We start from the raw sequence: 55,733 nt of genomic DNA, 5'->3' as shown, positions 1-55,733 counted from the left end.
GCACCGAGCTGTCGGCGCACGCACCGCGCATGATCACCATGAAGATCCATCCGGACAAGATCCGCGAAGTGATCGGCAAGGGCGGTTCGACCATCCAGGCGCTGACCAAGGAAACCGGCACCACCATCGACATCCAGGAAGACGGCACCATCACCATCGCCTCGACCTCGACCGACGGCATGGCCGAAGCCAAGCGCCGCATCGAGGGCATCACCGCGGAAGCCGAAGTGGGCAAGATCTACAACGGCACCGTGCTGAAGCTGCTGGACTTCGGTGCCATCGTCAACATCCTGCCGGGCAAGGATGGCCTGCTGCACATCTCGGAAATCGTCAACGAGCGTGTCAAGGACATCAAGGACTGGCTGAAGGAAGGCCAGCAGGTCCGCGTCAAGCTGATCCAGGCCGACGAGAAGGGCCGCCTGCGCCTGTCGCTGAAGGCCGCGCTGGCCGAAGAGGGCGGCAGCATCAGCCCGATCAACGCTGGCGAGAGCGCCGCGCCGGCAGCCCCGGCCGGTGGTTCGGAACAGCAGTAATACCACGGGCAGTCGCGCCCGCCGGCGCCTCCGGGAGGGGGCGCCACCAGAAAACGGCTGGACCATGTCCAGCCGTTTTTTTGTTTACACTGCCGGCAACCCTATCGAGCGCAAGCTCACACCGACCCGACAGAAGACAAGGAGCAGCAAGCATGCAAGCCATCGAGATCCGCGAATACGGCGCCCCCGAAGTCCTCCAGCTGACCGAGCGTCCCGACCCGGTGCCGGCCGCGGGCGAAGTCCTGATCCGCGTGGCTGCCGCCGGCGTGAACCGCCCCGACGTCTTCCAGCGCACCGGCAACTACCCGGTGCCGCCGGGCGCATCGGACCTGCCCGGCCTGGAAGTGGCCGGCGTGGTGGTGGGCGGCGACCTCGGTCATGCCGACAACCGCTTCGGCCTGAAGGCAGGCGACCGCGTCTGCGCGCTGGTGCAGGGCGGCGGCTACGCGCAGCTGTGCACCGCGCCGCTGGCGCAGGTCCTGCCCGCGCCGCAGGGGCTGAGCGATATCGAGGCCGCGGCGCTGCCGGAGACCTTCTTCACCGTGTGGAGCAATGTGTTCGATCGCGGCTACCTGGGCCAGGGTCCGCGCGGCAAGGAGGAAACCCTGCTGATCCAGGGCGGCTCCAGCGGCATCGGCACCACCGCGATCCAGATTGCCAAGGCGCTGGGTTTCAAGGTTTTCGTCACCGCCGGCACCGACGAAAAGTGCAAGGCCTGCGAAGACCTCGGCGCCGATCGCGCCATCAACTACAAGACCCAGGACTTCGTCGCCGAAGTCGCTGCGCTGACCGGCGGCAAGGGTGTCGACGTGATCCTCGACATGGTCGCCGGCCCGTACCTGGCGCGCGAGCTCAAGTGCATCGCCGACGATGGCCGCATCGTCATCATCGCGCTGCTGGGCGGCGCCAAGGCCGAGATTCCGCTGGGCGACATCCTGCGCCGGCGCATCACCGTGACCGGCTCCACGCTGCGCCCGCGCCCGGCATCGTTCAAGGGCAAGATCGCCGCGGCGCTGCACGAACAGGTGTGGCCGCTGCTGGCTGCCGGCAAGATCAAGCCGGTGATCCACCAGGTGTTCCCGGCCTCGCAGGCGGCCGAAGCGCACCGGCTGATGGAGTCCAGCGAGCATATCGGCAAGATCGTGCTGACCTGGTAAATCGGCGGGCGTAGCGCCTTGCCCCTGCCACACGCTACAATAGCGGGTTTGATTTGGGAGGGGCACCTCGTGAGACAAAAGCTCGTCATCGGCAATTGGAAGATGCACGGCAGCCTGGCTGCCAACGCGGCACTGCTGGAAGCCATCCAGGCTGGCGCTGGTGTGACCGGCGCGACGCTGGCGGTCTGCGCGCCGTTCCCCTATCTTGCACAATGCCAGGCGCTGCTGAATGGCTCCAAAGTGGCCTGGGGTGCACAAGACGTGTCGGTGGAGGCGCGCGGCGCCTTCACCGGCGAAGTGGCGGCGTCGATGCTGGGCGAGTTCGGCTGCACCTACGTGCTGGTCGGGCACTCCGAGCGCCGCACCTACCATGGCGAGACCGACCAGGCCGTCGCGGCCAAGGCGCTGCGGGCGCTCGAGTTCGGCATCGTCCCGGTGGTTTGCGTGGGCGAGACCCTGGCCCAGCGCGAGGCGGGCGAGACCGAGGCCGTGGTCGGCCGGCAGCTGCAGGCGGTGCTGGAAGCGCTCACGGTGGAGCAGCTGGGCCGCGTGGTGCTGGCCTATGAGCCGGTGTGGGCCATCGGCACCGGCAAGACCGCCACCAGCGCGCAGGCGCAGGCGGTGCATGCCTTCCTGCGCGGCCAGGTTGCCGCGCGCGATGCTGGCGTGGCCGAGCGCATGGCGATCCTGTACGGCGGCAGCGTCAAGCCCGACAATGCGGCCGAACTGTTTTCGATGACCGATATCGACGGGGGCCTGATTGGCGGCGCCTCGCTCAAGTCGGAAGATTTTCTCGCGATCGGCAACGCCTGAATGCCGGCCGTTCCGATCGACCGATCAGGCAAGTAAGCTTATTTAAATCAAATGGCAATCTTCAAGACTTTGTTGGTGGTGCTGCAGGTGTTGTCGGCGCTGGGCGTAATCGGCCTGGTGCTGATCCAGCATGGCAAGGGCGCCGATGTGGGCGCGGCCTTCGGCTCGGGCGCCTCCGGCAGCCTGTTCGGCGCCACCGGCTCGGCAAATTTCCTGTCGCGCACCACCGCCGTGCTGGCCACGCTGTTCTTCGTCTGCACGCTGGCGCTGACGCTGCTGGGCAATTACAAGCCCGCCGCCTCGCTGGGCGTGATGGGCGCGGCGCCGGCATCGGCGCCCGCCGTGGCCGGCGCCTCGGCACCCGCCGCAGCCCCGGCCGCCGCCGCGGATGCCTCGGCGCCGGCAGCTCCTGCGGTACCGAAATAATCCGATTGCCTTGCGGCGGATTCCTGAGTTTTTTTGCAGTTGTGCGTTGAACAAAGCAAGAAATTTGGGTTAGAATGCAAGGCTTGAAACGATTCCCCAGCGATGGGTTCCGCGCAAAGACGAAAGCCTTTGTAACGGACCTGAAGGGCCTGAAAACCCGGCGCCAGGCAATATTGTTTCTCCCCCAGCCGACGTGGTGAAATTGGTAGACACGCTATCTTGAGGGGGTAGTGGCGAAAGCTGTGCGAGTTCGAGTCTCGCCGTCGGCACCAAACAACTTGATCGGAGTCCCTGGCCGGGCAATGCACCCGCGCATGGGGCTCCGGCAGTCCGCAAGGCGGCGCGCCATGGTTCTCGTGGCTTAGCGCCTGGGGTGGGCAACAGGACGCCGCTTCAGCTGGTGCTGTTGACAACATTCCAGATAAGGCTGGCCGTACCTTGAATCTCGAAGCCTACTTCCCCGTTCTCATCTTCATCATCTTCGGTGTCGTGCTTGGCGTGGCACTGATGTCGATCGGTCGGATCCTCGGTCCGAACAAGCCCGATCCCGCGAAGCTGTCGCCGTACGAGTGCGGCTTCGAAGCGTTCGAGGACGCGCGCATGAAGTTCGACGTGCGCTACTACCTCATCGCCATCCTGTTTATCCTGTTCGATCTCGAAACCGCCTTCCTGTTTCCGTGGGGCGTTGCCCTGAAGGATATCGGCTGGCCGGGTTTCATCGCCATGGGCGTGTTTCTGCTGGAATTCATCGTGGGCTTCGTCTACATCTGGAAAAAGGGCGCGCTCGATTGGGAGTGATGTGAAATGGCAATCGAAGGCGTTCTCAACGAAGGCTTTGTCACGACTACCGCTGACAAGCTGATCAACTGGACCCGCACCGGGTCGCTGTGGCCGATGACCTTCGGCCTGGCCTGCTGTGCCGTGGAAATGATGCATGCCGGCGCCGCGCGCTACGACATGGACCGCTTCGGCGTGATCTTCCGCCCGTCGCCGCGCCAGTCGGACGTGATGATCGTGGCCGGCACGCTGTGCAACAAGATGGCCCCCGCGCTGCGCAAGGTCTACGACCAGATGGCGGAACCGCGCTGGGTGATCTCGATGGGCTCGTGCGCCAATGGTGGCGGCTACTACCACTATTCGTATTCGGTGGTGCGCGGCTGCGACCGCATCGTGCCGGTGGATATCTACGTGCCGGGCTGCCCGCCGACGGCCGAGGCGCTGATCTACGGCGTGATCCAGCTGCAGAACAAGATCAAGCGTACCAACACCATCGCGCGCAAGGGCTGAAATGGCGAAGCTCGATACCCTGAAGGCCGCGCTCGAGAAAGCTCTCGGCAAGCGCGTGCAGAAACTGGTCGAGGCGACCGGCGAACTGACGCTGGTGGTCAAGGCCGACGACTACCTGGAAGTGGCGCAGATCCTGCGCGACGATCCGTCGCTGCGCTTCGAGCAGCTGATCGACCTGTGCGGCGTCGATTATTCCGAGTATGCCGACGGCGCGTGGGACGGCCTGCGCTTTGCCGCGGTCTCGCAGCTGCTGTCGGTCACGCATAACTGGCGCCTGCGCCTGCGCGCGTTCGCCAGCGACGACGACTTCCCGGTGCTGCCGTCGCTGATCAACGTGTGGAACTCGGTCAACTGGTTCGAGCGCGAGGCCTTCGATTTCTACGGCATCGTGTTCGACGGCCATCCGGACCTGCGCCGCATCCTGACCGACTACGGTTTCGTCGGCCATCCGTTCCGCAAGGACTTCCCGGTTTCCGGCTTTGTCGAGATGCGCTACGACCCCGACCAGAAGCGGGTCATCTACCAGCCGGTCACGATCGAGCCGCGCGAAATCACGCCGCGCGTGATCCGCGAGGACAAGTACGGCGGCGTGGAGTACTGAGAACGCGTCATGGCAGATATCAAGAATTACACCCTGAACTTCGGCCCGCAGCACCCGGCCGCGCACGGCGTGCTGCGCCTGGTGCTGGAACTGGACGGCGAAGTCATCCAGCGCGCCGACCCGCATATCGGCCTGCTGCACCGCGCCACCGAGAAGCTGGCCGAGCAGAAGACCTGGATCCAGAGCGTGCCGTACATGGACCGCCTCGACTATGTGTCGATGATGGTCAACGAGCACGCCTACGTGATGGCGATCGAGCGGCTGCTGGGCCTCGAGGTGCCGGTGCGCGCGCAGTACATCCGCGTGATGTTCGACGAGATCACCCGCCTGCTGAACCACCTGATGTGGATCGGCTCGCACGCGCTCGACGTGGGCGCGATGGCGGTGTTCCTGTACGCCTTCCGCGAACGCGAGGACATGTTCGACATGTACGAGGCGGTGTCGGGCGCGCGCATGCACGCGGCCTACTACCGTCCGGGCGGCGTGTACCGCGACCTGCCTGACACGATGCCGCAATATCGCGCGTCCAAGGTACACAACGAGCGCGCGATCAAGGCCATGAACGAAGCCCGTTCGGGCTCGCTGCTGGATTTCATCGAGGACTTCACCAACCGCTTCCCGAAGTACGTCGACGAGTACGAGACGCTGCTGACCGACAACCGGATCTGGAAGCAGCGCCTGGTGGACATCGGCGTGGTCAGCCCGGAACGCGCGCTGCAGATGGGCTTTACCGGCCCGATGCTGCGCGGCTCGGGCATTGCCTGGGACCTGCGCAAGAAGCAGCCATACGAGGTGTACGACAAGCTGGACTTCGACGTGCCGGTGGGCGTGGGCGGCGACTGCTACGCGCGCTACCTGGTGCGCGTGGAAGAGATGCGCCAGTCCAACCGCATCATCAGGCAGTGCGTGGAATGGCTGCGCCGCAACCCGGGCCCGGTGATCACCGATAACCACAAGGTGGCGCCGCCCTCGCGCGTGGACATGAAGTCCAACATGGAAGAACTGATCCACCACTTCAAGCTCTTCACCGAAGGCATGCACGTGCCCGAAGGCGAAGCGTACGCAGCGGTGGAGCACCCGAAGGGCGAGTTCGGCATCTACGCGATCTCGGACGGCGCGAACAAGCCGTACCGCCTGAAGATCCGTGCGCCCGGCTTCCCGCACCTGGCCGCGCTGGACGAAATGGCCAAGGGACACATGATTGCTGACGCGGTAACGATCATCGGCACGCAAGACATCGTCTTCGGCGAGATCGACCGCTAATCACGGACCGCCGGCCCGGACGACGATCCGGGCGCTTTCCGAGGAGCTCTGCTGAGCGGAGCGGCCCGGAAGACCCGCGGCGGACCGGCACGGCCTCAGGCCCGCCGGCGGAACGGCAGCGACGGCTGCAAACCTGCGGAGAGACGCCCGGTGGCGCTGTCTCCGGCGTTTTACTGCAATGACCATGCTATCAGCAGAAGCTCTCAAGGAAATCGATCGCGCGATCGCGAAGTATCCGGCCGACCAGAAGCAGTCGGCCGTGATGGCGGCGCTTGCCGTGGCGCAGGGCGAGGTGGGCTGGGTTTCCCCCGAAGTCATGCAGTTCGTCGCCAACTACCTCGAGATGCCGCCCGTGTGGGTGGAAGAGGTGGCGACCTTCTACAACATGTACGACACCAAGCCGGTGGGCAAATTCAAGCTCGCCGTCTGCACCAACCTGCCGTGCGCCCTGTCGGGTGGCGAGCGGGCTGGCGAGTACCTGAAGCGCAAGCTCGGGATCGACTACAACGAGACCACCGCTGACGGCTGCTTCACCCTGAAAGAGGGCGAGTGCATGGGCGCTTGCGGCGACGCGCCGGTGATGATCGTCAACAACACCCGCATGTGCAGCTTCATGAGCGACGACAAGCTCGACGCGCTTGTCGACGAGCTCAAGAGCGAAGCCGCCAAGGGGGGCAAGTAACATGACCAGTCTGCACGACCGCCATATCCAGCCGCTGATCCTGGCCGGCCTGGACGGCAAGAATTGGCACCTGGAAGACTACGTCAAGCGTGGCGGCTACCAGCAACTGAAGCGCATCCTGACCGAGAAGATCCCGCCCGAGCAGGTGATCGCCGACGTCAAGGCCTCGGGCCTGCGTGGCCGTGGCGGCGCGGGTTTCCCGACCGGGCTGAAGTGGAGCTTCATGCCGCGCACGTTCCCGGGTCAGAAATACCTGGTCTGCAACACCGATGAAGGCGAGCCTGGCACGTTCAAGGACCGCGACATCATCCGCTACAACCCGCATTCGCTGATCGAGGGCATGGCCATCGGCGCGTACGCGATGGGCATCACCGTGGGCTACAACTACATCCACGGCGAGATCTGGAACGAGTACAAGATCTTCGAGGAAGCCCTCGAAGAAGCGCGTGCCGCCGGCTTCCTGGGCGACAACATCCTGGGCTCGGGCTTCAGCTTCCAGCTGCACGCCCACCACGGCTATGGCGCCTACATCTGCGGCGAGGAAACCGCGCTGCTGGAATCGCTGGAAGGCAAGAAGGGCCAGCCGCGCTTCAAGCCGCCGTTCCCGGCCAGCTTCGGCCTGTACGGCAAGCCGACCACCATCAACAACACCGAGACCTTCGCCGCGGTGCCGTTCCTGCTGGCCGTCGGTCCCGAGAACTACCTGAAGCTGGGCAAGCCGAACAACGGCGGCACCAAGATCTTCTCGGTCTCGGGCGACGTCGAGCGTCCCGGCAACTACGAGATCCCGCTGGGCACGCCCTTCGCCAAGCTGCTGGAGCTCGCCGGCGGCATGCGCGGCGGCAAGCGCATCAAGGCGGTGATTCCGGGTGGCTCGTCCGCGCCGGTGGTGCCGGGCGACCTGATGATGGCGTCCGACATGGACTACGACTCGATCGCCAAGGCTGGCTCGATGCTGGGCTCGGGCGCGGTGATCGTGATGGACGAGACGCGCTGCATGGTCCGCTCGCTGCTGCGCCTGTCGTACTTCTACTTTGAGGAATCGTGCGGCCAGTGCACGCCGTGCCGCGAAGGCACCGGCTGGCTGTACCGCATGGTCAATCGCATCGAACACGGAGAAGGGCGCCAGGAAGACCTGGACCTGCTCAACAACGTCGCGGAAAACATCATGGGCCGCACCATCTGCGCGCTCGGCGATGCCGCGGCGATGCCGGTCCGCGGCATGCTCAAGCACTACTGGAAAGAGTTCGAATATCACGTCGAACACAAGCAGTGCATGGTTCCGGCCTACATCTAAGCGTGGCAGAACATGGTTGAACTAGAGATCGACGGCAAGAAGGTTGAGGTTGCTGAGGGCAGCCTGGTGATGGAAGCGGCCCGCAAGCTGGGCACCTACATCCCGCACTTCTGCTACCACCGCAAACTGTCCATCGCGGCCAACTGCCGCATGTGCCTGGTCGAGGTCGAGAAGGCCCCGAAGGCGCTGCCTGCCTGCGCCACGCCGGTGACCCCCGGCATGAAGGTCTTCACCAATTCGGAGAAGGCGGTCAAGGCGCAGAAGTCCGTGATGGAATTCCTGCTGATCAACCACCCGCTGGATTGTCCGATCTGCGATCAGGGCGGCGAGTGCCAGCTGCAGGACCTGGCCGTGGGCTACGGCGCCTCGGAGTCGCGCTACAAGGAAGAGAAGCGCGTGGTGTTCCACAAGAACGTGGGCCCGCTGATCTCCATGGAGGAGATGACCCGCTGCATCCATTGCACCCGCTGCGTGCGCTTCGGCCAGGAAGTGGCCGGCGTGATGGAGCTGGGCATGCTCAACCGCGGCGAGCATTCCGAAATCACCACCTTCGTCGGCAAGACCGTCGACTCGGAACTGTCGGGCAACATGATCGACCTGTGCCCGGTCGGCGCGCTGACCAGCAAGCCGTTCCGCTACTCGGCCCGTACCTGGGAGCTGGCGCGCCGCAAGTCGGTGTCGCCGCACGACGGCCTGGGCGCGAACCTGGTGGTGCAGACCAAGAACCAGCGCGTCATGCGCGTGCTGCCGCTGGAAAACGAAGACATCAACGAGTGCTGGATCTCCGACAAGGACCGCTTCTCGTATGAAGGCCTGAACAGCGCCGACCGCCTGACCCGCCCGCTGCTGAAGCAGGGCGGCGAATGGATGGAAACCGACTGGCAGACCGCGCTGGAATACGTGGCCAATGGCCTGGCCGGCATCAAGCGCGAACACGGCGCCGACCAGATCGCCGCGCTGGCCAGCCCGCACAGCACGCTGGAAGAGCTGTTCCTGCTGGGCAAGCTGATGCGCGGCCTGGGCAGCGACAACGTCGACTTCCGCCTGCGCCAGACCGATTTCTCGGCCGCGCTGAAGGGCGCGCCCTGGCTGGGCATGCCGGTGGCCGACGTGACCACGCTGCAACGCGCGCTGGTGATCGGCTCGTCGCTGCGCAAGGACCATCCGCTGCTGGCCTCGCGCCTGCGCCAGGCGACCAAGAAGGGCGCCCGCGTGACCGTGCTGGGTGCCGGCGGTGAAGACCTGCTGATGCCCGCCACCCGTATCGACGTGGCCCCGTCGGGCTGGGCCGCCGCGCTGGCCGGCGTGGCCCGTGCCGTGGCCGCCGCCAAGGGCGTAGCCGCCCCGGCCGGCACCGAAGGCTTCGACGGCGGCGACGCCGCCGCCAAGGCCGCCGAGTCGCTGCTGTCGGGCGAGCGCCGTGCCGTGTTCCTCGGCAACGAGGCCGTGCGTCATCCGCAGTTCTCGGCGCTGCACGCGCTGGCGCAGTGGATCGCCACCGAAACCGGCGCCACGCTGGGCTTCCTGACCGAAGCGGCCAACACCGTCGGCGGCCATATCGCCGGGGCGCTGCCGAAGCAGGGCGGCGCCAACGCGCAGGCCATGCTGGAGACGCCGCGCAAGGCCTACATCCTGCTGAACACCGAACCCGAGTTCGACGCCGCCGACCCGCGCCAGGCGTTGGCCGCGCTGGCCCAGGCCGGCACCGTGGTGGTGCTGTCGCCGTTCCGCTCGGAAGCGGCGATGCAATACGCCGACGTGATCCTGCCGGTGACGCCGTTCACGGAAACCGCCGGCACCTTCGTCAACTGCGAGGGCAAGCCGCAAAGCTTCAACGGCGTGGTGCGCGCCCTGGGCGAAGCGCGTCCGGGCTGGAAGGTGCTGCGCGTGCTGGGCAACCTGCTCGACGTGGCCGGCTTCGACTACGACACCGCCGAGGCGGTGCGCGCCGAAGTGCTGTCGGCCCCGGTCGAGGCCCAGCTGGACAACGCCACCGACGCGCCGATCCGCGTGGCCGCCGCTGCCGCCAACGGCATCGAGCGCATCGCCGACGTGCCCATCTACCATGCCGACCCGATCGTGCGCCGCGCCGAGTCGCTGCAGCTGAGCGCCGCCGCGCGCCGCGCCATGCAGATCGCGCTGCCGGCCGACCTGTTCGCCAGCCTGGGCATCCAGTCGGGCGATCCGGTGCGGGTCACGCAAGGGCAGGGCAGCGTGGTGCTGCCGGCCGTGCTCGAGGCGACGCTGCCGGCCAACACCGTGCGCGTGCCGGCGGCAACGCCGGCGGCCATGAGCCTGGGCGCGATGTTCGGCACCGTCACCGTAGAGAAGGCCATTGACCTGGCGCCGGCCACCGGCACCGTGGCCACGGCGTAAGAACAAGAGCGAGAACAAGACATGATTGACTGGATTACCTCGCAAGGGCAGGGCGCACTGGGCGCGTACTGGACGCCGCTGTGGATCCTGATCCGCGCCGTGATCATCGTGGTGCCGCTGCTGCTGTGCGTGGCGTACCTGATCCTGTGGGAGCGCAAGCTGATCGGCTGGATGCACGTGCGCATCGGCCCGAACCGCGTCGGTCCGCTGGGCCTGCTGCAGCCGATCGCCGACGTGCTGAAGCTGCTGCTCAAGGAAGTCATGCTGCCCACGCAGGTCAGCCGGGGCATGTACCTGATCGCCCCGCTGATGGTGCTGATGCCGGCCGTGGCGGTCTGGGCCGTGATTCCGTTCCAGGCCGAGGTGGTGATGGCCGACGTCAGCGCCGGCCTGCTCTACGTGATGGCGATCAGCTCGGTCGGCGTCTACGGCGTGATCCTGGCCGGCTGGGCCTCGAACTCCAAGTACGCCTTCATCGGCGCGATGCGCGCCGCGGCGCAGATGGTGTCGTATGAAATCGCCATGGGCTTTGCCCTGGTGACGGTGCTGATGGTTGCCGGCAGCCTGAACCTGTCGGCCATCGTCAACGGCCAGAACACCGGCTACTTCGCCGACATGGGCATCAACATCCTGTCGTGGAACTGGCTGCCGCTGCTGCCGATGTTCGGGGTGTACTTCATCTCGGGCGTGGCCGAAACCAACCGCCACCCGTTCGACGTGGTCGAAGGCGAATCGGAAATCGTGGCCGGCCACATGATCGAATACTCGGGCATGGGCTTCGCGCTGTTCTTCCTGGCCGAGTACATCAACATGATCATCATCTCGACGATGACCGCGCTGATGTTCCTGGGCGGCTGGGCGCCTCCGTTCGAGAGCGTGGTGACCAACGCGGTCCCCGGCTTCTTCTGGCTGCTGATCAAGGTTTTCCTGCTGCTGTCCGTGTTCATCTGGATTCGTGCCTCGTTCCCGCGCTATCGCTATGACCAGATCATGCGCCTGGGCTGGAAGGTGTTCATTCCCCTGACCGTGGCCTGGCTGATCATCGTGGCGATCTGGATCAAGTCGCCGTGGAACATCTGGCACTGAACGGCCAAACGACGGTGCGCCTGCCCGGCAGGGCGCGCATCGTGTGGAAATACTAGGAAGCATCATGCTGCTCGCCATCAAGGACTTCTTCAACAGCCTGCTCCTGAAGGAACTCTTCAAGGGCATGGCCCTGACCGGCCGCTATCTCTTCGCGCGCAAGATCACGGTCCAGTTCCCGGAAGAGAAGACGCCGATCTCGCCGCGTTTCCGCGGGCTGCACGCGCTGCGCCGCTACCCCAACGGGGAAGAGCGCTGCATCGCCTGCAAGTTGTGCGAGGCGGTGTGCCCGGCGCTGGCCATCACGATCGAGTCCGACGCGCGCGCCGACGGCACCCGCCGCACCACGCGCTATGACATCGACCTGACCAAGTGCATCTTCTGCGGCTTCTGCGAAGAGGCCTGCCCGGTCGACGCCATCGTCGAGACGCAGATCCTGGAATACCACGGCGAAAAGCGCGGCGACCTGTACTTCACCAAGGACATGCTGCTGGCCGTGGGCGACCGCTACGAGCCGCAGATCGCCGCGGCCAAGGCGGCCGACGCGAAGTACCGCTAAGCCGGATGCCGGCCGGAAGTTTCGGCCACAGACGTAACGCCGGTTGGCGGCTGCCGCAAGCAGCAGACCTGGCAGCCGCCGCCACCGAATTGAAATGCGGTCCCTGCAATGCAAGGGGCCAATGCAAGGATGCCGCAGGAGCGGGCCACCCGAGGGGTTGGCTTGTGCCGGACGGCCCAGAGAGGATCCGATAGGGACCATGGAACTCACGACCACCATCTTCTACGTCTTTGCGCTGGTGCTGGTGCTCTCCGCACTGAAAGTCATCACCGCGAAGAACCCGGTGCACTCCGCACTGTTCCTCGTGCTGTCGTTCTTCACGGCCGCGGCGATCTGGATGCTGCTGCAGGCGGAATTCCTCGCCATCCTGCTGGTGCTGGTCTATGTCGGCGCGGTGATGGTGCTGTTCCTGTTCGTGGTGATGATGATCGATATCGATATCGAGCACCTGCGCCGCGACTTCTGGACCTACGTGCCGATGGCCTCGATCGTGGGCGCGCTGATCATCGCCGAGATGGCGATCGTGCTGGTGCGCAACTTCATCGGCACCACCACGCCGGTGGTGGCCAGCGGCTCGCAGGAGCCGGGCTACTCGAACACCGCCGCACTGGGCAAGCTGATCTACACCGACTACATCTACGCCTTCGAAGTGGCCGGCATCATCCTGCTGGTGGCGATCATCGCCGCCGTGGCGCTGACCCTGCGCCGCCGCAAGGACGTCAAGGCCCAGGACGTGTCGGCGCAGCTGCGCACCCGCCGCGACGAGCGCGTGCGCCTGGTGCCGATGGCCGCCGAAGACCAGACCCAGCAGACGGAAGCCGCGGCTGCCGCCAATAAGAACTAAAGCCCGGAGAAATCGCTGTGCTCTCTCTCGCTCATTTCCTCGTGCTCGGTGCGATCCTGTTTGCGATCAGCATCGTCGGCATCTTCCTGAACCGCAAGAACGTGATCGTGCTGCTGATGGCGATCGAACTGATGCTGCTTGCGGTGAACATCAACTTCGTTGCCTTCTCGCATTACCTGGGCGACCTGGCTGGTCAGGTTTTCGTTTTCTTCATCCTCACGGTGGCCGCCGCCGAGTCGGCAATCGGTCTGGCAATCCTGGTGGTGCTGTTCCGCAACCTGGATACGATCAACGTGGACGACATGGACACCCTGAAGTACTGATCCGTGGCGCACTACGTAGATACCCAAGACTCACCGACCGCACACCACTAAGCGTCCTATGGCAACCACGCTCAACCCCAACCTGCTGCTTGCGATCCCGCTGGCGCCGCTAGTCGGCTCCGCGATCGCCGGCCTGTTCGGTACCAAGTTCTTTGGCCTGTTTTCCTCGGAGTCGCGCGGCGGCCGGATCGTGGCCCACACCTCGACGATCCTCGGTGTGGCCATCGCCTGCGTGCTGTCGGTGATGGTGCTGCTCGACGTGATCAACGGCGCGGGCTACAACGGCACCGTCTACGAGTGGATGGCGATCGGCAGCCTGAAGATGGAGGTCGGCTTCCTGGTCGACTCGCTGACCGCGATGATGATGGTGGTGGTGACCTTCGTCTCGCTGATGGTGCATATCTACACCGTCGGCTACATGGACGGGGACCCCGGCTACAACCGCTTCTTCGCCTACATCTCGCTGTTCACCTTCTCGATGCTGATGCTGGTGATGAGCAACAACTTCCTGCAGCTGTTCTTCGGCTGGGAGGCGGTGGGCCTGGTGTCGTACCTGCTGATCGGTTTCTGGTACACCCGCCCGACGGCGATCTTCGCCAACATGAAGGCGTTCCTGGTCAACCGCGTCGGCGACTTCGGCTTCATCCTGGGCATCGGCCTGCTGCTGGCCTACGCCGGCAGCATGAACTACACCGAAGTGTTCGCCGCGCGCGACCAGCTCGCCACCGTGATCTTCCCGGGCACCGACTGGATGATGATCACCGTGGCCTGCATCTGCCTGTTCATCGGCGCGATGGGCAAGTCGGCGCAGTTCCCGCTGCACGTCTGGCTGCCCGACTCGATGGAAGGCCCGACCCCGATCTCGGCACTGATCCACGCGGCTACCATGGTGACCGCCGGCATCTTCATGGTCGCGCGCATGTCGCCGCTGTTTGAGCTGTCGGACACCGCGCTGTCGTTCGTGCTGGTGATCGGTGCCATCACGGCGCTGTTCATGGGCTTCCTGGGCATCATCCAGAACGACATCAAGCGCGTGGTCGCGTACTCGACCCTGTCGCAGCTGGGCTACATGACCGTGGCGCTGGGCGCTTCGGCCTACTCGGTGGCGGTGTTCCACCTGATGACGCACGCGTTCTTCAAGGCGCTGCTGTTCCTCGGCGCGGGCTCGGTCATCATCGGCATGCACCACGACCAGGACATCCGCAACATGGGCGGCCTGCGCAAGTACATGCCGATCACCTGGATCACCTCGCTGGTGGGTTCGCTGGCGCTGATCGGCACGCCGTTCTTCGCGGGCTTCTACTCCAAGGACTCGATCATCGAGGCCGTGGCCGAGTCGCATATCGCCGGTTCGGGCTTTGCCTACTTCGCCGTGCTGGCGGGCGTGTTCGTCACCGCGTTCTACTCGTTCCGCATGTACTTCCTGGTGTTCCATGGCAAGTCGCGCTGGGGCCAGAACCACGCGCACCAGCACCATGAGGGCGACCACGAGGACGAGGAAGTCTCGCACGACCACCATCACGGCCTGGCCGCCGGCGAGACGCCGCACGAGTCGCCGTGGGTGGTGACGCTGCCGCTGGTGCTGCTGGCGATCCCGTCGGTGATCATCGGTGCGATCGCGATCGAGCCGATGCTGTTCGGCAACTTCTTCAAGAACGGCATCGCCTTCAAGGAAGTGATCTTCGTCGGCGAGAACCACCACGCCATGGCCGAACTGAAGGCAGCGTTCCACGGCTGGGTGGCGATGGCGCAGCACTCGCTGACCACGCCCGTGCTGTGGCTGGCCGTCGCCGGGGTGGTGCTGTCGTGGTTCTTCTACATGAAGCGCCCGGATATCCCCGAGGCCATCGCCAATCGCTTCTCGGGCCTGTACAAGCTGCTCGACAACAAGTACTACATGGACGCCATCAACCAGGCCGTGTTCGCCCGCGGCGCACGCCTGCTCGGTACCGGCCTGTGGAAGGGCGGCGACCAGAGCCTGATCGACGGCCTGTTCGTCAACGGCGCGGCGCGCGTGGTGGCATCGTTTGCTTCGGCCAGCCGCTACCTGCAGTCGGGCTATATCTACCACTACGCGTTCGCGATGATCGTCGGCATGCTGGTGCTGCTGACGCTGACGATCACGGGCGTGATCGGCACCAAGTGATAGGCACCAAGTAAGGAAAACATAGAAATGGTTCTGTCTTTCTCAATCTGGCTGCCTGTCTTTTTCGGCCTGCTGATCCTGGCCTTCGGCTCGGACCGCAGCCCTGGCTTCGTGCGGTGGATGTCGCTGTTCGGCTCGATCGCCAGCTTCGTGGTCACGCTGCCGCTGGTGTTCAACTTCGACCGCGCCACCGCGGCGATGCAGTTCGTCGAAAAGGCGAACTGGATCGAGCGCTTCAACATCCACTACCTGCTGGGCGTTGACGGCCTGTCGATGTGGTTCGTGGTGCTGACCGCCTTCATCACGGTGATCGTGGTGATCTCGGCATGGGAAGTGATCACCGAGCGCGTGGCCGAGTACATGGCCTCGTTCCTGATCCTGTCCGGCCTGATGGTGGGCGTGTTCTGCGCGCTCGACGGCATGCTGTTCTACGTGTTCTTCGAAGCCACCCTGATCCCGATGTACATCATCATCGGCGTCTGGGGCGGCCCGAACCGCGTCTACGCGGCCTTCAAGTTCTTCCTGTACACGCTGCTGGGCTCGCTGCTGACGCTGGTCGCGCTGCTGTACCTGTACAACAAGACCGGCACCTTCGACATCCTGCAATGGCACCAGGCCAAGCTGTCGATGAACGAGCAGATCGCGCTGTTCCTGGCCTTCTTCGTTGCCTTCGCGGTCAAGGTGCCGATGTGGCCGGTGCACACCTGGCTGCCCGACGCCCACGTCGAGGCGCCGACCGGCGGCTCGGTGGTGCTGGCCGCGATCATGCTGAAGCTGGGCGCCTACGGCTTCCTGCGCTTCTCGCTGCCGATCGCGCCTGACGCCAGCCACTACCTGGCCCCGTTCATCATCACCATCTCGCTGATCGCGGTGATCTACATCGGCCTGGTGGCACTGGTGCAGGCCGACATGAAGAAGCTGGTGGCGTACTCGTCGATCGCCCACATGGGCTTCGTCACGCTGGGCTTCTTTATCTTCAGCGACATCGGCGTCGAAGGCGGCATCGTGCAGATGATCTCGCACGGCTTTATCTCGGGCGCGATGTTCCTGTGCATCGGCGTGCTGTACGACCGCGTGCACTCGCGCCAGATCGCCGACTACGGCGGCGTGGTCAACACCATGCCCAAGTTCGCCGCGCTGTCGGTGTTCTTCGCCATGGCCAACTGCGGCCTGCCGGCCACCTCCGGTTTCGTCGGCGAATTCATGGTGATCCTGGGCGCGGTCAAGTTCAACTTCTGGATCGGCCTGCTGGCCGCCACCGCGCTGATCCTGGGCGCCGCCTACTCGCTGTGGATGGTCAAGCGCGTGATCTTCGGCGACGTCGTGCACCAGCACGTGCGCGAGCTGGCCGACCTGAACAAGCGTGAGTTCGTCATGCTCGGCCTGCTGGCCATCATGACGCTGTACATGGGCCTGCACCCGAAGCCCTTTACCGACGTGATGCACCCGTCCGTGGTCAACCTGCTGCAGCACGCGGCGCAGTCGAAGCTGTAATCGGGGAGAGATATCAACATGCAACCGTCCTCGACACTCGCCCCCGTGGCGCCGATCATCTTCCTGGCGATCGCCATCGCCGCGATCAACTGGATCGACCTGGCCCGGGGCAAGGGCAAGCAGAGCGTGGCGTATCCGCTGTCGCTGCTGACCACGCTGGTGCTTACCGTTTGGTTCGGCATGAACGCCGCCACCGGCGAGACCCATTACGCGTTCGCCAACCTGGTCGTGATCGACCCGATGGCCAACGTGCTGTCGGCCTTCTGCGCCGCCGGCCTGTTCGTCACGCTGGTCTATACGCGCCGCTACCTGGCCGAGCGCGACATGTTCGCCGGCGAGTTCTACATGCTGGCGCTGTTCACGCTGGGCGGCCAGATCGTGATGATCACCGGCAACAACTTCCTGACCCTGTACCTGGGCCTGGAGCTGCTGTCGCTGTCGTCGTACGCGCTGGTGGCGCTGCGCCGCGAGTCGCGCGTGACCTCCGAATCGGCAATGAAGTACTTCGTGCTGGGCGCGCTGGCTTCGGGCTTCCTGCTGTACGGCATCTCGATGATGTACGGTGCCACTGGCTCGCTGAACCTGGGCGAGGTGTTCCGCGCGGTGGAATCCGGCCGCATCAACACCACCATGCTGGCCTTCGGCGTGGTCTTCATCGTCGCCGGCCTGTCGTTCAAGCTGGGGGCCGCGCCGTTCCACATGTGGATTCCGGACATCTACCAGGGCTCGCCGACCGCGGTGACCCTGCTGATCGCCGGCGGCCCGAAGGTGGCGGCGTTCGCGCTGTTCATCCGCGTGCTGGTGGAAGGCCTGCTGCCGCTGGCCAGCGACTGGCAGATGATGCTGGTGGTGCTGTCGATCATCTCGCTGGCGATCGGCAACCTGACCGCCATCGTGCAGAGCAACCTGAAGCGGATGCTGGCGTACTCGACCATCTCGCACATGGGCTTCGTGCTGCTGGGGCTGCTCTCGGGCGTGGTCGCCAACAAGGCTGACGGCGCTGCCGATGCCTACAGCTCGGCGATGTTCTACTCGGTCACCTACCTGCTGACCACGCTGGGCACCTTCGGCATCATCCTGCTGCGCACCAGCAAGGGCTTCGAGGCCGAGACCCTGGAAGACCTGAAGGGCATGTCGCGCCGCAACCCGTGGTTTGCCTTCCTGATGCTGGTGATGATGTTCTCGCTGGCGGGCATCCCGCCGACCGTGGGCTTCTATGCCAAGCTGGCCGTGCTCGACGCGGTGGTCAAGGCCGGCATGACCTGGCTGGCGGTGGTGGCGGTGCTGTTCTCGCTGATCGGCGCGTTCTACTACCTGCGCATCGTCAAGCTGATGTACTTCGACGCCCCCGTTGGCGAAGAGGAACTGGAAGCCACCTTCGGCCTGCGTTCGATGCTGAGCGTGAACGGCGCCGCGGTGATCCTGCTGGGCCTGTTCCCGGCCGCGCTGATGAACCTGTGCTACCAGGCCATCCGCTCGACCCTGGGTTCCTGATCCGGCACGCGACATGAGCGCCTCCGCAAGCGGCTGGTTTGTCATCCTGCTGGCACTGGTATGTGCGAATCTGCCGTTCGTCAACCAGCGCCTGTTCGTGGTGATCCCGCTGCGGCAGGCGCGCAAGCCGCTGTGGCTGCGCCTGCTCGAACTGGTGGTCTGGTTCGGGGTGGCCGGCGCCGCCGGCTTGGCGGTGGAAGCCAACCTGGGCGGCACGTTTGCGCAGGGCTGGCAGTTCTACGCCATCACCGCCTGCATGATGCTGGTGTTTGCCTTCCCTGGCTTCACCTGGCAATACCTCGTCAAACACCGCACGGCCTGAAGCCGGTCTTGTCGGCGCCGGGCCCTGCCTGATCCGGAGCGTCCATGACCGACAAGATCCCACGCGGTACCCAATCTCCCGCCGCATTCGCTAGCCTGTCCGAGAACGACGACGCACTGAAGGAAGTGTGCGTGGCGTCGGCCACGGTCCATCGCGGCAAGTTCCTCACCCTCAAGCAGGACGTCGTCAGACTGCCCGACGGCAAGCAGACCGGGCGCGAGTACGTGGTCCATCCCGGCGCGGTGATGATGATCCCGCTGTTCGATGACGGCACCGTGCTGCTGGAGCGCCAGTTCCGCTACCCGGTAGGCGAGGTGATGCTGGAATTCCCCGCGGGCAAGCTCGATCCCGAAGAGGGGGCGCAGCGCTGCGGCGAACGCGAACTGCTCGAGGAAACCGGTTACCGCGCCGCGCGCTGGGACTACCTGACGCGGATCCATCCCGTCATTTCCTATTCGACCGAGTTCATCGATATCCTGCTGGCGCGCGACCTGACGCACGGCGAGGCGCAGCTCGATGACGGCGAATTCCTGGAAACCTTCATTGCGCCGGCGGGGCAGGTGATCGACTGGGTCCGCAGCGGCCGCATCACCGACGTAAAGACCATCATCGGCGCATTCTGGCTGGAAAAAGTGATCTCGGGTGCCTGGCAGCCGGGCGAGCAGCCTATGCCGGCGTATGGGGCGGCACAAGGCTGAGCCGCGCGGCGGAGACGCCGCAGCGTAGTTCCGAACGGTCGTTCTAAAAAATTTAGCACGACCGTTCACAAAATTTGGATTCGCGGATAATATAGCTTTTGACGGGCTGGAAAGATCATGAAGGTGCTCGACCTGCGCTGCGCGCATGACCATCGTTTCGAGGGCTGGTTTGCCTCGGAGGAAGAGGCGCAGTCGCAAATCTCGCGTGACCTCGTCCAATGCCCGGTCTGTGGCGACCACGCCGTGACCCGGCTGCCCAGCGCACCGCGCCTGAACCTGTCGGGCGCGACCGCGCGCGAGGGCAAGGCCAGGCCGGCGCCGCCGGCAGCCACACCGGTGACACTGCAAGCGCTCTATATGAAGGCAGTGAAGCAGGTGCTGGCGCAGACCGAGGATGTTGGCGACCGCTTTGCCGAGGAGGCAAGGCGCATGCACTATGACGAGGCGCCGGAGCGCGGCATCCGCGGTTCGGCCTCGCCGGAGGAGGTGCAGGCGCTGGCCGAGGAGGGCATCGAGACCTTTCCGCTCGTGGTGCCGGATGCGCTGAAGCAGACGGCTCACTGAATTGCGTCCTGTGCCCGTTGCTGTCGGCGCATGACGCGCAGGCAGAACAAACCGCCGGCGGCCCGCGCCATGCCGGCACCACTGGAGACGGGCATGGATCTCAACTACTCGGCGTCCGACGATGCCTTCCGCGAGGAAGTGCGTAGCTGGCTCGAAGCCAACTTGCCGGCGGACATCCGCAGCAAGATTCTCAACCACCGCCGTCCGAACCGCGACGACCTGGTGCGCTGGCACAAGCTGCTCGCCGGCAAGGGCTGGTCGGCGCCGCACTGGCCGGTGCAGTACGGCGGCACCGGCTGGAACGCCACCCAGCGCCATATCTGGGACGAAGAGAATGCCCGCGTCGGCGCGCCCGGCGTGCTGCCGTTCGGCGTGGCGATGGTCGCTCCGGTGATCATGAAGTACGGCAACGAGCAGCAGAAGTCGTACTACCTGCCGCGCATCCTCGACTGCACCGACTGGTGGTGCCAGGGCTATTCGGAGCCGGGTTCCGGTTCGGACCTGGCCTCGCTGAAGACCCGCGCCGAACTGACCTCCGACGGCAAGCACTACATCGTCAACGGCCAGAAGACCTGGACCACGCTCGGCCAGCACGCCGACATGATCTTCTGCCTGGTGCGCACCGACCCCGAAGCCAAGAAGCAGGAGGGCATCTCGTTCCTGCTGATCGACATGAAGACGCCGGGCATCACCGTGCGCCCGATCATCATGCTCGACGAAGAGCATGAAGTGAACGAAGTCTTCTTCGACAACGTCAAGGTGCCGGTCGAGAACCGCGTCGGCGAAGAGAACAAGGGCTGGACCTACGCCAAATACCTGCTTGGCCATGAGCGCACCGGCATTGCCCGCGTCGGCAATTCCAAGCGCGAGCTGGGCTTCCTCAAGCGCGTGGCGCGCCAGCAGCAGAAGAACGGCAAGCCGCTGCTGGAGGATCCGGTGTTCGGCGCCAAGGTGGCCGCGCTGGAAATCGAGCTGATGGCGCTGGAGATCACCGTGCTGCGCGTGGTGTCGAGCGAAGCGGCGGGCAAGGGCCCCGGCCCCGAGGCCTCGATGCTGAAGATCAAGGGCACCGAGATCCAGCAACTGCTGACCGAGCTGATGGTCGAGGCGGTCGGCCCGTACGCGCAGCCGTTCGACACCGCCTACCTGGAGTGCGAGACCGAGCACGCCGTGACCGGCTACGACGACGCCGCGCCGCTGGCCGCGTACTACTTCAACTATCGCAAGACCTCCATCTACGGCGGGTCCAACGAAATTCAGAAGAACATCATCAGCCAGATGATTCTGGGGCTGTGAGGAGACACGCATCATGAACTTCAATCTCAGCGACGAACAGAAGCAGCTGGCCGACGCCGTCCGCCGTTTCATCGACAAGGACTATGGCTTCGAAGAGCGCAAGAAGCACTACGAGAGCGCGACCGGCTACGGCGAGTCCGCATGGGGCGCGCTGGCCGAGCTCGGCCTGACCGCGCTGCCGGTGCCGGAAGCGCAGGGCGGCTTTGCCGGCAAGGCCCTGGACATGATGGTGGTGCAGCAGGAACTGGGCCGCGGCCTGATCGTTGAGCCGTACCTGGCCACCGTGGTGGGCGCCTACGCCCTGGGTCTGGCCGGCGGCCAGGACGCGCTGCTGGAGCAGGTGGCCGGCGGCGAGCTGAAGCTGGCCGCGGCATTCAACGAGCCGCAGGCGCGCTATGAGCTGAACAACGTGCGTGTTACCGCGCGCGACGGCAAGCTCAACGGCCGCAAGACCGTGGTTGTGCACGGGGGCCAGGCCGACCAGCTGATCGTGTCGGCGCGCAGCAGCGGCGGCGATGCCGACCAGGACGGCATCTCGCTGTTCCTGGTGGATGCGAAGGGCGCCGGTGTCAGCATCAAGGACTACCGCACCATCGACAACCTGCGCGCCGCCGACATCACCTTCCAGGACGCGCCGGCGCACCTGCTGGGCGAGGCCGGCAAGGCCTTCGCGCTGGTCGAGCAGGTGGCCGACTACGCCGCGGTGCTGCTGTGCGCCGAGGCCGTGGGCGTGATGGACACGCTCAATGCCGCGACGCTGGAATACGCCAAGACGCGCCAGCAGTTCGGCGTGCCGATCGCGCGCTTCCAGGCGCTGCAGCATCGCATGGTCGAGATGTTTATCCACGCGGAGCAGTCTCGCTCGATCACGCTGCTGGCCGCGGCTCGCTTCGAGGAGGCCACGGCGGAAGAGCGCCGCCGCTACGTCTCCGCCGCCAAGGCGCGCGTGGGGCAGGCCGCGCGCACGGTTGGCCAGGAGGCGGTGCAGATCCACGGTGGCATGGGCGTGACCAACGAACTGCCGGCCGCGCACATGTTCAAGCGGCTGACCATGATCAACACCACCTTCGGCGACGTGGACCATCACCTGGGCCGGTTCGCCGCCCAGCCGGGGTTCCAGGAAGCTGCCTGATCCGGCCAGTCCAGTCAAAACCGCGCTGCAGTCCAGGCGCGGTTTTTTTCTTTGCGCGCTGTTAGGGGCGGGTTCGGCAAATACGGACGCGCGCGCCGGCCCGCCATGCGATCATCGTGCGGACAACTCAACCGCCATCCCCAACGGAGACACCCCCATGCTGTATTTCGAGGATTTTGAAGTCGGCAGCCGCCGCGAGCTGGGCTCCTACCTCGTCACCGAGGAAGAGATCCTGAGCTTCGCGCGCCAGTACGATCCGCAGCCGTTCCATATCGACAAGGAAGCCGCCGCCAGCAGCATCTACGGCGGCCTGATCTCGAGCGGCTGGATGACGTGCTCGATCATGATGCGCCTGCTGGTGCTGAGCACCACCGGCAAGTCGGCCAGCATGGGCTCGCCGGGCGTCGACGAGATCCGCTGGCTCAAGCCGGTCTATGCCGGCGACACGCTGACGGTGGTGCTGAACGTGCTGGACACCCGTGCGTCGCAGTCCAGGCCCGACCGCGGCATCGTGCATACCCAGTGGGAAGCCACCAACCAGCGCGGCGAACTGGTCTGCACCGTCAAGGGCATGGGCATGTACGGCCGCCGGCCGGCGTAACAACACTTAACCGTCACGAGGAGACGATCGACATGCGTACCATCGCAACGCTGGAAGAACTGGAAGGGCTGCAGGGCCAGGAGGTCGCGGTCAGCGACTGGATCGAGGTGACCCAGCAGCAGGTCAACCAGTTTGCCGAGGCCACCGGCGACCACCAGTGGATTCACATCGACGTGGAGCGCGCCAAAAAAGAATCGCCCTATGGCGGCCCGATCGCGCACGGCTTCCTGACGCTGTCGCTGCTGCCCAAGTTCATGCACAACGCGCTCAGCATGCCGTCCAAGATCGGCGTCAACTACGGGCTTAACCGGGTGCGCTTTACCGCACCGGTGCCGGTCGGCAGCAAGCTGCGCGCGCGCATCAAGCTGCTCAAGGTCGAGCGCCTGGATCCGTTGCCGAAGTCGCCCGAACTGGTCGGCGCGCAGTCCACCTGGGAGGTCACGGTGGAGCGCGAGGGCAGCGAGCGCCCGGTGTGCATCGCCGAGTCGATCACCCGCCGTTACGGCTGAGCCGCCGCGCCGCATGCGGCACTGCGACAATATGCCACAGCGCGGCGTCGCACCCCGGAGAGCCGCGCAAAGCGCGGCTTTCTGCATATTTAAGCGCGATTTTGTGATGTTGACGTGGATCAAAGACAGCTCAGTGCACCAATGCGTTGATTGTCCGTTTAAATGAACAGTGTGTTCCGCATCGTTGGGTTTACCCCTAATGTTGCGTTGCGGTACAGTCGCGCCCACGATGTTTTACGTGTTGCGCTCCCCGGCCGAAAACCGCGCCTGCCCTGACGGCAGGTCCGTCGGGAGGCGCAAAAGCCTCGTATTCCAACGCTACCCGGCCGCTGTACTGAGCCGGGACCGTTCGCGGTTTCGGCCAGGTGCCGCAGCGCCGGCAAGGTCCCACAGGGCCTGCAGCGCGCGCAGTCAGTCCTTCCGTGTTCATGGCGTTGCAAGGCCGCATGGTCCCCGGGCGCAGGATCCGCCCCCAGACCGCAACGCCAGCTAAGGACACGTCCTTCCGGTTTTCCCTCAGCCCCACGCCTCTTGCGCAAGCATCAGGCGGTTTAGCCGCGCTTTTGCCCGAAGCGCGGTGTAACCAAACCAGTCGTGACATGAAGAAACCCATACTGCCGCGGTGGACGCGGTTCCTGCCTTGCCTTGGCCTGCTCCTGCTCGCCGGCTGCAACATGACGCTGCTCGACCCGAAAGGGCAGGTCGGCGTCGACATCAAAGGCATCATCCTGATCGCCACCTGGCTGATGCTGCTGGTGGTGGTGCCGGTGATCGTGCTGACGCTGGTGTTCGCCTGGAAGTACCGCGCCAGCAATACCTCGGCACGCTATGAACCCGACTGGTCGCACTCGACCGCGATCGAGGTGGTGGTGTGGCTGATCCCCTGCCTGATCATCATCGCGCTGGGCATCATCACCTGGAAGTCCTCGCACGACCTCGACCCGTACAAGCCGCTGGAATCGAGCAAGAAGCCGGTCACGGTCGAAGTGGTGGCGCTGAACTGGAAGTGGCTGTTCATCTATCCGGAACTGAACATCGCCACCGTCAACCAGATCGCCTTCCCGGTCGACACCCCGGTGAACTTCAAGATCACCTCGGATTCGATCATGAATTCGTTCTTCATCCCGCAACTGGGCAGCCAGGTGTACGCCATGGCCGGGATGGAAACCAAGCTCCACCTGATCGCCAACGAAGCCGGCAGCTATGACGGCGTGTCCGCCAACTACAGCGGCGGCGGCTTCTCGGGCATGAAGTTCAAGGCCATCGCCATGTCGAACTACGAGTTCGACCAGTGGGTGGCCAAGGTTCGCGCCTCGTCGACCGAACTGGGCGTCGATGGCTACAAGACGCTGGCGCAACCCAGCGAGAAGGAGCCGGTCGCGTACTACGGCAAGGTGGAAGACCAGCTGTTCCGCCACATCCTGCACAAGTACATGGGCCACGGCGGCGCCGCACTGGCCGCCGACGGGTTCAAGGGCGGCCCGATCTGCACGTCGCGCAACACCCTCGGTGAAGAGCAGCTGTCCTTGACCACGCCGGCCGCGCTGCCGGCAGGCGCGTAATCCTGGGAGCAATGATGTTTGGCAAGTTGAGTTTGTCGGCGATTCCGTTTCATGAGCCGATCATCATGGTCGTGCTGGCCGGCGTCGCCCTGGGCGGTGCCGCGCTGCTGGGCGCGATCACCTATTTCAAGAAGTGGGGTTATCTCTGGAACGAGTGGTTCACCTCCGTCGATCACAAGAAGATCGGCGTGATGTACTGCCTGGTCGCCCTGATCATGCTGCTGCGCGGCTTCGCCGACGCGGTCATGATGCGCACCCAGCTGGCGCTGGCCACCAACGGCGCCACCGGCGTGCTGCCGCCCGAGCACTACGACCAGATCTTCACCGCCCACGGCGTGATCATGATCTTCTTCGTGGCCATGCCGCTGATGACCGGCCTGATGAACCTGGTCGTGCCGCTGCAGATCGGCGCGCGCGACGTGGCCTTCCCGTTCCTGAACACGCTGTCGTTCTGGCTGTTCGTGGCGGGCGCCATGCTGGTCAACATCTCGCTGGGCGTCGGTGAGTTCGCCAAGACCGGCTGGCTGGCCTACCCGCCGCTGTCGGGCCTGGACTACAGCCCGGGCGTAGGGGTGGACTATTACCTCTGGAGCTTGCAGATCTCGGGGCTGGGCACCTTGCTGACCGGCGTGAACTTCCTGGTGACGATCCTGCGCATGCGCGCGCCTGGCATGACGCTGATGCGCATGCCGGTGTTCACCTGGACCGCGCTGTGCACCAACGTGCTGATCGTCGCCGCCTTCCCGGTGCTGACCGTGACCCTGGCGCTGCTGGGCCTGGACCGCTACCTCGGCATGCACTTCTTCACGAACGACGGTGGCGGCAACGCCATGATGTACGTGAACCTGATCTGGATCTGGGGCCACCCCGAGGTGTACATCCTGATCCTGCCGGCGTTCGGCATCTTCTCTGAAGTCATCGCCACGTTCTCGGGCAAGAAGCTGTTCGGCTACAAGGGCATGGTGTACGCGACCGCCGCGATCATGGTGCTGTCGTTCATCGTGTGGCTGCACCACTTCTTCACGATGGGCTCGGGCGCCAACGTCAACGCGTTCTTCGGCATCACCACCATGATCATCTCCATCCCGACCGGGGTGAAGATCTTCAACTGGCTGTTCACCATGTACCGCGGCCGCGTGCAGATGACCTCGCCGGTGCTGTGGACCCTGGGCTTCATGATCACCTTCGTGATCGGCGGCATGACCGGCGTGCTGATGGCGGTGCCGGCGGCCGACTTCGTGCTGCACAACAGCCTGTTCCTGATCGCCCACTTCCACAACGTGATCATCGGCGGCGTGCTGTTCGGCTACCTGGCCGGCATCACCTACTGGTGGCCGAAGGCGTTCGGCTTCAAGCTGAACGAGCGCCTGGGCAAGGCTTCGTTCTGGTGCTGGCTGGTGGGCTTCTACTTCGCCTTCATGCCGCTGTACGTGCTGGGCCTGATGGGCATGACCCGCCGCCTGAACCACACCGACAACCCGGCCTGGACGCCGTGGCTGTACCTGGCCGTGGTGGGCGTGGTGTTCGTCGCGCTGGGCATCTTCTTCCAGGTACTGCAGATCGTGGTGTCGATCCGCGACCGCAAGAAGCTGGCCGACGTGACCGGCGACCCGTGGGGCGGCCGCACGCTGGAGTGGGCCACCTCGTCGCCGCCGCCGTTCTACAACTTCGCGCACACCCCGGTGGTGCGTGACCTGGACGCGTTCGCCGACATGAAGGCCCGCGGCGAGACCCTGCCGACCGAAGGCTACGAAAAGATCCACATGCCCAAGAACACGGGCGCGGGCTTCATCATCGGCGCCTTCAGCCTGGTGTTCGGCTTTGCCCTGACCTGGCATATCTGGTGGCTGGCCATCGTTGGCCTGGTGGGCATGATCTGGGCGTTCATCCACCGCAGCAACGACGACCACATCGACTACTACGTGCCGGCCACCGAGGTCGAGCAGATCGAAACGCGCCATCTGCAGCGCATTGCTTCGCAAGCCTGAGAACCATGTCGACTCAAGTCCTAGACCGCATCCCCGCGCAGGCAGGCGCCCCGGCTCACGCCGGCGCGCACGGCCATGACCATGCGCACCACGATACCAGTGCCAATACGGTGTATGGCTTCTGGATCTACCTGATGAGCGACTGCATCATCTTCGCCGGACTGTTCGCGGCCTTCGCCGTGCTGCGCGGCGAAGTGGCAGGCGGCCCGTCGGCGAAGGAGCTGTTCGAGCTCAACTACGTGCTGGTGGAGACCTTCATCCTGCTGTTCTCGTCGATCACGTACGGGATGGCGATGATCTCGCTGCAGAACCGCAGCCTCAAGCACGTGCAGACCTGGCTCGGCATCACCTTCCTGCTGGGCCTGGCGTTCATGGCGATGGAAATCAACGAATTCCACCACCTGATCGCCGAAGGCGCGGGCCCCGGCCGCAGCGCGTTCCTGTCGTCGTTCTTCACGCTGGTCGGCACCCACGGCCTGCACGTCGCCAGCGGCATGCTGTGGATGATCGTGCTGATGTGGCAGCTGGGCAAGAAGGGCATTACCCCGACGCTCAGCAAGCGCCTGATGTGCCTGTCGCTGTTCTGGCACTTCCTGGACGTGGTCTGGATCGGCGTGTTTACCGTGGTCTACCTGATGGGACATCTGTGATGGCACAACACAACGCACCGGCGGCGCACGGCGCCCACGACTCGCACGCGCACGACAGCCACGCTGGCGGCCACGCCAGCTTCAAGGGCTACGCGATCGGCTTCATCCTGGCCGTGATCCTGACCGTGATCCCGTTCAAGATCGTGATGGACGGCACCATGGACAAGGGCACCATCCTGTGGACCATCCTGGGCATGGCCGTGGTCCAGATGATCGTGCACCTGAAGTACTTCCTGCACCTGGACTCGTCGTCCGAACAGCGCAGCAATGTGATCGCGCTGCTGTTCACGGCGCTGATCCTGGTGATCGTGGTGGCGGGTTCGCTGTGGATCATGCACAACCTGAACGCCAACATGATGGTGATGTAAGGACCGGCGTCCTGGCATCGAAAAAAAGGGGCCCCGCGGGGCCCCTTTTTCTTTGGTCGCGGCTTCGTCAGGGCTTGAACGTATCCCCCAGCACCACGCCCTCGCGGCGCGGGTCGGCGCCGCCCACCAGCACGGCGGAGCCGCCGATGGTGGTGCGGATGATGGCGCTCAGCCCGCTCGACTGCGCCGCGGTGTTGACGGTGTGGCCGAGGTTGCGCAGGCCCCTGACCAGCGGGTCGTTGTCGCCCGGCAGGCCGCCGGCCGGCGTGCTGGTGTCGACGTTGGGATGCTCGCCGCCGACGATCATGGCCGAGCCGGCGCCGTTGGAGCCGCCGAAGTCGATCATCGACACCGCCTGCTGCGCATCCAGGCCCCAGTCCAGCGAAGCCACCAGGGTCTTGGCGACGAACTGGATGATGGTGGCGCCGCCCGGCGAGCCGGTGGTCATGTAGAAGTCGCCGCGCGAGCCGTCGCCGTTGCGCTTGAAGACCACCGTCGGCGCCATCGAGCTGCGCGGGCGCTTGCCCGGCTGCAGGCGGTTGGCTACCAGCACGCCGCCCGGAGCGGGATCGGCATTGAAGTCGGTCAGCTCGTTGTTGAGCAGGAAGCCGTTGGTCATGTGGTACGAGCCCAGGCCGGCCTCGATGGTGGTGGTCATCGCCACCACGTTGCCGTACTTGTCATGCAGCGACAGGTGCGTGGTGCCGCGCTCCTCCACCATCGACGGCGCCAGCGGCACGTCGCCGAGGTTGCCCGCCGCCACCGGCGTGACCATCGACCCGGTAGTGCTGATCAGGCTGGCGCGCTGGCTAAGGTAGGGCTTGTTCAGCATGGTGTCCCAGGTGCCGCCGGGCAACGGGATGAAGTCGGTGTCGGCCACGTACTTGTTGCGGTCGGCATAGGCCAGGTGCCCGGCCTCGCCCATCAGGTGGGCGCCCAGCACGCTCGGCCGGCCGCCGTTCTGGTCGACCAGCGTGGGCTTGTGCGCGGCCATGTCGAAGTTCTCGACGATGCCCAGTATTTGCGCCACCGCGATCCCGCCCGACGACGGCGGCGGCATGCCGCATACCTCGTACTGCCGGTAGGTGGTGCACACCGGCGTGCGCTTTTTGGCCTGGTAGTTGGCCAGGTCGTCCAGCGTGGTCACGCCCGGCGTGGTATTGCCGTCGTAGGTGGTCTGGATCTTGGCGACGATGGCCTGGGCGATCGGCCCGTTCTTGTAGAAGGCGTCGGCGCCGTCAGCGGCGACGGCGCTGAAGACCGCCGCCAGCGCGGGGTTGCGCAGCACGGTGTTGACCGCGCGCGGGGTGCCGTCGGGATTCAGTAAGTAGGCGGCCATCTCCGGATCGCGCTTGATGTTGGCGACGGTGGCGCTGTCGGAGATCGCGGCAGCCATGCGCGGCGGGATCGCGAAGCCGTCGGTGGCCAGCTTGATTGCCGGCGCGAACAGTTCCTTCCACGCGGTCTTGCCGTAGTCGCGGTGGGCCAGCTCGAGCACGCGCAGCGTGCCCGGGGTGCCGATGGAGCGGCCGCTGCGCTGGGCGTTGGGCAGCGGCGCGGTCGGGTCGGCCGCGGACTTCCAGCGCAGGTAGTTCTCGTCGGCGGCGGCCGGCGCGGTCTCGCGGCCGTCGTAGGCGGTGAGCTGCCGCGTCCCCGCGTCGTAATGCAGGATGAAGGCACCGCCGCCGATGCCGGACGATTGCGGCTCGACCAGGTTCAGCACCATCTGCGCCGCCACGGCGGCGTCGATGGCGGTGCCGCCGGCCTTCAGCACGTCGCACGCCGCCTTGGTCGAGACCGGGTTGTTGGTCACCGCCATATAGGTCTTGCTGTAGACCGTGACCTTGGGCGCATAGCCGGTCGCCTGCTCCGGCGCGTTGGGGTCGCCCGGCAGCACCACGGCCTGGCCGCCGGTGCTGCCGTCGAGCTCGCAGCCGGCGGTCGGCGTGACCGGCGGTGGCGGGGGAGGAGGCGGGGGATCGTCGCCGCCGCCGCAGGCGCCCAGGGTCAGCGCCAGTGCCGCCAGGGCCAGCTTGCCGCGGCGCTGGCGCCAGGCCGGGGTGGCGCGCGGCAACGGCTGTGGCTCGGCGGGGGATGCGTGGGGATCGGCGGCGTACGGCATGGTTTCTCCTTCCTGTCGTGGGGGTCCGGGAAATGCCATGGCCGGGTTCGCGCAGGCGGGACCGCGGCCAGCTTTCACCGTAGTGCCGCGGCGCTCCAGCCTTAATCATTGAATGTACGGATTTACATGCATTCGAATCCGGGTTTAAGCGGGTGCTTAATCGGGCTGGGCTGCCGGGCTGGCGTGCCGGCGCTCGCCGATTGCGCCACGATGGCCCATGTCACGGCCCGGCGATGGGCGCCATGCACCGTCATCGCACGCGGTGACCGATACGCACTGTCACAGTGCGCTTGTCCGTTGCACGGCGATGGTGCGTCCGCGAGACGGAAGGCAGCGTCCGCCCGCTGGCGCCGCCCGTGGCCGCGCCGCGCACGGCTCTTCGCCGTGGCACGCTAGTTGCAGATGCATCACCCCGGGGAGCGTAGTCCCTGACCAACACCATAAACGGGAGCTGCAAATGCAACGACGTGACATGCTGAAGCTGTCGGCGATAGCCGCCGCGGCGATGATCGGTACCAGCCCGCTGGCGCTGGCGCAGTCCAAGGAGCCGATCAAGGTCGGCATCCTGCATTCGCTGTCCGGCACCATGGCAATCTCGGAAACGTCGCTGAAGGACGTGGCCCTGATGACCATCGACGAGATCAACAAGAGCGGCGGCGTGCTCGGGCGCAAGCTGGAGCCGGTGGTGGTGGACCCGGCGTCGAACTGGCCGCTGTTCGCCGAGAAGGCGCGCCAGCTGGTCAGCAAGGACAAGGTGGCGGTGACCTTCGGCTGCTGGACCTCGGTGTCGCGCAAGTCGGTGCTGCCGGTCTACGAAGAGCTCAACTCGCTGCTGTTCTACCCGGTGCAGTATGAAGGCGAGGAGATGTCGAAGAACGTCTTCTACACCGGCGCGGCGCCCAACCAACAGGCCATCCCCGCGGTCGAATACCTGATCAGCAAGGAGGGCGGCGGCGCCAAGCGCTTCTTCCTGCTCGGCACCGACTACGTCTACCCGCGCACCACCAACAAGATCCTGCGCGCCTTCCTGAAGAGCAAGGGCGTGGCCGACAAGGACATCGAAGAGGTCTACACCCCGTTCGGCCACAGCGACTACCAGACCATCGTCGCAAATATCAAGAAGTTCTCGCAGGGCGGCAAGACCGCGGTGATCTCCACCATCAACGGCGATTCCAACGTGCCGTTCTACAAGGAGCTGGGCAACGCCGGGCTCAAGGCCAAGGATGTTCCGGTGGTGGCGTTCTCGGTCGGCGAAGAAGAGCTGCGCGGCATCGACACCAAGCCGCTGGTGGGCCACCTGGCCGCGTGGAACTACTTCATGTCGGTCAAGAACCCCGAGAACGACGCCTTCCGCAAGCAGTGGGCGGCCTGGGTCAAGGCCAACAACCTGCCCGGCGGCGACAAGCGCGTGACCAACGACCCGATGGAAGCCACCTACGTGGGCATCCACATGTGGGCGCAGGCGGTGAAGAAGGCCGGCAGCACCGACACCGCCAAGGTGCGCGCGGCCATGTACGGCCAGACCTTCAAGGCGCCGGACGGCTTCACCCTGACCATGGGCGAGAACCACCACCTGTACAAGCCGGTGATGATCGGCGAGGTCAAGGCCGACGGCCAGTTCGCGGTGGTGTGGAAGACGCCGAAGGCGGTGCGCGCGCAGCCGTGGAGCCCGTTCATCGCGGGCAATGAAGGGAAGCCGGACAAGGCGATGTAAGCGGCCGCCGTCGCCGGTGTGCTCCCCTCTCCCACTGCGTGGGAGAGGGGAGCACACCTTCAGCTTGGTTTTCCACTTTCGTCACGGCGAGCCCCTATGCGCTACCCGACAATCCGAACCGTCATGCCATGCCTGCGCGCCATGCTGGCCGCGCTGCTGCTGGCCTCGGCGCCCTGGGCCGCGGCACTGACGCAGGCCGACCTCAAGCCGCTGGCCGGGGACGACTTCGACGCCAAGACCGCCGCGCTGTCCGCCCTGACGAAGGCAACGCCCGCCGAAGCCGGCCCGATCCTGCAGGCGCTGCAGGACGACGCCCTGCAATACGCGCCGTCGGTCGGCATGGTGCGGCAGGACGGCGACAAGCTGGTCGATGCGATCACCGGCAAGCCGGTCACGGTCAAGGCCGACGAACTCGAATCCCTGACCCTGAACAACAGCCTGCGCGCGCAGGTCGACAGCGCCGCCAGCAGCCTGCTGCTGCAGTCGCCGGACATCGCCATGCGCGCGCAGGCGGTGGCCACGCTGCGCGACCAGCCCGAAAGCGCGTCGCTGGCGGCGGTGGAAGCCGCGCGCAAGACCGAGGCCGATGCCGGCCTGCGCGCCAGCCTGGACGTGATCTGGGCCAACCTGGTGCTGACCGGCATCGCCGAGGCCGCCGCGCGCGAGGCGCGGCTCGAAGCCATCCGCATCCTGGGCCGCGACAGTAACCCGCAAAACCGCCAGAAACTGGAGCCGCTGGTCGAGCGCGACAGCGCCGGCCGCTACCGCGAGCCCGATGGCAGCGTGCGGCTGGCCGCGCAGCAGGCGCTGGACACGCTGCAGGGCGACCAGCGCCGCGCTGAAGTGATCGGCAACCTGTTCGCCGGGCTGAGCCTGGGCAGCGTGCTGCTGCTGGCCGCGCTCGGCCTAGCCATCACCTATGGCCTGATCGGCGTGATCAACATGGCGCACGGCGAATTCCTGATGATCGGCGCCTATGCCACCTACGTGGTGCAGTCGCTGTTCCGCGCCTATGCGCCGGGCGCGCTCGACTGGTATCTGCCCGCGGCGCTGCCGGTTTCGTTCCTGGCAGCCGCCGTGGTGGGCTTCGTGCTGGAACGGCTGGTGCTGCGCCACCTGTACGGGCGCCCGCTGGAAACGCTCCTGGCCACCTTCGGTGTGAGCCTGCTGCTGATGCAGGCGGTGCGCACGCTGTTCGGCGCGCAGAACGTGGAAGTGTCCAATCCCGGATGGATGAGCGGCGGCTTCGAATGGCTGCCGGGGCTGGTGATCCCGTACAACCGCGTGGTCATCATCCTGTTCGCGCTGGCAGTGGTGGCGGTGGCGTGGGGCGTGCTCAACCGCACGCGCCTGGGGCTGTTCGTGCGCGCGACCACGCAGAACCGCACCATGGCCGCGTGCGTTGGCGTGCGTACCTGGCAGGTCGACAGCTACGCCTTTGCCTTCGGTGCCGGCATCGCCGGGCTCGGCGGCTGCGCGCTGTCGCAGATCGGCAATGTCGGTCCCGACCTGGGCCAGGCCTACATCATCGATTCGTTCATGGTGGTGGTGCTGGGTGGGGTGGGGCAACTGGCCGGCACCATCGTCGGTGCATTCGGGCTGGGCATCCTCAACAAGTTCATCGAACCCTTCTATGGCGCGGTGCTGGCCAAGATCCTGGTCCTGGTGCTGATCGTGCTGTTTATCCAGAAGCGGCCGCAGGGACTGTTCGCGCTCAAGGGGCGCAGCGCGGAGGCATGATGCAGCGATTCCAACCGAACTCTTCCGCGGCACCGTTCCGGCTGGCCGTGCCCGAACGCCAGTCGCTGTTCTCGCCGCGCGGCTGGATGGTGCTGGTGGCGCTGACCGTGATGGCCGGCATCGGCGTGCCGGTGTGCGCGCTGCTGGTGCCGGAGGGCCATCCGCTGCACCTGTCGGCGTATGCGCTGACGCTGGTCGGCAAGATCATGTGCTTTGCGCTGGCGGCGATCGCGCTCGACCTGGTGTGGGGCTACTGCGGCATCCTCAGCCTCGGCCATGGCCTGTTCTTCGCGCTGGGCGGCTATGCCATGGGCATGTACCTGATGCGTTCGATCGGGCGCGAAGGCGTGTACCAGAGCGACCTGCCGGACTTCATGGTGTTCCTCGACTGGAAGGAGCTGCCGTGGTTCTGGCACGGCACCGACCACCTCGGCTACGCGCTGCTGCTGGTGGTGCTGGTGCCGGGCGTGCTGGCGTGGCTGTTCGGCTTCTTTGCCTTCCGCTCGCGCATCAAGGGCGTGTACCTGTCGATCATCACGCAGGCGATGACGTATGCTGCAATGCTGCTGTTCTTCCGCAACGAGACCGGCTTCGGCGGCAACAACGGCTTTACCGACTTCAAGCGCATCGCCGGCTTTGCCATCGCCGCGCCGCAGACGCGCACGGCGCTGTTCGTGCTGACTTTCCTGGCGCTGCTGGCCGGCTTTATCGCCTGCCGCTATATCGTCACCTCGAAGCTCGGCCGCGTGGTCACGGCGGTGCGCGATGCCGAGATGCGCGTAATGTTCTCGGGCTACAACCCGCTCGGCTACAAGCTCTTCGTGTGGACTTTCTCGGCGGTGCTGTGCGGCATCGCCGGCGCGCTGTACGTGCCGCAGGTCGGCATCATCAATCCGGGCGAGATGTCGCCCGGCAATTCGATCGAGATGGCGGTGTGGGTGGCCGTGGGCGGGCGCGGCACGCTGGTCGGGCCGGTGATCGGGGCGTTCCTGGTCAATGGCGCCAAGACGCTGTTCACCGCGCACTTCGCCGAATACTGGCTGTTCCTGCTGGGCGCGATGTTCGTGCTGGTGACGCTGTACCTGCCCGACGGCGTGACCGGCCTGTGGCAGCGCTGGCGCGAGCGCCGCGCGCACACACCCGCGCCGGGCGCGACCGAACCGGTCTCCACGCCAGCGGTCGCGGGCCGCAGCGGAGGTGAAGCATGAACGCCGCAGTCGAACACCGCCAGGCCGAGAGCGGCGATGCCACCGGCCTGGGCCGCATCGTCGAGCCGGGCACCATCGACGTGTCGCACGGCCCGATCCTTTACCTCGAAGACGTGACCGTACAGTTCGACGGCTTCCGCGCCCTCAACAAGCTGAACCTGGCGATCGACCACGGCGAACTGCGCTGCGTGATCGGCCCCAACGGCGCCGGCAAGACCACCATGATGGATGTCATCACCGGCAAGACCGGACCACGCAACGCCAGTGTCAGCGGGCGCGTGTTCCTGGGCCAGACCATCGACCTGATGCGGATGACCGAGCCGCGCATCGCGCAGGCCGGCATCGGCCGCAAGTTCCAGAAGCCCACCGTGTTCGAGCAGCACGCGGTGTGGGAAAACCTGGAACTGGCGATGCAGGCCGACAAGCGCTGGTGGTCGTCGCTGCGCGCGCGGCTGACCACCGCCGGGCATCGCCGTATCGAGGAGACCCTGGCGCTGACCGGCCTCGAGGCCGAGGCCTACCGGCCCGCCGGGCTGCTGTCGCACGGGCAGAAGCAGCGGCTGGAAATCGGCATGCTGCTGATGCAGCAGCCACAGTTGCTGCTGCTCGACGAGCCCGTCGCCGGCATGACCGACGAGGAGACCATGCAGCTCGCCAGCCTGCTCAACGGCCTGCGCGGCAGCTGCTCGATGATGGTGGTGGAGCACGACATGGAGTTCGTCGCCGCGCTGGCGGGTGCCGCCGGCAAGGTCACGGTGCTGGCCGAGGGCAGCGTGCTGGCCGAAGGCACGCTCGACAGCGTCAAGCGCGACGAACGCGTGATCGAATCCTACCTGGGGAGATAGGCATGCTGCAGGTCAATGCACTGAACCAGTACTACGGCGGCAGCCATATCCTGCGCAACGTCAGCTTCGAGGTGCCGGCGGGCAAGCTGACCACGCTGCTCGGCCGCAACGGCGTCGGCAAGAGCACGCTGCTGAAATGCCTGATGGGCGTGGTGCCGACGCGCAGCGGCAGCATCCATTGGGATGGCAGGGCGCTGGAGAAGAAGGCGCCGTACGAACGCGTCGCGGCCGGGCTGGCCTATGTGCCGCAGGGGCGCGAGATTTTTCCGCGGCTGACGGTCGAGGAGAACCTGCTGATCGGCGCCGCCAGCCGCGCGCGGCCGGCGGGCGTGCCGGAGCGCATCTACCAGTTGTTCCCGGTGCTGCGCACCATGCGCCTGCGCCGCGGCGGCGACCTGTCCGGCGGCCAGCAGCAGCAACTGGCGATCGGCCGCGCGCTGATGAGCGAGCCGCAACTGCTGATCCTCGACGAGCCGACCGAAGGCATCCAGCCCTCGATCATCCAGGACATCGGCCGCGCGTTGCGGCTGCTGGTCGACGAGTTCGGCATGACGGTGCTGCTGGTCGAGCAGTACTACGAATTCGCGCGGCACATCGCCGACCACTATGTGGTGATGAGCCGCGGCGAAGTGGTGGCGCGCGGCGCCGGCGCCAGCATGGAGCAGGACGGCGTGCGCGAGCTGATCGCCGTGTAGGGCGCGCGCAAGTTCCGTTCGCCATCGATGCGCCATCCGGATTTCCCTTCTTCCCTCGCCCTGCCGGCGGCCTGGCAGGCCACGCTGCACCTGCGCTTTGCGCCGCGCGGCGGGCGCACCGTGCTGACCGAGCGGCGCCATCGGGGCCCGCTGCTGGTACAGAAGGCGCTGTACCCGGAAGGTGGCATCTGCCACGCGGTGATCCTGCACCCGCCGGCTGGCGTGGCCGGTGGCGACAGCCTGGAGATCGACGTGGCGGTGGAGTCCGGCGCGCATGCGGTGCTGGCCACGCCGGGCGCCACCAAGTGGTACAAGTCGCTGGGCCGCGACGCGGCCCAGCGGGTGCGGCTGGCGGTGGGCGAGGGCGCGCGGCTGGACTGGCTGCCGCAGGAGAACATCGTTTTCGACGAGGCGCGTGCGCGGATTTCCACCGTGCTCGACATCGCGCCGGGCGGCAGCGCGATCGGCTGGGATGCCGTGGTGCTCGGCCGCCAGGCATCGGGCGAGCAGTGGGCGCGCGGCGCGCTGTGGCTGGATACGCGCATCGGCGCCGGCGAGCGCGCGTTGTGGATCGAGCAATCGCATATCGACGCGGCATCGCCGCTGCGCAATGCCGTGCCCGGGCTGGACGGGCTGAACGTGCTGGGCACGCTGTGGGCGGTCGGCGCAGGCGCCACGCAAGACCTTGCCGAAACGCTGGCCGAGCGGCTGCCTTATACGCCGGCGTTGCGCGCAGGCGTGACTTGCCTCGCCGCCAACGGCCAGTCGATGCTGCTGCTGCGCGTGCTGGGCCGGCACATGGAAGCGGTGCGCCACCTAATGACCGACACCTGGCAGGCGCTGCGCATGCCGCTGCATGGCGTCGCGGCGCAACCGCTGCGGCTGTGGGCGACGTAGCCCGTCAATACGCAATCGAACACCAAACAGGAACGAGAGATGGAACTGACGCCGCGCGAGAAAGACAAGCTGCTGATCTTCACCGCCGCGCTGCTGGCCGAGCGGCGCAAGGCCCGCGGGCTGAAGCTGAACTACCCGGAAGCGGTGGCGCTGATCACCGCCGCCATCATGGAAGGCGCGCGCGACGGCCGCACCGTGGCCGAGCTGATGCACGCCGGCACCACCGTGCTGCAGCGTGACGACGTGATGGCGGGCGTGGCCGAGATGATCCCGGAGATCCAGGTCGAGGCCACCTTCCCGGACGGCACCAAGCTGGTCACCGTCCACCATCCCATTGTCTGAAACGCATTGATAACCGAAGCCGGCACCCCGGCCAATCCGATGACCGCGATGACCCGTACCGCTTGCCTGCGCCTTGCCCTGGGCGCTTCCCTGACCGTTGCCGCCGGCGCCGCGCTGGCGCATCCCGGCCACGATGCCGCCACCGTCGGCGCCAGCCTGTGGGCCGGCCTGGCGCACCCGTTCACCGGCGCCGACCACCTGCTGGCGATGGCCGCGGTGGGGGTATGGAGCGCGCTGGTGGCGCGCTCCGCCGCCGATACGCTGCGCCTGCCGCTGGCCTTCGTGGGCTTGATGCTGGTGGGCGCCGCGCTCGGCCTCTGCGGCATGGCGCTGCCGGCGGTGGAGCCCATGATCGCCGCTTCGCTGCTGGTGATCGGCTTGCTGCTGGCGCTGCGCGCCAAGCTGCCGGCGTGGGCCGGCACGCTGCTGGTGGGCGGCTTTGCCGTGTTCCACGGCTATGCGCATGGGGCGGAACTGCCCGCCAGTGCCGGCGCGCTGCCGGCGGTGCTGGCCTATGTGGGCGGGTTTGCCGCCGCCACCATGGCGCTGCACCTGCTGGGCATCGGCGTCGGCACGCTGCTGCGCCGCCGCGCCGGCTGGCTCGCGCGCGCGGCCGGCGCGGGCGTGGCGCTGTACGGCGCCGGCCTGCTGGTTGCCTGAGGAGGACCGCCATGATCCCCGGTGAACTGATGCCCGCCGACGGCGAGATCGCGCTCAATGTCGGCCGCGCCACCGTCAGCGTGACGGTGGCCAATACCGGCGACCGGCCGATCCAGGTCGGCTCGCACTTCCACTTCTACGAAACCAACGCGGCCCTGGCGTTCGAGCGCGAGGCCACGCGCGGCTTTCGCCTGAACATCGCCGCGGGCACCGCGGTGCGCTTCGAGCCCGGGCAGACCCGCACCGTGGAACTGGTGGCGCTGGCGGGCGACCGCATGGTCTACGGCTTCAACGGCAAGATCATGGGAGCGCTGTGATGGCATCGATCTCCAGGCAGGCCTATGCCGAGATGTTCGGCCCCACCACCGGCGACCGCCTGCGGCTGGCAGATACCGGGCTGATCATCGAAGTCGAGAAGGACTTCACCGTCTACGGCGAGGAAGTCAAGTTCGGCGGCGGCAAGGTGATCCGCGACGGCATGGGGCAGAGCCAGCGCATGGCGCAGGACTGCGTCGACACCGTGATCACCAATGCACTGATCGTCGACCACTGGGGCATCGTCAAGGCCGATATCGGCCTCAAGCACGGGCGTATCGCGGCGATCGGCAAGGCCGGCAATCCCGACATCCAGCCCGGCGTCACCATCGTGGTCGGCCCCGGCACCGAGGTGATCGCGGCCGAGGGCATGATCGTCACCGCGGGCGGCATCGACAGCCATATCCACTTCATCTGCCCGCAGCAGATCGACGAGGCGCTGACGAGCGGCGTCACCACCATGATCGGCGGCGGGACCGGGCCCGCCACCGGCACCTTCGCCACCACCGTGACGCCGGGGCCGTGGTACATGGAGCGCATGCTGCAGGCCGCCGATGCCTACCCGATGAATATCGGCCTGCTGGGCAAGGGCAACGCCAGCCAGCCGGGGCCGATCCTGGAGCAGGTCGAAGCCGGCGCCATCGGCCTGAAGCTGCATGAAGACTGGGGCACCACGCCGGCGGCGATCGATACCTGCCTGTCGGTGGCCGACGCGACCGACACCCAGGTGGCGATCCACACCGATACGCTCAACGAGGCCGGTTTCGTCGAGGCGACCATCGCCGCGTTCAAGGGCCGCACCATCCATACCTACCACACCGAAGGCGCCGGCGGCGGCCATGCGCCGGACATCATCAAGGTGTGCGGCGAGGCCAACGTGCTGCCGTCGTCGACCAACCCGACGCGCCCGTACACCGTCAACACGCTGGACGAGCATCTCGACATGCTGATGGTGTGCCACCACCTGGACCCGTCGATCGCCGAGGACATCGCCTTCGCCGAAAGCCGCATCCGCCGCGAGACCATCGCCGCCGAGGACATCCTGCACGACCTCGGCGCGTTCTCGATGATCTCGAGCGATTCGCAGGCGATGGGGCGCGTCGGCGAAGTCATCATCCGAACCTGGCAGACCGCGCACAAGATGGCGGCGCAGCGCGGCAAGCTGCCGGGCGATCCGCACGATGCGCGCGGCGGGCACGACAACTTCCGCGTCCGGCGCTATGTCGCCAAGTACACCATCAACCCGGCGCTGACCCACGGCATCGCACATGAAGTGGGTTCGGTCGAGGTCGGCAAGTGGGCCGACCTGGTGCTGTGGCGGCCCGCGTTCTTCGGCGTCAAGCCCAGCCTGATCCTGAAGGGCGGCATGATCGCCGCGGCCGCGATGGGAGATCCCAATGCATCGATCCCGACGCCGCAGCCGGTGCACTACCGGCCCATGTTCGCCGCGGCCGGCGGCGCGCTGCATCGTTCGTCGCTGACCTTCGTCTCGCAGGCGGCGCTGGCGGCCGGCATCGGCGAACGCTACGGGCTGGCCAAGACGCTGTCGGCCGTGCGCGGCACCCGCATCGTCAGCAAGCGCGACATGGTCCACAACGACTGGCAACCGCATGTCACGGTCGATCCCGAGACCTACCAGGTGGTGGCCGACGGCCAGTTGCTGACCTGCGAGCCCGCCACCGAGCTGCCCTTGGCGCAGCGCTATTTCTTGTTTTGATGGGGCGGAATTGCCATGCTGAAGATCGATAAGCATTTGACCGCGCCGCACGGCATCGCCGGCGTGCTGGTGCGCCGCGCACCCAAGCTGGTGCTGCCGTTTGCCGCCCGCAGCAAGAGCCGCCTGCGCGCGGTGCTCGACAACGGCGCCGACGCAGCGCTGTTCCTGCCGCGCGGCACGGTCCTGCGCGGCGGCGACCTGCTGGTGGCCGAGGACGGCAGTTTGATCGAAGTCCTGGCCGCCGCCGAGTCCGTGCTGGAAGTGCGCGCACAGGACCCGCACGCGCTGATGCGCGCGGCCTACCACCTCGGCAACCGCCACACGCCGGTGGAGATCGGGCGCGACTACCTGCGGCTCGAATATGACGCGGTGCTGGCCGACATGCTGCGGCGTCTGGGCGTGCAGGCGGAACGCGCCGACCTGCCGTTCGAGCCGGAGGCGGGCGCTTACGGCGGCGGGCACAAGCATGGGCACGATGCGACGTTCGCGGAGGACTATGCGGCGGCGCAGGCGGTGTTTCATGAGCATCATGGGCACTCGCACTCGCACTCGCACTCGCACTCGCACTCGCACTCGCACTCGCACGGGCAAGCTCATGATCACGAACATGGCGACGCGGAGCATGTTGGCGATTCAAACTGCGTGCATAAGCATTGATTCCACTAGTGCTGAGAGCAAGGAGGAGGGCGCGCTGTGCACGAGCCTGAAGACCTTACCAATACCGACACCGCGCTCCCCTCTCCCGCAAGCGGGAGAGGGGAGCAAAGCGGTGGCAAGCGGAAACGGTAGCCATGACCAACCTCCACCAACTCATCTCCCTGCTGCACCTCGCCTCGCCGTCGCTGCCCATCGGCGGCTTCAGCTATTCGCAGGGTCTCGAGGCCGCAATCGAATCCGGCAGCGTGCACGACGCGCCGACTGCCGAGCGCTGGATCCGCGACAACCTGCTGCACGTCCAGTCCCAATGCGAAGCGCCAGTGTGGCTGCTGTTGCATCGCCACTGGCGTGCCGGCGACACGGCAGCGGTACGTTCGTGGAACGCCTGGTTCCACGCCACCCGCGAAACCTCGGAGCTTCGCCTCGAGACCGAGCAGATGGGCTGGTCGCTGGCGAAGCTGATTGCCCAGATGGAATGGGGCACGCCGGCATTGCGCGAAGCGCTGGCAATGCTCTCGCCGGTCTGCCTGCCAACCGCCTTCACGGCAGCCTGCGTTGCGCTGGACGTCGACGCCCGCGACGGCCTGGCCGCGTATTGCTTCAACTGGGCCGAGAACCAGGTCGCCGCCGCGATCAAGGCGGTGCCGCTGGGCCAGGTCGCCGGCCAACACATGCTGCGCCGCCTTCACGCGGCGGTACTGGAAACCGTGGACGAAGCCACGCGCCGCGCCGATTCCACGCCGCCGCAACTGTCGACCTTTTCCCCGATGCTGGGGCTGCTGTGCGCACGCCACGAAACGCAGTACTCCCGGCTGTTCCGATCCTGAACCGATACCCCACCATGACCCACGCCCGTACCAAGAAGAACCCACCGCTGCGCGTCGGCGTCGGCGGCCCGGTCGGCTCCGGCAAGACCACGTTGCTGGAAATGCTGTGCAAGGCGATGCGCGACCGCTATGACCTGGTCGCGATCACCAACGACATCTACACCAAGGAGGACCAGCGCCTGCTGACGATCTCCGGCGCGCTGCCGGCGGAGCGCATCCTGGGGGTGGAAACCGGCGGCTGCCCGCACACCGCGATCCGCGAGGACGCATCGATCAATCTGGAGGCGGTCGATCGCATGCTGGCGCGCTTCCCGGATGCCGACGTGGTCTTCATCGAGTCCGGCGGCGACAACCTGGCCGCGACCTTCAGCCCAGAACTTTCTGATCTTACGATCTACGTGATCGACGTCGCCGGGGGCGAGAAGATTCCTAGGAAAGGCGGGCCGGGCATCACCAAGTCCGACCTGCTGGTGATCAACAAGACCGACCTGGCGCCGTATGTGGGCGCATCGCTGCCGGTGATGGAAAGCGATGCGCGCAAGATGCGCGGCACCCGGCCGTTCGTGATGGGCAGCGTCAAGTCGGGGCAGGGCCTGGACGAGGTGATCCGCTTCATCGAACGGCAGGGCATGCTGGGGCTCTAGCCTTGCGGGGTAGCGTCGGCATCGGGTGCCTGCCTGGTGCCGGAACTGCCGTGCCCGAGCGCCGGGCGGAAGCTGCCCTTGCCCGCCAGCGCCCGCGCCACCGCGGCGACCAGGTTCAGCTCGGGCTCGCTCAGCTCGGCCATGTGGTGCATCGTGGCCTCGATCGCCGCGCGCTGGCGGTTGCCGAATGGCGCGCGCGATTGCTCGACCTGCAGCTGGCTGGCGTCGTGGCGGCTGAAGTCGAGCATCTCGGCGGTGGGCACGGCCAGGGTCTCGGCCAGCCTGCAGATGTTGGCCAGCGCCAGGTTGCGCTTGCCGCTTTCAATGCCGCTCAGGTACGAGCGCGAGAGTCCGCTTTCGAGCGAAAGCGTCTCCTGGGACCAGCCTCGTTGCTTGCGTAGCCAGGCGAGATGCAATCCGAAAAGTCTGAGATTTCGAGAGGTCATGGGATCAACAAAAGTTCGGAGTGGTCTGAGGCTAAGGGTTTGACCTTGAGGCCACGACAACTTATCCTCATCCTCACTATCGGTGTCCGATCCGCAAATTGAGGGGCGCGCCAGGCATTGGCGCGGCACGATGGCATCAACCGGGCGGCCTGCACCGCGGCGCCGCGCCAGACGGGTTATTGCGCAAGACCGCGCGTCACGCCGCCACGCGTGCGCCGGCTGCGCGGACAGGCGCCGCGCGCCTGTCGCCCTGCAGGGGGATTGCCATGCAGATCTTCACGCTGTTCGAGGCGCGCATGCGCGCCATCGATGCCGACCGCCACGCGCCGTCGGATTTCCTTCCCGGATTCCAGCCACGCCTGCTTGCCGCCGCTGCCGGGCTCGGCTGCACCTGCGACTACATCTTCCTCTGCGCCGGCGAGCGCCAGCCCGAATTTTCAGCGGATTGCCATGAATGGTGGGGTTGCCTGCGCGGTGGCCTGCGGCTGTCTTCGCCCGGCCGCGGCAGCTTGCTGGTGGGCGGCGGCGAACTGTTCGCGCCCGCGCCCGGCGTGCCGATGCAGGTGCAGGCGGTGGCCGACACCATCCTGGTGCGCGCGGTGCCGCAAGGCCCGGCCGAGGCCTCGGGTCCCGTGGCCATGCCCGCGGGCGCGTGGCAGTGCGCGCTGGGCGCCATTGCCCCGGTCGGTGCCGCGGCCGATGCCGATGGCGTGGCCGCGCCGCATGCGCTGGCGGACGTGTGGGAAGCGGATGTCTGGCAGGCGCGGCAGGGCATGCGCCCGGAGTTTGTCCAGCTGGATGGCTCCGTGGATGACTGGGGCCGGCACCTGCAGGCGCGCGGGCTGCGCTGGGCGCTGTGTTACCGGGGCGCGCTGGCCCTGCACTGGCATGGCGCGCTGGTGCGCAGCGGCGGTGACATGGCCTTCCTGCAGCCCGGCGCGCTCTACGCGCCCGACGCGCACGAGTCATGCCGGCTCGATGTGCTGGCGCCGGGCACCGGCCTGCTGTGCTGCTTCGGCGCGGGCGATGCCCCGCATGATGGTGAGTCCGCCCGTGGCGGCCGGCGCGCGGATGGCCACGCCGTGGCGCGCGCTGCGCTGGCGCTGGCCTGAGGGCCGGCGTGGCCGCCGACCGGCGCCATGCGCAAGCCGCAGCCGCCGGCCGCCGCGCGGCTTTCAGTGGCGCTTGTACTGCGTGGCGCCGAACAGCACTTCGCGCGCCTTGTCGTCCTGCAGCGCCTTGCGCGCGCTGGCCAGCACCTCCACGCCGCGCTTCACCGCGGGACGCTCGGCGATCTGGTTGAACCAGCGCTTCAGGTGCGGGTAGTCGTCCAGCTCCACGCCCTGGTTCTGCCAGCTGCGCAGCCACGGGAAGGTGGCGATGTCGGCGATGGTGTACTGGTCGCCGGCCAGCCATTCGTGCTTCGACAGCTGCGTGTCGATCACGCCGTACAGGCGCTTGGCTTCATTGGTGTAGCGGTTGACCGCGTACTCGATCTGCTCGGGCGCATAGATGCGGAAGTGGTGGGCCTGGCCGAGCATCGGACCCACGCCGCCCATCTGGAACATCAGCCACTGCAGCGTCTCGTACTTGCCGCGCACGTCCTCGGGCAGGAACTTGCCGGTCTTGCCCGCCAGGTAAAGCAGGATCGCGCCCGATTCGAACAGCGAGATCGGCTTGCCGTCGGGCCCGTCCGGGTCGACGATGGCGGGAATCTTGTTGTTGGGGCTGATCTTCAGGAAGTCGTCGCCGAACTGGTCGCCGGCGCCGATGTTGATCGGGTGGACCTGGTACTCCAGTCCGCACTCTTCCAGCATGATGTGGACCTTGTGGCCATTGGGCGTGGCCCAAGTGTAGACGTCGATCATTGCAGGGATCTCCTGGCTGCATTCATGGGAACGGCCACATCGATCACCGACGTGGCGAACCGCGCGATTTAAGCACAGAAGAAAAAAACGCGCAGGCCGGCTGCGCGTTTTCCACAATGCCGGCAGGGGCGGGCCCGGCCGGCGCTCCCGGGCGCTCAGAAACCGCGCGCCACCGGCATCTTGATGGTGTCCGGGTTGACGTTCATGTGCTTGGCCAATTCCAGCTTGGCGATGGCGTTGCGGTGCACCTCGTCGGGACCGTCGGCCAGGCGCAGCGTGCGCTGGTGCGCCCACCAGTTGGCCAGCGGGAAGTCGCTGGAAACGCCGGCGGCGCCGTGGACCTGGATGGCCCAGTCGATCACCTTCAGCGCCACGTTGGGGGCCACCACCTTGATCATGGCGATCTCGGCCTTGGCCACCTTGTTGCCGACCGTGTCCATCATGTACGCGGCCTTGAGCGTCAGCAGGCGCGCCATCTCGATCTCGCAGCGGGCTTCGGCGATACGCTCCTGCGTCACACCCTGGGCCGACACCGGCTTGCCGAAGGCCACCCGCGACAGCGCGCGCTTGCACAGCAGTTCCAGCGCGCGCTCGGCCACGCCGATGCTGCGCATGCAGTGGTGGATACGGCCCGGGCCGAGGCGGCCCTGCGCGATCTCGAAGCCGCGGCCTTCGCCCAGCAGGATGTTCGAGACCGGCACGCGCACGTTCTTCAGCTCGATCTCCATATGGCCGTGCGGCGCGTCGTCGTAGCCGAACACCGGCAGGAAGCGCTTGATGGTGATGCCCGGGGTATCGGCCGGCACCACGACCATCGACTGCTGCTCATGGCGGCCGGCGTCGGGATCGGTCTTGCCCATCACGATGTAGACCTTGCAGCGCGGGTCGCCGGCGCCCGACGACCACCACTTGGTGCCGTTGATGACATAGTGGTCGCCATCGCGCTCGATGCGGCATTCGATATTGGTCGCGTCCGACGAGGCCACCGCGGGTTCGGTCATCAGGAAGGCCGAGCGGATCTCGCCGGCGAGCAGCGGCTCCAGCCACTGGTCCTTCAGTTCTTCCGACGCGTAGCGCTCCAGCGTTTCCATGTTGCCGGTGTCCGGGGCCGCGCAGTTGAACACCTCGGCCGACCAGGGCACCCGGCCCATGATCTCGCACAGCGTGGCGTATTCCAGATTCGACAGGCCTTGCGGGGCGCGCGGCGAACGCGGCAGGAACAGGTTCCACAGGCCGGCTTCGCGCGCCAGCGGCTTCAGCTCCTCGATCACCTTGGTCGGGATCCAGGCATTGCCGGCGCGGCGGTTGGCGTCGATCTCCTCGGCGAAGCGCTTTTCGTTCGGATAGATGTGCTGGTCGAAGAAGGCCAGCAGCTTGGCCTGCATTTCCTTGACCTTCGGGCTGTACTCGAAATCCATGTGGTCTCCTCGCTACGGAAGCGGTGGGCACGGGCTGCCGCCGGCGCCGGTTGGCTGGGTCTTCGGGCAATACCTTGCCGATGCAATGCACTCTATCCGAAAGTGGGTAATTAGAAAAATGAATTTTCTGGATTTGCCAGTATCAATTCCCTGCATTCCGTGCCAGAATCACCAGCATGCAGCTCTCCCGCATCGACCTCAACCTCTTCGTCGTGTTCGACGCCATCTACAGCGAAGGCAGCATCACCGCGGCCGCGCGCCAGCTCAACCTGACGCAGCCGGCGGTCAGCCACGCGCTGGGGCGGCTGCGCACGCTGTTCGACGATCCGCTGTTCGAGCGGCGCGGGCAGGGCATGGCGCCCACGCCGCTGGCCCGTTCGCTGGCGGCCGAGGTACGCAGCGCGCTGCAATCGTTCGCGCGCACGCTGCAGGACACGCCGCACTTCGATCCCACCAACACCGTGCGCCGCTTCACCATCGGCATGCGCGATGCGCTCGAGTCGACGCTGCTGCCGCCGCTGATGAGCCGCGTCACGGCGATGGCGCCGCAGGTGGAGATTGCCGCGATTCGCTTCGACCGGCGCGAGATGGAATCGGAGTTGCTGGCCGGCACGCTCGACGCCGCGCTCGACATCCTGCTGCCGGTGTCGCCGGCGATCCACCATGCGCCGTTCATGGCCGACCCGATGGTGGTGCTGGCACGGCGCGACCATCCGCTGGTGAAGAAGGAACTGACGCTGGAGCGCTACCTCGCGGCCGAGCACGTCCATGTGTCGTCGCGCCGCCGCGGCGCCGGTCTGGAGGACCAGGCCCTGCATCGCATGGGCCTGACGCGGCGCGTGCGGCTGCGCTGCCAGCACTACGCCGCGGCGTGCCGCGTGGTCAGCTGCACCGACCTGCTCGCGACGCTGCCGTTGCGCTATGCGCGCATCGCCAACGAGCCCTATGCCAACCGGCTGCTGTCGCTGCCGTTCAAGGTGCCGTCGCTGGAGCTGCATCTGTACTGGCACGCGGGCGGCGAGAACGACGGCGCCAACCGCTGGCTGCGCGAGCAGCTGATGGCGGTGATGGCCTCGCTCGGCAGCGGCATGGCCGACGTGGCGGCGGCAGGCTGACGGCGCTCAACGCAGGCCGCCGCTGCCTGGATTCCGTTCAGGTGCGGCGCGCGCGGGTCACACGTAAGCAATTGTTCGCGGGCTAGACCCTCGCGGTCACGGCCCATACCATCGTCCGGTCTTTCTGCTCCCGGCAGAGCCAGAGCGAGCCCGTCCTGCACGGTGCCCGCAACGGTTGTCGCGCCGGCTGTCCGCACTCGCGGATCCCCCGGGCAGACCAATTCGCCGAACTCCACCACGACGACTCAGACCGATGATTGGGAAACGCTTGCCTGCCGATTGCCCTTCCATGCCGCCGCGCCGCGCGCGGCACACCACGCTGGCCCTGACCACGCTCTGTACCGCGGCGGCGCTGGCGCTGGCCGCCTGCGGCGGCGGCGATGGTGGCGACGGTGGCACGACGACCAGTGCCGCCCCTGGCGGGTCGGCCCCGGCCGGTGCGCAGGCCAGTGCGCCCGCTGGTAGCCAGAGCGCAGCCACGTCCCCGTCCCCGACCTCCCCGACCGGCTCCACCACCACTACCACGGCTGGTGCCTGCTACACCGTCAGCGGTCCCGCGCCCGCCGCCGCGCCGGGCAGCGGCATCTCGCTGCTGCCGGCGCGCGGCAGCGCGGTCAGCAACTACCGCGTGCTGGAGGAGCCGCGCACCGCCGGCCTGTGCTACGCCAACTATCGCCGCGAGCAGGTGGGCCTGCCGCCGCTGGCGGCGCGCGACCCGCTCAATGCCGCCGCGCAGGCGCATACCGAGTACATGCTGGCCAATGCCACGCTGACGCACGACGAAAGCAGCGGCAATCCGGGTTACACCGGCGCCACCGCCCACGAGCGCATCCAGGCCGCCTATCCGACCGACGCCACCGCCGAAGTGGTGGCCGGCGCCAACCGCTGGACCTCGGTGGCCAATGCGCAGCTGTCGATGTCGCCCAAGGACGCGCTGGTGTCGGACCTGGTCAACGCGCCGTTCCACCGCGCCGCGCTGCTGGGCAGCTATGGCTCGGCCGGCAGCGGCTTTGCCGAGCGCGTGGGCGCCAACGGCAGCGGCACCTCGGCTAGCTACTACCAGACCGTCGACCTCGCCGACCGCGTCCGCGCTGGCAGCGACAACCAGATGGTGGCCTATCCGTTCGAGGGCCAGAACGACGTGCCAGTCAACTGGGTCAACACCGAAAGCCCCAATCCGGCGCCGGGCTATGAAAACCGCACCATGGGCTACCCGGTGTCGCTGCAGGCGATCAATACCTCGCTGCAGTTCGATGCCGACAACTTCGTCATCACCGATGCGCAAGGCAGCAACGTCGACTGCATCAAGGTCGACAGCCGTTCCTCGGGCCTGAGCAGCGCCGCGCGCGGCCTGGCGGTGTGCACGCCGGTGGCGCCGCTGGCGAGCCAGCAGCGCTATACCGTGCGGGTCACGGGCCGGCTCGGCGCGCAGCCGGTGGACCTGAGCTGGTCGTTCACCACGCGCTGACCACCACGCGCTGACCATCATGCCGCGGCGCGCTCATTGCGGCGCGCCCGGCGGCAACTCTCCACGCAGCTCGATCCGCACCTGGCCAGGCGCCAGCGTGGGATCGGCCTGCACCGCAACCGGCACGGGCGGGCGCTGTCCCGCCGGCATCGCCTGCCACAGCCGTTGCGCCCATTCCCGGATCTCCACATGGTCGGGCTCGGCTGCCCACAGCCTGAGCGGCGCTGCCGTGCCCAGCCGCGCCGCGATGGTCGCGGGATCGTCCCGGGTCGAGACGGTGAGGGCGGACGCCGCCGCCGGTGCACGCGCAGCCATTGCGGGGGCAGCCTCGAGTGCATAGGGGGGCGGCGCGGCAGGCGCTGGCGCTGATGGTGCGGCTTGCGCCATGGCTGCGTCAGCGGGTGCCTGCGGCGCGGCCGGGCTCGCTTGTGCCAGGGCCTCGCGGTCCGGCGCGGGTTCGCGCGGAACGCTTCGGGTGGCCTCTGTGGCGGGCGCGGCGCGCGGTGCGGGGCGGGGCGCGGGCGGAGCGGCCTTGGCGGCTGGCGCTGCGGGTTTGGAGGGCGGTGCTGCGGCGGTTTCCGGCAAGGGCGGCGATGGTGCCGTCGACGCTGCCGGCGCTGGCGCGGGCGCGGCCATCTCGGCCGACGCCATCTCGGCCGTTCCGGTCGGCAACAGCGCACCATCGTCGATCTGCCGCAGCACGATGCTGGTGGTCAGTCCGGCCACCGCCGCGACGCTGGCGACCAGCCCGAGCGACCGCCACCACCGGCGCGCGCGCGCGGCATGCGTGAGCCGCGCCGTCGCGGATGACTGTGCGGGGTTCCGGGTTGAATCCGCAGCCTGTGCTCGCAGCCACGCCGCCGCATCCGGACCGAGCCGCGCGCCGAGCACGTCCTCCGCGGCGGCGCCGGCGGCGACCCGTGCCAGCACCGCATCGCGCCGCGCCGACTGGGCCGCCTGCAGGCGCGCGGCTTCTTCCAGCACGGCCGCGGCCAGCGCCGGCGGCGCGGCAAAGGGCAGGTCCGGGGCGCCGGCCTGATGGCGCCCGGCGTCCTGCTGCGCGGCGCGCGCGGCGGCCAGCACGGCGGCTTCCAGTGCCGGCGGCGGCGGGTAGGCCGGCAGGGCTTTCAGTAGCGCCGAGAGCCGGTCCTCGCCGGCGATGAAACGGTCAGCGGCGCTCATGGCCCCGACTCCGGCACGCTGCCGGCCAGGTCGGCGCGCAGGCGCGCAAACGCATAGCGCAGCCGGCTCTTCACGGTCTCGAACTTCTCGCCCAGCATCGCCGCAATCTCTTCGACGCTCATATTGCTGAAGAAGCGCAGCACCACCACTTCACGCTGCGCGACCGGCAGTTGCAGCAGCGCACGATGGACGTGCTGCGCATGCTGTCGCAGCTGCAGTTCCGCTTCCGGCGACAGGTCGTCGGCCGGCAGCTCGGGCAGGTGTTCGTCCAGCGCGTCGCGCTGGCGGGCATCGGCACTGCGCACCTGGTCGAGCCAGGCATTGCGCGCGATCTGGAACAGGAAGGTGCGGAACGCCGCGCTCGGCTGGTAGTCGCCGCAGCGGGTCATCAGCTTGACCCAGGTCTTCTGCGCGAGGTCCTCGGCTTCGCCGGTATTGCCCTGGCACAGCCACGCCAGGTAGTTGTAGAGGCCGGCGTTATGCCGGCGGAACAGCTCGGTGACCGGCTGCTCGATGATGCCGGCCGCGACCAGCAGCATCAGGTCGTGGTCCGGCAGCGTGCGCAGCGCGTCGGCGGGAGCAGCGGATGGGGCGGGGGCGGCAGCCTGCATGCGCCCGAGTATAGGAGAGCGCAGGGCGGCGCGACAGTCCGCGCCACCCTGCGCCGGCTGCGCGCCGCGGCGCGGCTCAGCGTGCCGCATGCCCGGCCGGTGTGCCGCCATGAGAGGCGGCCGGCGTTGCGGTGGCCAGGCTCTGCGCCAGGTCCACCAGCTTGACGAACTCGCCGCGGTAGCCGAAGCGGTCGGCGCCGCGCGCGCCTTGCGCCAGCGCGCGCGCATCGGCGTAGCGCCAGTCGCCGGTGAACTTGCCGCCGCGCAGCACCTGGCCGAAGCCTGCCACCGCCGCGGCAAAGCGGAAGTCGTCGTCGCCCTGTGCCAGCGGGCGCAGCGCCTGCCGCGCCACGGTGACATCGAGCAACTGGCTGGTGCTGGCCGCCGGCAGCTTGTAGCGCAGCCGCACATGCGCCAGTTCGCCGTCGCGCCCCGGCGCCGGTGCAGTGCGCTGGTAGCGCAGCGGGTCGACCAGCCCGGGCTGTCCGGCCAGCGTCAGCTCGTACAGCGCGGTCACGGTATGGCCCGCGCCGATATCGCCGGCATCGACCTTGTCGTTATTGAAATCCTCGCGCGCCAGCATGCGGTTCTCATAGCCGATCAGCCGGTACTCGCTCACCGTGGCCGGGTTGAACTCGACCTGTATCTTCACGTCGCGCGCAATCGTGGCCAGCGTCGAGCTGATCTCGCTGACCAGCACCTTGTTGCCCTCCATCAGGTTGTCGATGTAGGAGTACGCGCCGTCGCCGGCATCGGCCAGCTGCTCCATCAGCTGCTCGTTGTAGTTGCCGGTGCCGAAGCCCAGCGTCGACAGCGACACCCCCGACTTGCGCTTTTCCTCGACCATGCTCTTGAGCTGGCGGAAGTCGGTCACGCCCACATTGAAGTCGCCGTCGGTGGCCAGCAGCACGCGGTTGATGCCGCCGGCGATATGGCTCTGCTGCGCGGCCTGGTAGGCCAGCGCAATGCCGCTGGCGCCGGCCGTGCTGCCACCGGCCACCAGCTGGTCGATGGCGGCGCCAATGGCGGCCTTGTCGCTGCCCGGCGTGGGCGGCAGCGCCACGCGCGTGCTGCCGGCGTAGGTGACCAGCGTAATGCGGTCCTGCGCGCGCAACTGGTTCACCAGCAGCTTGAGCGAGGACTTCAGCAGTGGCAGCTTGTCCGGCGAGTTCATCGAGCCCGACACGTCGACCAGGAACACCAGGTTGGCGGCGGGCAGCGCGCCGCTGGCCACGTCCTTGCCCTTGATGCCGATGCGCAGCAGCACGTTGGACGGATGCCAGGGCGCCGGCGCCAGCGCGGTGTGCACGGCGAACGGGCGGCCGTCGGCGGGCTGGGCGTAGTCGTAGGGGAAGTAGTTCAGCAGTTCTTCCACGCGCACCGCATCGGCCGGCGGCACGCGGCCGGCATTGAGCAGGCGCCGCACGTTGCTGTAGCTGCCGGTATCGACATCGATGCTGAAGGTGGACACGGGGGCCTGTGCCACCAGCCGGACCCCGTTCTCGTCGATGGCGCCGTAGCGCTCGCGCTCCTCGGGCGCGGGTGCCGGCAACGGGTAAGGGTGCGGCATTGCCAGCGTGGCGTGCGGTTCGATGCTGTGCATTTCCGCGACGGGTTTGGACTGCGCTGCCCTGGCGGCATGGTCCGGGAGCGGAGCCGGGGCCATTGCCGGGGACGCCGGCGGGGACACCGGCTGGGAGGCCTGCTCCGGCAGCGGCCGCGAAGGGCCGCCACATGCGGCCAGCGCCAGCGCCAGCGCCAGGGCTGCGGCAAGGCTGGAAAAGAAGACCGGTGCGCGTGGTTGCATGTTGTTCTCCTGGAAGGCCGCGGGCAGGGCGCCGGCGTGACCGCCTGTCGATGTAACGGGCCGCACGGGCGGGCGGGGTTGAGGCCGGCGAAATATTTTTTGCCGCCGGTTGTCCCGATACGGATGTGGCGCACGCCAGACTTCCGTTCTCGCGGGATGCCCCGATCGCCACTACAATCGTTGGATCCTTCTGCCGGAGATCTCGCATGGCTCACCCTGACCTCACTTCGATGGCATGGCGCGGCGCGCTGGCGCTGGCCCTGTCGGCGCTGCTCGGTGCCTGTGGTACCCCGGGCGGAAGCACGGCCACCCCGGCCGCTCCCGCCGCGCCGGCGGCAGCGACTCCGCCCGCGGCGATGCCGCCGGCGCCGGAGGTGGCGTCGGGTTACCGCCCCGGCATGGCTACGGTCTACGCGCAGCGCCATATGGCAGCCGCGGCCAATCCGCTCGCCACCGAGGCCGGCCGCGCCATGCTGCGCCAGGGCGGCTCGGCCATCGATGCCGCCATCGCCATGCAGGCGGTGCTGACGCTGGTCGAGCCGCAGGCCACCGGCATCGGCGGCGGCGCCTTCATCATGTACTGGGACGGCAAGAACGTGCAGGCCTTCGACGGCCGCGAGACCGCGCCCGCCGCTGCCGCCGAAAACCTGTTCATGCGCCCGGACGGCAAGCCGATGTCTTTCAGCGAGGCCCAGATCGGCGGACGCTCGGTCGGCACCCCGGGCGTGATGCGCGCGCTGGAGATGGTCCACCGCAAGCACGGCCGCCTGCCCTGGGCCAGGCTGTTCCAGCCCGCCATCGACCTGGCGGAGAAGGGCTTCCCGATCTCGCAGCGGCTCTACACGCAGGTCGCGGCCGACAAGTTCCTGGCCGGTTCGCCGGAGATGGCCGCCTACTTCCTCGATGCCCAGGGCAAGCCCAAGCCGGCCGGCACGGTGCTGAAGAACCCGAAGCTGGCGCAGACGCTGCGCGACATTGCCCGGCGCGGCGCGGGCGTGCTCTACGGCGGCCCGATCGCGCGCGACATCGTGGCCAAGGTCAACAGCGGCAGCAACGCCGGCTCGCTGTCGCTGGCCGACCTGGGCAGCTACCGCGCCAGGCAGCGGGTGCCGGTGTGCACCGACTACAAGCGCTATAAGGTTTGCGGCATGCCGCCGCCGTCGTCGGGCGGCATCGCCATCGCGCAGATCCTCGGCACGCTGCAGGCGCTGGAAACCAAGAATCCCAAATACGCGCTCGCGGCGCTCAAGCCGCAGGCGGTGAACACGCCGGCGCAGCTGGAAGCCCACCCCGACGCCGTCCATGCGATTGCCGAGGCCGACCGCCTGGCGTATGCCGACCGCGGCCTGTACGTCGCCGATGCGGACTTCGTGCCGGTCGACGTCAGCGGCATGGTCAACCCGTCCTACCTTGCGGCGCGCGCCGAACTGATCGGCGAGCAGAGCATGGGCAAGGCCCAGCCGGGCACGCCGCCGGGGGCCACGATGGCGTACGCGCCGGACCGGTCGCCACCGCGCATTTCGACCTCGCAGATCGTCGCGGTCGACGACCGCGGCGGCGCCATCTCGATGACCACCACGATCGAGTCGTACTTCGGCTCGCATCTGATGGTGCGCGGCTTCATGCTCAACAACCAGCTCACCGACTTCTCCTTCGTGCCCAGCGAAAACGGCAAGCCGGTGGCCAACCGCGTGCAGCCGGGCAAGCGCCCGCGCTCATCGATGGCGCCGACGCTGGTGTTCGACCGCCAGAGCGGCCAGCTGGTGGCAACGCTCGGTTCGCCGGGCGGCTCGCAGATCATTGAGTACGTATCCAAGGCGCTGGTCGGCATGCTCGACTGGAACCTGGATCCGCAGGCGGCGATCGGCATGGGCAACTTTGGCAGCCGCAACGGCCCGACCGAAGTGGAACAGGGCCTGGTGTCGCCGGGTTTGGTGCAGGCCCTGCAGGCGCGCGGCCATCAGGTGACGGCGATCGAGATGACCAGCGGCACGCAGGCCATCGTGCGCCGCCAGGGACCGGACGGGAAGACGGTGTGGGCTGGTGGCGCGGATCCGCGCCGCGAGGGGGTGGCGCTGGGGGATTGAGCGCGCTGGCGCGCGAGGTCACCAGGACGAAAGCCTGGGATGGCGTCGGTCCGGTCGTCACCGTCCGGATCGAGCCATTCCCGGGCTATGCGTCCATATAGCTCTGGTATTCGTACCGCGCGCCGAGAACTCGGGCAATCTCTGTCAGCGCGGCAGCGATGGCCTGGGAGCGGGAGTCTGAACGGCTGAGCAACAGTTCGAATCGGCTCGACCGATAGAATTCCGCGTTCGTACCCGGCGGCCGGTCCCTGGCGGCAACCTTGAACTCGAGCTGCACCTCGTAGTAGCCACTGCCCTTGGCCGGAAGGACGTCGGTGAAATGCACTGCGCAGATCACCCAGTAGCGGAAGCGGAAACTTTCGTTGCCGAACCGGAATCCGGACCAGGCAAGGTCCCGCGAGCGGAACACCACGAGCGCATCGTCCGCATGCGTCGTCGCATCATGCTGGTCCGCCAATTCCATGCCGGAAACCATTGCGGCATCGGAACCATCGCTGCCGGTCTCGACTTCAAGATATTTGTCGATCGTCGCCATCAGGTCTTCATAGAAGCGGCGGGTGGCTTCGCGCCGGCCTTCCGCCTCGTCCGTCAGCAGCAGCCGCTTGAAGCGCGCCCGCTCTCCGAGCTGGAGTGGCACATCAGGTTGTTGGCGGGGTGTTTCTTCAGCGGGGGCAGTAGCGAGCATGCCAGTGACGCGATCCGAAACCCAGAACAGCAGGGCTGACTGCAGGGCCGGCACCACGATCAGGGTGGCCAGGCCGGCGAGGGCGCCATAGTCTGACCACACCATCGACGCTGCGATGGCGGCAGGGAGCAAGTAGTAAAGCCAGAACATCCTGCGATTTCATTGTTTCTGTGGATTCTGGCGATTATGCCGGGCTTTGCCGCGCCGAAAAGAAAACGCCCCTGCAAGCCTTCAGGCTTGCAGGGGCGTCGCGATGGTGCGGCTCAGCCCTCAGCCCTTCGCCTTCTTCGCATACTCCCACCCCATCTCGGCCATCGGCCGCGCGCGCTTGCCCGCGTCGGTGGCCTGCGCCGACGAGGCGGTGCCGTCGACCACGCGCTTCATGATGCCCTGCAGGATGCCGGCGATGCGGAACATGCTGAAGGCCAGGTAGAAGTTCCAGTCGCCGGTGATGGCGCGGCCGGTGCGCTGCTCGTACAGGCGGCGGTAGCTGGCTTCATCGGGGATGCCGAGCGCGGCGAAGTCGAGGCCGGCGATGCCGCGGAACTGGCCCGGGGCGATATGCCAGCTCATGCAGTGGTAGCTGAAGTCGGCC

General features: G+C 67.0%; 55 protein-coding genes and 1 tRNA gene (2 of these 56 running past the window's edge). 47 read left to right on the top strand and 9 right to left on the bottom strand.

Annotated elements, in window-relative coordinates; all coding sequences use genetic code 11:
- The 30 genes from pnp to cyoD all read left to right on the top strand — a co-directional run.
- A protein-coding gene (pnp, locus tag GA0116996_RS17255) for a polyribonucleotide nucleotidyltransferase (protein ID WP_092314060.1) crosses the window boundary here: on the top strand, positions 1-533 show its 3' portion. It extends 1,639 nt beyond the left edge of the window; the window shows 533 of its 2,172 coding nt (coding positions 1,640-2,172); its start codon lies beyond the left edge, outside the window; it ends in the stop codon at positions 531-533.
- A 152-nt stretch (positions 534-685) separates the two neighbouring features.
- On the top strand, positions 686-1,690 hold the full coding sequence (locus tag GA0116996_RS17250; RefSeq protein ID WP_092314058.1) for an NAD(P)H-quinone oxidoreductase: 1,005 nt from the start codon (positions 686-688) through the stop codon (positions 1,688-1,690).
- A gap of 69 nt (positions 1,691-1,759) precedes the next feature.
- Entirely contained in the window at positions 1,760-2,503 is a 744-nt protein-coding gene (gene tpiA, locus GA0116996_RS17245) for a triose-phosphate isomerase (RefSeq protein WP_092314056.1), read from the top strand.
- Positions 2,504-2,554: 51 nt separating this feature from the next.
- Positions 2,555-2,929: a preprotein translocase subunit SecG gene (gene secG, locus GA0116996_RS17240; RefSeq protein WP_010809132.1), complete on the top strand. Its 375-nt coding sequence runs from the start codon at positions 2,555-2,557 to the stop codon at positions 2,927-2,929.
- A 187-nt stretch (positions 2,930-3,116) separates the two neighbouring features.
- Positions 3,117-3,201, top strand: a tRNA-Leu gene (locus tag GA0116996_RS17235).
- 166 nt (positions 3,202-3,367) lie between these two features.
- Complete coding sequence (locus GA0116996_RS17230; protein ID WP_012352330.1) at positions 3,368-3,727, top strand: NADH-quinone oxidoreductase subunit A; 360 nt, start codon at positions 3,368-3,370, stop codon at positions 3,725-3,727.
- A gap of 6 nt (positions 3,728-3,733) precedes the next feature.
- Complete coding sequence (locus tag GA0116996_RS17225; protein WP_008643342.1) at positions 3,734-4,216, top strand: NuoB/complex I 20 kDa subunit family protein; 483 nt, start codon at positions 3,734-3,736, stop codon at positions 4,214-4,216.
- 1 nt (position 4,217) lies between these two features.
- Complete coding sequence (locus GA0116996_RS17220; protein ID WP_092314054.1) at positions 4,218-4,817, top strand: NADH-quinone oxidoreductase subunit C; 600 nt, start codon at positions 4,218-4,220, stop codon at positions 4,815-4,817.
- 9 nt (positions 4,818-4,826) lie between these two features.
- The gene (locus tag GA0116996_RS17215; RefSeq protein ID WP_092314052.1) at positions 4,827-6,080 is read left to right on the top strand and encodes an NADH-quinone oxidoreductase subunit D; all 1,254 of its coding nucleotides are present in this window, start codon (positions 4,827-4,829) and stop codon (positions 6,078-6,080) included.
- 184 nt (positions 6,081-6,264) lie between these two features.
- Entirely contained in the window at positions 6,265-6,762 is a 498-nt protein-coding gene (gene nuoE / locus GA0116996_RS17210; RefSeq protein WP_029044768.1) for an NADH-quinone oxidoreductase subunit NuoE, read from the top strand.
- A 1-nt stretch (position 6,763) separates the two neighbouring features.
- Positions 6,764-8,059: an NADH-quinone oxidoreductase subunit NuoF gene (gene nuoF / locus GA0116996_RS17205; protein WP_092314050.1), complete on the top strand. Its 1,296-nt coding sequence runs from the start codon at positions 6,764-6,766 to the stop codon at positions 8,057-8,059.
- Positions 8,060-8,071: 12 nt separating this feature from the next.
- The gene (nuoG, locus tag GA0116996_RS17200; protein ID WP_092314048.1) at positions 8,072-10,435 is read left to right on the top strand and encodes an NADH-quinone oxidoreductase subunit NuoG; all 2,364 of its coding nucleotides are present in this window, start codon (positions 8,072-8,074) and stop codon (positions 10,433-10,435) included.
- Between the two features lie 21 nt (positions 10,436-10,456).
- The gene (gene nuoH, locus GA0116996_RS17195; protein WP_092314046.1) at positions 10,457-11,521 is read left to right on the top strand and encodes an NADH-quinone oxidoreductase subunit NuoH; all 1,065 of its coding nucleotides are present in this window, start codon (positions 10,457-10,459) and stop codon (positions 11,519-11,521) included.
- A 64-nt stretch (positions 11,522-11,585) separates the two neighbouring features.
- Positions 11,586-12,077: an NADH-quinone oxidoreductase subunit NuoI gene (nuoI, locus tag GA0116996_RS17190; protein WP_010809124.1), complete on the top strand. Its 492-nt coding sequence runs from the start codon at positions 11,586-11,588 to the stop codon at positions 12,075-12,077.
- Positions 12,078-12,276: 199 nt separating this feature from the next.
- Positions 12,277-12,921 carry an NADH-quinone oxidoreductase subunit J gene (locus GA0116996_RS17185; protein ID WP_092314044.1) on the top strand — a complete coding sequence of 215 codons (645 nt, stop codon included), beginning with the start codon at positions 12,277-12,279 and terminating at the stop codon, positions 12,919-12,921.
- Between the two features lie 17 nt (positions 12,922-12,938).
- Positions 12,939-13,244: an NADH-quinone oxidoreductase subunit NuoK gene (nuoK, locus tag GA0116996_RS17180; protein ID WP_029044763.1), complete on the top strand. Its 306-nt coding sequence runs from the start codon at positions 12,939-12,941 to the stop codon at positions 13,242-13,244.
- 58 nt (positions 13,245-13,302) lie between these two features.
- The gene (nuoL, locus tag GA0116996_RS17175) at positions 13,303-15,390 is read left to right on the top strand and encodes an NADH-quinone oxidoreductase subunit L (RefSeq protein WP_092314042.1); all 2,088 of its coding nucleotides are present in this window, start codon (positions 13,303-13,305) and stop codon (positions 15,388-15,390) included.
- A 27-nt stretch (positions 15,391-15,417) separates the two neighbouring features.
- Positions 15,418-16,884 carry an NADH-quinone oxidoreductase subunit M gene (locus GA0116996_RS17170; protein WP_092314040.1) on the top strand — a complete coding sequence of 489 codons (1,467 nt, stop codon included), beginning with the start codon at positions 15,418-15,420 and terminating at the stop codon, positions 16,882-16,884.
- 18 nt (positions 16,885-16,902) lie between these two features.
- The gene (nuoN, locus tag GA0116996_RS17165; protein WP_092314038.1) at positions 16,903-18,378 is read left to right on the top strand and encodes an NADH-quinone oxidoreductase subunit NuoN; all 1,476 of its coding nucleotides are present in this window, start codon (positions 16,903-16,905) and stop codon (positions 18,376-18,378) included.
- 13 nt (positions 18,379-18,391) lie between these two features.
- Entirely contained in the window at positions 18,392-18,700 is a 309-nt protein-coding gene (locus GA0116996_RS17160) for a DUF2818 family protein (protein ID WP_092314036.1), read from the top strand.
- A gap of 44 nt (positions 18,701-18,744) precedes the next feature.
- Complete coding sequence (locus GA0116996_RS17155) at positions 18,745-19,398, top strand: NUDIX domain-containing protein (protein WP_208601254.1); 654 nt, start codon at positions 18,745-18,747, stop codon at positions 19,396-19,398.
- Positions 19,399-19,515: 117 nt separating this feature from the next.
- On the top strand, positions 19,516-19,962 hold the full coding sequence (locus tag GA0116996_RS17150) for a DUF1178 family protein (RefSeq protein ID WP_092314034.1): 447 nt from the start codon (positions 19,516-19,518) through the stop codon (positions 19,960-19,962).
- A gap of 93 nt (positions 19,963-20,055) precedes the next feature.
- Positions 20,056-21,258 carry an acyl-CoA dehydrogenase family protein gene (locus GA0116996_RS17145; protein ID WP_092314032.1) on the top strand — a complete coding sequence of 401 codons (1,203 nt, stop codon included), beginning with the start codon at positions 20,056-20,058 and terminating at the stop codon, positions 21,256-21,258.
- 13 nt (positions 21,259-21,271) lie between these two features.
- Complete coding sequence (locus GA0116996_RS17140) at positions 21,272-22,390, top strand: acyl-CoA dehydrogenase family protein (protein WP_092314030.1); 1,119 nt, start codon at positions 21,272-21,274, stop codon at positions 22,388-22,390.
- A gap of 157 nt (positions 22,391-22,547) precedes the next feature.
- Positions 22,548-22,991: a MaoC family dehydratase gene (locus tag GA0116996_RS17135; RefSeq protein ID WP_092314028.1), complete on the top strand. Its 444-nt coding sequence runs from the start codon at positions 22,548-22,550 to the stop codon at positions 22,989-22,991.
- Positions 22,992-23,023: 32 nt separating this feature from the next.
- Positions 23,024-23,500, top strand: coding sequence for a MaoC family dehydratase (locus GA0116996_RS17130; protein WP_062797794.1), 477 nt, complete (start codon positions 23,024-23,026; stop codon positions 23,498-23,500).
- 599 nt (positions 23,501-24,099) lie between these two features.
- The gene (cyoA, locus tag GA0116996_RS17125; protein ID WP_092314026.1) at positions 24,100-25,062 is read left to right on the top strand and encodes a ubiquinol oxidase subunit II; all 963 of its coding nucleotides are present in this window, start codon (positions 24,100-24,102) and stop codon (positions 25,060-25,062) included.
- Positions 25,063-25,076: 14 nt separating this feature from the next.
- Positions 25,077-27,050 carry a cytochrome o ubiquinol oxidase subunit I gene (gene cyoB / locus GA0116996_RS17120; protein ID WP_012352350.1) on the top strand — a complete coding sequence of 658 codons (1,974 nt, stop codon included), beginning with the start codon at positions 25,077-25,079 and terminating at the stop codon, positions 27,048-27,050.
- Between the two features lie 5 nt (positions 27,051-27,055).
- Positions 27,056-27,700, top strand: coding sequence for a cytochrome o ubiquinol oxidase subunit III (cyoC, locus tag GA0116996_RS17115; RefSeq protein WP_092314024.1), 645 nt, complete (start codon positions 27,056-27,058; stop codon positions 27,698-27,700).
- Entirely contained in the window at positions 27,700-28,068 is a 369-nt protein-coding gene (gene cyoD, locus GA0116996_RS17110) for a cytochrome o ubiquinol oxidase subunit IV (protein WP_012352352.1), read from the top strand. The genes cyoC and cyoD overlap by 1 nt, the downstream gene beginning before the upstream one ends.
- A 67-nt stretch (positions 28,069-28,135) precedes the next feature.
- Here cyoD and GA0116996_RS17105 read toward each other — a convergent pair whose 3' ends face one another.
- Entirely contained in the window at positions 28,136-30,190 is a 2,055-nt protein-coding gene (locus tag GA0116996_RS17105) for a gamma-glutamyltransferase family protein (RefSeq protein ID WP_092314022.1), read from the bottom strand.
- A 457-nt stretch (positions 30,191-30,647) separates the two neighbouring features.
- On the opposite strand from GA0116996_RS17105, the gene urtA reads away from it, so the two are divergent.
- From urtA to ureG, 13 genes are all read left to right on the top strand, one after another.
- Positions 30,648-31,904, top strand: coding sequence for an urea ABC transporter substrate-binding protein (gene urtA, locus GA0116996_RS17100; RefSeq protein ID WP_092314020.1), 1,257 nt, complete (start codon positions 30,648-30,650; stop codon positions 31,902-31,904).
- A gap of 123 nt (positions 31,905-32,027) precedes the next feature.
- Positions 32,028-33,644 (top strand): urea ABC transporter permease subunit UrtB, encoded by a 1,617-nt coding sequence (gene urtB / locus GA0116996_RS17095; RefSeq protein ID WP_244159895.1) that lies wholly within the window; start codon positions 32,028-32,030, stop codon positions 33,642-33,644.
- Positions 33,644-34,852 (top strand): urea ABC transporter permease subunit UrtC, encoded by a 1,209-nt coding sequence (urtC, locus tag GA0116996_RS17090; protein WP_092314016.1) that lies wholly within the window; start codon positions 33,644-33,646, stop codon positions 34,850-34,852. The genes urtB and urtC overlap by 1 nt, the downstream gene beginning before the upstream one ends.
- Positions 34,849-35,697: an urea ABC transporter ATP-binding protein UrtD gene (urtD, locus tag GA0116996_RS17085; RefSeq protein ID WP_092314014.1), complete on the top strand. Its 849-nt coding sequence runs from the start codon at positions 34,849-34,851 to the stop codon at positions 35,695-35,697. Before urtC ends, urtD begins: the two co-directional genes overlap by 4 nt.
- A 2-nt stretch (positions 35,698-35,699) precedes the next feature.
- Positions 35,700-36,392 (top strand): urea ABC transporter ATP-binding subunit UrtE, encoded by a 693-nt coding sequence (gene urtE / locus GA0116996_RS17080; RefSeq protein ID WP_092314012.1) that lies wholly within the window; start codon positions 35,700-35,702, stop codon positions 36,390-36,392.
- 27 nt (positions 36,393-36,419) lie between these two features.
- On the top strand, positions 36,420-37,289 hold the full coding sequence (locus GA0116996_RS17075; RefSeq protein WP_092314010.1) for an urease accessory protein UreD: 870 nt from the start codon (positions 36,420-36,422) through the stop codon (positions 37,287-37,289).
- Between the two features lie 39 nt (positions 37,290-37,328).
- Entirely contained in the window at positions 37,329-37,631 is a 303-nt protein-coding gene (locus GA0116996_RS17070) for an urease subunit gamma (protein WP_092314008.1), read from the top strand.
- A gap of 48 nt (positions 37,632-37,679) precedes the next feature.
- Positions 37,680-38,291 (top strand): HupE/UreJ family protein, encoded by a 612-nt coding sequence (locus GA0116996_RS17065; protein WP_092314154.1) that lies wholly within the window; start codon positions 37,680-37,682, stop codon positions 38,289-38,291.
- An 11-nt stretch (positions 38,292-38,302) separates the two neighbouring features.
- Positions 38,303-38,608, top strand: coding sequence for an urease subunit beta (locus GA0116996_RS17060; RefSeq protein WP_092314006.1), 306 nt, complete (start codon positions 38,303-38,305; stop codon positions 38,606-38,608).
- Positions 38,608-40,323 (top strand): urease subunit alpha, encoded by a 1,716-nt coding sequence (ureC, locus tag GA0116996_RS17055; protein ID WP_092314004.1) that lies wholly within the window; start codon positions 38,608-38,610, stop codon positions 40,321-40,323. Before GA0116996_RS17060 ends, ureC begins: the two co-directional genes overlap by 1 nt.
- Before the next feature lie 15 nt (positions 40,324-40,338).
- Positions 40,339-40,980: an urease accessory protein UreE gene (gene ureE / locus GA0116996_RS17050; RefSeq protein ID WP_092314002.1), complete on the top strand. Its 642-nt coding sequence runs from the start codon at positions 40,339-40,341 to the stop codon at positions 40,978-40,980.
- A 134-nt stretch (positions 40,981-41,114) separates the two neighbouring features.
- Positions 41,115-41,807 (top strand): urease accessory protein UreF, encoded by a 693-nt coding sequence (locus tag GA0116996_RS17045; protein WP_092314000.1) that lies wholly within the window; start codon positions 41,115-41,117, stop codon positions 41,805-41,807.
- 14 nt (positions 41,808-41,821) lie between these two features.
- Complete coding sequence (ureG, locus tag GA0116996_RS17040; RefSeq protein ID WP_012352366.1) at positions 41,822-42,451, top strand: urease accessory protein UreG; 630 nt, start codon at positions 41,822-41,824, stop codon at positions 42,449-42,451.
- Here ureG and GA0116996_RS17035 read toward each other — a convergent pair.
- Positions 42,448-42,867 carry a helix-turn-helix domain-containing protein gene (locus tag GA0116996_RS17035; protein WP_244159894.1) on the bottom strand — a complete coding sequence of 140 codons (420 nt, stop codon included), beginning with the start codon at positions 42,865-42,867 and terminating at the stop codon, positions 42,448-42,450. The two genes, ureG and GA0116996_RS17035, sit on opposite strands and share 4 nt — an antisense overlap.
- 296 nt (positions 42,868-43,163) lie before the next feature.
- Between GA0116996_RS17035 and GA0116996_RS17030 the strand changes: the two genes are divergently transcribed.
- Positions 43,164-44,009 carry a hypothetical protein gene (locus GA0116996_RS17030; RefSeq protein WP_092313996.1) on the top strand — a complete coding sequence of 282 codons (846 nt, stop codon included), beginning with the start codon at positions 43,164-43,166 and terminating at the stop codon, positions 44,007-44,009.
- Positions 44,010-44,072: 63 nt separating this feature from the next.
- Here GA0116996_RS17030 and GA0116996_RS17025 read toward each other — a convergent pair whose 3' ends face one another.
- Positions 44,073-44,765, bottom strand: a complete 693-nt coding sequence (locus tag GA0116996_RS17025; RefSeq protein WP_092313994.1) for a glutathione binding-like protein — start codon at positions 44,763-44,765, stop codon at positions 44,073-44,075.
- Positions 44,766-44,920: 155 nt separating this feature from the next.
- Positions 44,921-46,183 carry an acyl-CoA dehydrogenase family protein gene (locus GA0116996_RS17020; RefSeq protein WP_092313992.1) on the bottom strand — a complete coding sequence of 421 codons (1,263 nt, stop codon included), beginning with the start codon at positions 46,181-46,183 and terminating at the stop codon, positions 44,921-44,923.
- A gap of 176 nt (positions 46,184-46,359) precedes the next feature.
- Between GA0116996_RS17020 and GA0116996_RS17015 the strand changes: the two genes are divergently transcribed.
- Positions 46,360-47,298, top strand: coding sequence for a LysR family transcriptional regulator (locus tag GA0116996_RS17015; protein WP_012352371.1), 939 nt, complete (start codon positions 46,360-46,362; stop codon positions 47,296-47,298).
- A gap of 253 nt (positions 47,299-47,551) precedes the next feature.
- Positions 47,552-48,766, top strand: coding sequence for a CAP domain-containing protein (locus tag GA0116996_RS17010; protein WP_092313990.1), 1,215 nt, complete (start codon positions 47,552-47,554; stop codon positions 48,764-48,766).
- A gap of 33 nt (positions 48,767-48,799) precedes the next feature.
- On the opposite strand, the gene GA0116996_RS17005 is transcribed toward GA0116996_RS17010, so the two are convergent.
- From GA0116996_RS17005 to GA0116996_RS16995, 3 genes are all read right to left on the bottom strand, one after another.
- A complete protein-coding gene (locus tag GA0116996_RS17005) occupies positions 48,800-49,948 on the bottom strand; it encodes a hypothetical protein (RefSeq protein ID WP_092313988.1) in 1,149 nt (382 codons plus the stop codon).
- The gene (locus GA0116996_RS17000; protein WP_092313986.1) at positions 49,945-50,559 is read right to left on the bottom strand and encodes a sigma-70 family RNA polymerase sigma factor; all 615 of its coding nucleotides are present in this window, start codon (positions 50,557-50,559) and stop codon (positions 49,945-49,947) included. The genes GA0116996_RS17005 and GA0116996_RS17000 overlap by 4 nt, the downstream gene beginning before the upstream one ends.
- Positions 50,560-50,635: 76 nt before the next feature.
- Positions 50,636-52,366: a vWA domain-containing protein gene (locus tag GA0116996_RS16995; RefSeq protein ID WP_092313984.1), complete on the bottom strand. Its 1,731-nt coding sequence runs from the start codon at positions 52,364-52,366 to the stop codon at positions 50,636-50,638.
- Positions 52,367-52,572: 206 nt separating this feature from the next.
- Here GA0116996_RS16995 and ggt point away from each other — a divergent pair, with 206 nt between their 5' ends.
- A complete protein-coding gene (gene ggt / locus GA0116996_RS16990; RefSeq protein WP_092313982.1) occupies positions 52,573-54,453 on the top strand; it encodes a gamma-glutamyltransferase in 1,881 nt (626 codons plus the stop codon).
- Between the two features lie 85 nt (positions 54,454-54,538).
- On the opposite strand, the gene GA0116996_RS16985 is transcribed toward ggt, so the two are convergent.
- Positions 54,539-55,288 carry a hypothetical protein gene (locus GA0116996_RS16985; protein ID WP_092313980.1) on the bottom strand — a complete coding sequence of 250 codons (750 nt, stop codon included), beginning with the start codon at positions 55,286-55,288 and terminating at the stop codon, positions 54,539-54,541.
- Between the two features lie 120 nt (positions 55,289-55,408).
- Positions 55,409-55,733 carry the 3' end of a phosphotransferase gene (locus tag GA0116996_RS16980; protein ID WP_092313978.1) on the bottom strand. 752 nt of this gene lie beyond the right edge of the window, so 325 of the gene's 1,077 nt are visible here — the last part of the coding sequence; the start codon falls outside the window, past its right edge — the gene reads right to left on this strand; it ends in the stop codon at positions 55,409-55,411.

This window comes from Cupriavidus alkaliphilus, assembly GCF_900094595.1.
Classification (GTDB): Bacteria; Pseudomonadota; Gammaproteobacteria; order Burkholderiales; family Burkholderiaceae; genus Cupriavidus; species Cupriavidus alkaliphilus.
Note: the sequence above shows the minus strand (reverse complement) of the source record. Positions and strands in the feature narration are given on the sequence as shown.

What these genes read in the sequence shown, in the direction of transcription:
- GA0116996_RS17065 (WP_092314154.1), top strand. Translation starts at nt 37,680, where the DNA reads ATGACCCGTACCGCTTGCCTGCGCCTTGCCCTGGGCGCTTCCCTGACC.
- GA0116996_RS16985 (WP_092313980.1), bottom strand. Translation starts at nt 55,288, where the DNA reads ATGTTCTGGCTTTACTACTTGCTCCCTGCCGCCATCGCAGCGTCGATG.
- urtA (WP_092314020.1), top strand. Translation starts at nt 30,648, where the DNA reads ATGCAACGACGTGACATGCTGAAGCTGTCGGCGATAGCCGCCGCGGCG.
- ggt (WP_092313982.1), top strand. Translation starts at nt 52,573, where the DNA reads ATGGCTCACCCTGACCTCACTTCGATGGCATGGCGCGGCGCGCTGGCG.
- GA0116996_RS17215 (WP_092314052.1), top strand. Translation starts at nt 4,827, where the DNA reads ATGGCAGATATCAAGAATTACACCCTGAACTTCGGCCCGCAGCACCCG.
- GA0116996_RS17060 (WP_092314006.1), top strand. Translation starts at nt 38,303, where the DNA reads ATGATCCCCGGTGAACTGATGCCCGCCGACGGCGAGATCGCGCTCAAT.
- GA0116996_RS17015 (WP_012352371.1), top strand. Translation starts at nt 46,360, where the DNA reads ATGCAGCTCTCCCGCATCGACCTCAACCTCTTCGTCGTGTTCGACGCC.
- ureE (WP_092314002.1), top strand. Translation starts at nt 40,339, where the DNA reads ATGCTGAAGATCGATAAGCATTTGACCGCGCCGCACGGCATCGCCGGC.
- cyoC (WP_092314024.1), top strand. Translation starts at nt 27,056, where the DNA reads ATGTCGACTCAAGTCCTAGACCGCATCCCCGCGCAGGCAGGCGCCCCG.
- GA0116996_RS17150 (WP_092314034.1), top strand. Translation starts at nt 19,516, where the DNA reads ATGAAGGTGCTCGACCTGCGCTGCGCGCATGACCATCGTTTCGAGGGC.
- GA0116996_RS16995 (WP_092313984.1), bottom strand. Translation starts at nt 52,366, where the DNA reads ATGCAACCACGCGCACCGGTCTTCTTTTCCAGCCTTGCCGCAGCCCTG.
- nuoL (WP_092314042.1), top strand. Translation starts at nt 13,303, where the DNA reads ATGGCAACCACGCTCAACCCCAACCTGCTGCTTGCGATCCCGCTGGCG.
- GA0116996_RS17160 (WP_092314036.1), top strand. Translation starts at nt 18,392, where the DNA reads ATGAGCGCCTCCGCAAGCGGCTGGTTTGTCATCCTGCTGGCACTGGTA.
- ureG (WP_012352366.1), top strand. Translation starts at nt 41,822, where the DNA reads ATGACCCACGCCCGTACCAAGAAGAACCCACCGCTGCGCGTCGGCGTC.
- ureC (WP_092314004.1), top strand. Translation starts at nt 38,608, where the DNA reads ATGGCATCGATCTCCAGGCAGGCCTATGCCGAGATGTTCGGCCCCACC.
- GA0116996_RS17155 (WP_208601254.1), top strand. Translation starts at nt 18,745, where the DNA reads ATGACCGACAAGATCCCACGCGGTACCCAATCTCCCGCCGCATTCGCT.
- GA0116996_RS17000 (WP_092313986.1), bottom strand. Translation starts at nt 50,559, where the DNA reads ATGCAGGCTGCCGCCCCCGCCCCATCCGCTGCTCCCGCCGACGCGCTG.
- cyoD (WP_012352352.1), top strand. Translation starts at nt 27,700, where the DNA reads ATGGCACAACACAACGCACCGGCGGCGCACGGCGCCCACGACTCGCAC.
- nuoG (WP_092314048.1), top strand. Translation starts at nt 8,072, where the DNA reads ATGGTTGAACTAGAGATCGACGGCAAGAAGGTTGAGGTTGCTGAGGGC.
- GA0116996_RS17075 (WP_092314010.1), top strand. Translation starts at nt 36,420, where the DNA reads ATGCGCCATCCGGATTTCCCTTCTTCCCTCGCCCTGCCGGCGGCCTGG.
- urtC (WP_092314016.1), top strand. Translation starts at nt 33,644, where the DNA reads ATGCAGCGATTCCAACCGAACTCTTCCGCGGCACCGTTCCGGCTGGCC.
- nuoI (WP_010809124.1), top strand. Translation starts at nt 11,586, where the DNA reads ATGCTGCTCGCCATCAAGGACTTCTTCAACAGCCTGCTCCTGAAGGAA.
- GA0116996_RS17170 (WP_092314040.1), top strand. Translation starts at nt 15,418, where the DNA reads ATGGTTCTGTCTTTCTCAATCTGGCTGCCTGTCTTTTTCGGCCTGCTG.
- GA0116996_RS17045 (WP_092314000.1), top strand. Translation starts at nt 41,115, where the DNA reads ATGACCAACCTCCACCAACTCATCTCCCTGCTGCACCTCGCCTCGCCG.
- GA0116996_RS17025 (WP_092313994.1), bottom strand. Translation starts at nt 44,765, where the DNA reads ATGATCGACGTCTACACTTGGGCCACGCCCAATGGCCACAAGGTCCAC.
- GA0116996_RS17250 (WP_092314058.1), top strand. Translation starts at nt 686, where the DNA reads ATGCAAGCCATCGAGATCCGCGAATACGGCGCCCCCGAAGTCCTCCAG.
- GA0116996_RS17070 (WP_092314008.1), top strand. Translation starts at nt 37,329, where the DNA reads ATGGAACTGACGCCGCGCGAGAAAGACAAGCTGCTGATCTTCACCGCC.
- GA0116996_RS17105 (WP_092314022.1), bottom strand. Translation starts at nt 30,190, where the DNA reads ATGCCGTACGCCGCCGATCCCCACGCATCCCCCGCCGAGCCACAGCCG.
- nuoN (WP_092314038.1), top strand. Translation starts at nt 16,903, where the DNA reads ATGCAACCGTCCTCGACACTCGCCCCCGTGGCGCCGATCATCTTCCTG.
- GA0116996_RS17185 (WP_092314044.1), top strand. Translation starts at nt 12,277, where the DNA reads ATGGAACTCACGACCACCATCTTCTACGTCTTTGCGCTGGTGCTGGTG.
- urtE (WP_092314012.1), top strand. Translation starts at nt 35,700, where the DNA reads ATGCTGCAGGTCAATGCACTGAACCAGTACTACGGCGGCAGCCATATC.
- GA0116996_RS17005 (WP_092313988.1), bottom strand. Translation starts at nt 49,948, where the DNA reads ATGAGCGCCGCTGACCGTTTCATCGCCGGCGAGGACCGGCTCTCGGCG.
- GA0116996_RS17130 (WP_062797794.1), top strand. Translation starts at nt 23,024, where the DNA reads ATGCGTACCATCGCAACGCTGGAAGAACTGGAAGGGCTGCAGGGCCAG.
- cyoA (WP_092314026.1), top strand. Translation starts at nt 24,100, where the DNA reads ATGAAGAAACCCATACTGCCGCGGTGGACGCGGTTCCTGCCTTGCCTT.
- GA0116996_RS17225 (WP_008643342.1), top strand. Translation starts at nt 3,734, where the DNA reads ATGGCAATCGAAGGCGTTCTCAACGAAGGCTTTGTCACGACTACCGCT.
- nuoH (WP_092314046.1), top strand. Translation starts at nt 10,457, where the DNA reads ATGATTGACTGGATTACCTCGCAAGGGCAGGGCGCACTGGGCGCGTAC.
- GA0116996_RS17030 (WP_092313996.1), top strand. Translation starts at nt 43,164, where the DNA reads ATGCAGATCTTCACGCTGTTCGAGGCGCGCATGCGCGCCATCGATGCC.
- urtB (WP_244159895.1), top strand. Translation starts at nt 32,028, where the DNA reads ATGCCATGCCTGCGCGCCATGCTGGCCGCGCTGCTGCTGGCCTCGGCG.
- urtD (WP_092314014.1), top strand. Translation starts at nt 34,849, where the DNA reads ATGAACGCCGCAGTCGAACACCGCCAGGCCGAGAGCGGCGATGCCACC.
- GA0116996_RS17135 (WP_092314028.1), top strand. Translation starts at nt 22,548, where the DNA reads ATGCTGTATTTCGAGGATTTTGAAGTCGGCAGCCGCCGCGAGCTGGGC.
- GA0116996_RS17010 (WP_092313990.1), top strand. Translation starts at nt 47,552, where the DNA reads ATGATTGGGAAACGCTTGCCTGCCGATTGCCCTTCCATGCCGCCGCGC.
- GA0116996_RS17145 (WP_092314032.1), top strand. Translation starts at nt 20,056, where the DNA reads ATGGATCTCAACTACTCGGCGTCCGACGATGCCTTCCGCGAGGAAGTG.
- nuoE (WP_029044768.1), top strand. Translation starts at nt 6,265, where the DNA reads ATGCTATCAGCAGAAGCTCTCAAGGAAATCGATCGCGCGATCGCGAAG.
- nuoF (WP_092314050.1), top strand. Translation starts at nt 6,764, where the DNA reads ATGACCAGTCTGCACGACCGCCATATCCAGCCGCTGATCCTGGCCGGC.
- GA0116996_RS17020 (WP_092313992.1), bottom strand. Translation starts at nt 46,183, where the DNA reads ATGGATTTCGAGTACAGCCCGAAGGTCAAGGAAATGCAGGCCAAGCTG.
- cyoB (WP_012352350.1), top strand. Translation starts at nt 25,077, where the DNA reads ATGTTTGGCAAGTTGAGTTTGTCGGCGATTCCGTTTCATGAGCCGATC.
- secG (WP_010809132.1), top strand. Translation starts at nt 2,555, where the DNA reads ATGGCAATCTTCAAGACTTTGTTGGTGGTGCTGCAGGTGTTGTCGGCG.
- GA0116996_RS17140 (WP_092314030.1), top strand. Translation starts at nt 21,272, where the DNA reads ATGAACTTCAATCTCAGCGACGAACAGAAGCAGCTGGCCGACGCCGTC.
- GA0116996_RS17220 (WP_092314054.1), top strand. Translation starts at nt 4,218, where the DNA reads ATGGCGAAGCTCGATACCCTGAAGGCCGCGCTCGAGAAAGCTCTCGGC.